This is a genomic window from Pseudomonas sp. B22129 (assembly GCF_044218875.1).
Lineage (GTDB): Bacteria > Pseudomonadota > Gammaproteobacteria > Pseudomonadales > Pseudomonadaceae > Aquipseudomonas.
Genome location: NZ_CP162592.1, coordinates 919,773 through 977,443 on the forward strand (window position 1 = coordinate 919,773; position 57,671 = coordinate 977,443).

At 60.9% G+C, this 57,671-nt stretch carries 49 protein-coding genes and 2 pseudogenes (2 of these 51 cut by a window edge); 18 read left to right on the top strand and 33 right to left on the bottom strand.

The features are described from left to right. The 3 genes from phaZ to AB4P94_RS04145 form a co-directional block, all read left to right on the top strand. Positions 1 to 304: the end of a poly(3-hydroxyalkanoate) depolymerase gene (phaZ, locus tag AB4P94_RS04135; protein WP_395609518.1), read on the top strand. 542 nt of this gene lie to the left of the window's left edge; only the last 304 of its 846 coding nucleotides appear in the window; its start codon lies beyond the left edge, outside the window; its stop codon occupies positions 302 to 304. A gap of 100 nt (positions 305 to 404) precedes the next feature. Then, complete coding sequence (gene phaC / locus AB4P94_RS04140; protein ID WP_395609519.1) at positions 405 to 2,087, top strand: class II poly(R)-hydroxyalkanoic acid synthase; 1,683 nt, start codon at positions 405 to 407, stop codon at positions 2,085 to 2,087. A 27-nt stretch (positions 2,088 to 2,114) separates the two neighbouring features. Next, the gene (locus tag AB4P94_RS04145) at positions 2,115 to 2,735 is read left to right on the top strand and encodes a TetR/AcrR family transcriptional regulator (RefSeq protein WP_395609520.1); all 621 of its coding nucleotides are present in this window, start codon (positions 2,115 to 2,117) and stop codon (positions 2,733 to 2,735) included. Positions 2,736 to 2,943: 208 nt separating this feature from the next. Here AB4P94_RS04145 and AB4P94_RS04150 read toward each other — a convergent pair whose 3' ends face one another. From AB4P94_RS04150 to AB4P94_RS04160, 3 genes are all read right to left on the bottom strand, one after another. Then, the gene (locus AB4P94_RS04150) at positions 2,944 to 3,960 is read right to left on the bottom strand and encodes a phasin family protein (RefSeq protein WP_395609521.1); all 1,017 of its coding nucleotides are present in this window, start codon (positions 3,958 to 3,960) and stop codon (positions 2,944 to 2,946) included. 12 nt (positions 3,961 to 3,972) lie between these two features. Next, a complete protein-coding gene (locus AB4P94_RS04155; RefSeq protein ID WP_395609522.1) occupies positions 3,973 to 4,395 on the bottom strand; it encodes a phasin family protein in 423 nt (140 codons plus the stop codon). A 105-nt stretch (positions 4,396 to 4,500) separates the two neighbouring features. Then, entirely contained in the window at positions 4,501 to 4,776 is a 276-nt protein-coding gene (locus tag AB4P94_RS04160; RefSeq protein ID WP_016972731.1) for a polyhydroxyalkanoic acid system family protein, read from the bottom strand. Between the two features lie 145 nt (positions 4,777 to 4,921). Here AB4P94_RS04160 and ubiE point away from each other — a divergent pair, with 145 nt between their 5' ends. The 12 genes and pseudogenes from ubiE (at position 4,922) to AB4P94_RS04220 (ending at position 15,084) form a co-directional block, all read left to right on the top strand. Next, positions 4,922 to 5,692, top strand: coding sequence for a bifunctional demethylmenaquinone methyltransferase/2-methoxy-6-polyprenyl-1,4-benzoquinol methylase UbiE (gene ubiE, locus AB4P94_RS04165; RefSeq protein ID WP_003171186.1), 771 nt, complete (start codon positions 4,922 to 4,924; stop codon positions 5,690 to 5,692). Beyond that, positions 5,692 to 6,315 carry an SCP2 domain-containing protein gene (locus AB4P94_RS04170; protein WP_395609523.1) on the top strand — a complete coding sequence of 208 codons (624 nt, stop codon included), beginning with the start codon at positions 5,692 to 5,694 and terminating at the stop codon, positions 6,313 to 6,315. Before ubiE ends, AB4P94_RS04170 begins: the two co-directional genes overlap by 1 nt. Then, the gene (ubiB, locus tag AB4P94_RS04175; protein WP_395609524.1) at positions 6,312 to 7,916 is read left to right on the top strand and encodes a ubiquinone biosynthesis regulatory protein kinase UbiB; all 1,605 of its coding nucleotides are present in this window, start codon (positions 6,312 to 6,314) and stop codon (positions 7,914 to 7,916) included. Before AB4P94_RS04170 ends, ubiB begins: the two co-directional genes overlap by 4 nt. A 41-nt stretch (positions 7,917 to 7,957) precedes the next feature. Further along, positions 7,958 to 8,350: a phosphoribosyl-AMP cyclohydrolase gene (gene hisI, locus AB4P94_RS04180; RefSeq protein WP_395609525.1), complete on the top strand. Its 393-nt coding sequence runs from the start codon at positions 7,958 to 7,960 to the stop codon at positions 8,348 to 8,350. 2 nt (positions 8,351 to 8,352) lie between these two features. Continuing rightward, positions 8,353 to 8,685, top strand: a complete 333-nt coding sequence (locus AB4P94_RS04185) for a phosphoribosyl-ATP diphosphatase (protein WP_003209299.1) — start codon at positions 8,353 to 8,355, stop codon at positions 8,683 to 8,685. A gap of 25 nt (positions 8,686 to 8,710) precedes the next feature. Further along, positions 8,711 to 8,989 carry a twin-arginine translocase TatA/TatE family subunit gene (locus tag AB4P94_RS04190; RefSeq protein ID WP_016972736.1) on the top strand — a complete coding sequence of 93 codons (279 nt, stop codon included), beginning with the start codon at positions 8,711 to 8,713 and terminating at the stop codon, positions 8,987 to 8,989. 10 nt (positions 8,990 to 8,999) lie between these two features. Beyond that, complete coding sequence (tatB, locus tag AB4P94_RS04195) at positions 9,000 to 9,416, top strand: Sec-independent protein translocase protein TatB (protein ID WP_395609526.1); 417 nt, start codon at positions 9,000 to 9,002, stop codon at positions 9,414 to 9,416. Beyond that, positions 9,413 to 10,204 carry a twin-arginine translocase subunit TatC gene (gene tatC, locus AB4P94_RS04200; RefSeq protein ID WP_395609527.1) on the top strand — a complete coding sequence of 264 codons (792 nt, stop codon included), beginning with the start codon at positions 9,413 to 9,415 and terminating at the stop codon, positions 10,202 to 10,204. Before tatB ends, tatC begins: the two co-directional genes overlap by 4 nt. Further along, positions 10,201 to 10,908: a 16S rRNA (uracil(1498)-N(3))-methyltransferase gene (locus AB4P94_RS04205; protein WP_395609528.1), complete on the top strand. Its 708-nt coding sequence runs from the start codon at positions 10,201 to 10,203 to the stop codon at positions 10,906 to 10,908. Before tatC ends, AB4P94_RS04205 begins: the two co-directional genes overlap by 4 nt. A gap of 225 nt (positions 10,909 to 11,133) precedes the next feature. After that, positions 11,134 to 12,144 (top strand): annotated as a pseudogene (locus AB4P94_RS04210) (methyl-accepting chemotaxis protein); the annotation flags it as partial. 201 nt (positions 12,145 to 12,345) lie between these two features. Beyond that, positions 12,346 to 13,050: a methyl-accepting chemotaxis protein gene (locus tag AB4P94_RS04215; RefSeq protein ID WP_395611295.1), complete on the top strand. Its 705-nt coding sequence runs from the start codon at positions 12,346 to 12,348 to the stop codon at positions 13,048 to 13,050. 126 nt (positions 13,051 to 13,176) lie between these two features. Next, positions 13,177 to 15,084, top strand: coding sequence for a methyl-accepting chemotaxis protein (locus AB4P94_RS04220; protein WP_395609529.1), 1,908 nt, complete (start codon positions 13,177 to 13,179; stop codon positions 15,082 to 15,084). Positions 15,085 to 15,293: 209 nt separating this feature from the next. On the opposite strand, the gene AB4P94_RS04225 is transcribed toward AB4P94_RS04220, so the two are convergent. From AB4P94_RS04225 to hutC, 22 genes and pseudogenes are all read right to left on the bottom strand, one after another. After that, the gene (locus AB4P94_RS04225; protein WP_395609530.1) at positions 15,294 to 16,028 is read right to left on the bottom strand and encodes an amino acid ABC transporter ATP-binding protein; all 735 of its coding nucleotides are present in this window, start codon (positions 16,026 to 16,028) and stop codon (positions 15,294 to 15,296) included. Continuing rightward, the gene (locus AB4P94_RS04230) at positions 16,021 to 16,980 is read right to left on the bottom strand and encodes an amino acid ABC transporter permease (protein WP_395609531.1); all 960 of its coding nucleotides are present in this window, start codon (positions 16,978 to 16,980) and stop codon (positions 16,021 to 16,023) included. Before AB4P94_RS04230 ends, AB4P94_RS04225 begins: the two co-directional genes overlap by 8 nt. Before the next feature lie 176 nt (positions 16,981 to 17,156). Then, a complete protein-coding gene (locus AB4P94_RS04235; protein ID WP_017254351.1) occupies positions 17,157 to 17,954 on the bottom strand; it encodes a transporter substrate-binding domain-containing protein in 798 nt (265 codons plus the stop codon). A 220-nt stretch (positions 17,955 to 18,174) separates the two neighbouring features. Beyond that, positions 18,175 to 18,975 (bottom strand): transporter substrate-binding domain-containing protein, encoded by an 801-nt coding sequence (locus tag AB4P94_RS04240; protein ID WP_395609532.1) that lies wholly within the window; start codon positions 18,973 to 18,975, stop codon positions 18,175 to 18,177. Between the two features lie 147 nt (positions 18,976 to 19,122). Next, a pseudogene (gene mdoH / locus AB4P94_RS04245) lies at positions 19,123 to 21,731 on the bottom strand (glucans biosynthesis glucosyltransferase MdoH). Then, positions 21,724 to 23,508, bottom strand: coding sequence for a glucan biosynthesis protein G (locus AB4P94_RS04250; RefSeq protein WP_395609533.1), 1,785 nt, complete (start codon positions 23,506 to 23,508; stop codon positions 21,724 to 21,726). Before AB4P94_RS04250 ends, mdoH begins: the two are co-directional and overlap by 8 nt. Before the next feature lie 266 nt (positions 23,509 to 23,774). Next, a complete protein-coding gene (gene dtd / locus AB4P94_RS04255) occupies positions 23,775 to 24,212 on the bottom strand; it encodes a D-aminoacyl-tRNA deacylase (RefSeq protein ID WP_395609534.1) in 438 nt (145 codons plus the stop codon). Beyond that, positions 24,209 to 25,180, bottom strand: a complete 972-nt coding sequence (gene pip, locus AB4P94_RS04260) for a prolyl aminopeptidase (protein ID WP_395609535.1) — start codon at positions 25,178 to 25,180, stop codon at positions 24,209 to 24,211. Before pip ends, dtd begins: the two co-directional genes overlap by 4 nt. Positions 25,181 to 25,283: 103 nt before the next feature. Next, on the bottom strand, positions 25,284 to 26,213 hold the full coding sequence (locus AB4P94_RS04265; protein ID WP_395609536.1) for an alpha/beta hydrolase: 930 nt from the start codon (positions 26,211 to 26,213) through the stop codon (positions 25,284 to 25,286). Positions 26,214 to 26,348: 135 nt separating this feature from the next. Further along, positions 26,349 to 27,284, bottom strand: coding sequence for a choline ABC transporter substrate-binding protein (locus AB4P94_RS04270; protein WP_395609537.1), 936 nt, complete (start codon positions 27,282 to 27,284; stop codon positions 26,349 to 26,351). Between the two features lie 244 nt (positions 27,285 to 27,528). Continuing rightward, positions 27,529 to 28,329 carry an N-formylglutamate deformylase gene (gene hutG, locus AB4P94_RS04275; protein ID WP_395609538.1) on the bottom strand — a complete coding sequence of 267 codons (801 nt, stop codon included), beginning with the start codon at positions 28,327 to 28,329 and terminating at the stop codon, positions 27,529 to 27,531. Between the two features lie 11 nt (positions 28,330 to 28,340). Beyond that, a complete protein-coding gene (hutI, locus tag AB4P94_RS04280) occupies positions 28,341 to 29,546 on the bottom strand; it encodes an imidazolonepropionase (protein WP_395609539.1) in 1,206 nt (401 codons plus the stop codon). A 15-nt stretch (positions 29,547 to 29,561) separates the two neighbouring features. After that, positions 29,562 to 30,971: an amino acid permease gene (locus tag AB4P94_RS04285; RefSeq protein ID WP_395609540.1), complete on the bottom strand. Its 1,410-nt coding sequence runs from the start codon at positions 30,969 to 30,971 to the stop codon at positions 29,562 to 29,564. A 175-nt stretch (positions 30,972 to 31,146) separates the two neighbouring features. Further along, on the bottom strand, positions 31,147 to 32,685 hold the full coding sequence (gene hutH / locus AB4P94_RS04290) for a histidine ammonia-lyase (RefSeq protein WP_395609541.1): 1,539 nt from the start codon (positions 32,683 to 32,685) through the stop codon (positions 31,147 to 31,149). A 31-nt stretch (positions 32,686 to 32,716) separates the two neighbouring features. Beyond that, entirely contained in the window at positions 32,717 to 34,240 is a 1,524-nt protein-coding gene (gene hutH, locus AB4P94_RS04295) for a histidine ammonia-lyase (RefSeq protein ID WP_395609542.1), read from the bottom strand. A gap of 136 nt (positions 34,241 to 34,376) precedes the next feature. Then, positions 34,377 to 35,201: a glycine betaine/L-proline ABC transporter ATP-binding protein gene (locus AB4P94_RS04300; RefSeq protein WP_395609543.1), complete on the bottom strand. Its 825-nt coding sequence runs from the start codon at positions 35,199 to 35,201 to the stop codon at positions 34,377 to 34,379. Next, positions 35,198 to 36,049 (bottom strand): proline/glycine betaine ABC transporter permease, encoded by an 852-nt coding sequence (locus tag AB4P94_RS04305; protein WP_300630526.1) that lies wholly within the window; start codon positions 36,047 to 36,049, stop codon positions 35,198 to 35,200. The genes AB4P94_RS04300 and AB4P94_RS04305 overlap by 4 nt, the downstream gene beginning before the upstream one ends. Before the next feature lie 72 nt (positions 36,050 to 36,121). After that, positions 36,122 to 37,087 (bottom strand): ABC transporter substrate-binding protein, encoded by a 966-nt coding sequence (locus tag AB4P94_RS04310; protein ID WP_395609544.1) that lies wholly within the window; start codon positions 37,085 to 37,087, stop codon positions 36,122 to 36,124. A gap of 69 nt (positions 37,088 to 37,156) precedes the next feature. Beyond that, on the bottom strand, positions 37,157 to 38,602 hold the full coding sequence (locus AB4P94_RS04315; protein WP_395609545.1) for a purine-cytosine permease family protein: 1,446 nt from the start codon (positions 38,600 to 38,602) through the stop codon (positions 37,157 to 37,159). A gap of 142 nt (positions 38,603 to 38,744) precedes the next feature. Then, positions 38,745 to 40,415, bottom strand: coding sequence for a urocanate hydratase (gene hutU, locus AB4P94_RS04320; protein ID WP_395609546.1), 1,671 nt, complete (start codon positions 40,413 to 40,415; stop codon positions 38,745 to 38,747). A gap of 404 nt (positions 40,416 to 40,819) precedes the next feature. Next, positions 40,820 to 41,380 (bottom strand): HutD family protein, encoded by a 561-nt coding sequence (locus AB4P94_RS04325; protein ID WP_395609547.1) that lies wholly within the window; start codon positions 41,378 to 41,380, stop codon positions 40,820 to 40,822. Continuing rightward, complete coding sequence (hutC, locus tag AB4P94_RS04330; RefSeq protein WP_232000148.1) at positions 41,377 to 42,087, bottom strand: histidine utilization repressor; 711 nt, start codon at positions 42,085 to 42,087, stop codon at positions 41,377 to 41,379. Before hutC ends, AB4P94_RS04325 begins: the two co-directional genes overlap by 4 nt. Positions 42,088 to 42,234: 147 nt before the next feature. On the opposite strand from hutC, the gene AB4P94_RS04335 reads away from it, so the two are divergent. After that, complete coding sequence (locus tag AB4P94_RS04335; protein WP_395609548.1) at positions 42,235 to 43,599, top strand: formimidoylglutamate deiminase; 1,365 nt, start codon at positions 42,235 to 42,237, stop codon at positions 43,597 to 43,599. Between the two features lie 115 nt (positions 43,600 to 43,714). Here AB4P94_RS04335 and AB4P94_RS04340 read toward each other — a convergent pair whose 3' ends face one another. From AB4P94_RS04340 to AB4P94_RS04365, 6 genes are all read right to left on the bottom strand, one after another. Further along, the gene (locus AB4P94_RS04340; protein ID WP_395609549.1) at positions 43,715 to 44,284 is read right to left on the bottom strand and encodes a lipocalin family protein; all 570 of its coding nucleotides are present in this window, start codon (positions 44,282 to 44,284) and stop codon (positions 43,715 to 43,717) included. Positions 44,285 to 44,314: 30 nt separating this feature from the next. Beyond that, complete coding sequence (locus AB4P94_RS04345) at positions 44,315 to 44,569, bottom strand: hypothetical protein (RefSeq protein WP_017849914.1); 255 nt, start codon at positions 44,567 to 44,569, stop codon at positions 44,315 to 44,317. Positions 44,570 to 44,713: 144 nt separating this feature from the next. Then, entirely contained in the window at positions 44,714 to 45,724 is a 1,011-nt protein-coding gene (locus AB4P94_RS04350) for a class 1 fructose-bisphosphatase (protein WP_003187818.1), read from the bottom strand. 98 nt (positions 45,725 to 45,822) lie between these two features. Then, positions 45,823 to 47,169, bottom strand: a complete 1,347-nt coding sequence (locus tag AB4P94_RS04355) for a DUF3999 domain-containing protein (RefSeq protein ID WP_395609550.1) — start codon at positions 47,167 to 47,169, stop codon at positions 45,823 to 45,825. Then, positions 47,169 to 50,252, bottom strand: coding sequence for a DUF2339 domain-containing protein (locus AB4P94_RS04360; RefSeq protein ID WP_395609551.1), 3,084 nt, complete (start codon positions 50,250 to 50,252; stop codon positions 47,169 to 47,171). The genes AB4P94_RS04355 and AB4P94_RS04360 overlap by 1 nt, the downstream gene beginning before the upstream one ends. A 185-nt stretch (positions 50,253 to 50,437) precedes the next feature. Then, on the bottom strand, positions 50,438 to 52,888 hold the full coding sequence (locus tag AB4P94_RS04365) for a glycogen/starch/alpha-glucan phosphorylase (protein WP_395609552.1): 2,451 nt from the start codon (positions 52,886 to 52,888) through the stop codon (positions 50,438 to 50,440). A 239-nt stretch (positions 52,889 to 53,127) separates the two neighbouring features. Here AB4P94_RS04365 and AB4P94_RS04370 point away from each other — a divergent pair, with 239 nt between their 5' ends. Continuing rightward, positions 53,128 to 53,562, top strand: a complete 435-nt coding sequence (locus AB4P94_RS04370; protein WP_017529542.1) for a YkgJ family cysteine cluster protein — start codon at positions 53,128 to 53,130, stop codon at positions 53,560 to 53,562. Positions 53,563 to 53,764: 202 nt separating this feature from the next. Here the strand turns inward: AB4P94_RS04370 and typA are convergent, their stop codons facing one another. After that, positions 53,765 to 55,585, bottom strand: coding sequence for a translational GTPase TypA (typA, locus tag AB4P94_RS04375; protein ID WP_003217997.1), 1,821 nt, complete (start codon positions 55,583 to 55,585; stop codon positions 53,765 to 53,767). A gap of 139 nt (positions 55,586 to 55,724) precedes the next feature. Next, on the bottom strand, positions 55,725 to 57,179 hold the full coding sequence (thiI, locus tag AB4P94_RS04380) for a tRNA uracil 4-sulfurtransferase ThiI (RefSeq protein ID WP_395609553.1): 1,455 nt from the start codon (positions 57,177 to 57,179) through the stop codon (positions 55,725 to 55,727). 334 nt (positions 57,180 to 57,513) lie between these two features. Here thiI and glnA point away from each other — a divergent pair, with 334 nt between their 5' ends. Beyond that, positions 57,514 to 57,671 carry the start of a glutamate--ammonia ligase gene (gene glnA, locus AB4P94_RS04385; protein WP_090401023.1) on the top strand. The gene runs 1,249 nt beyond the window's last position, so the window shows 158 of its 1,407 coding nt (coding positions 1–158); the start codon lies at positions 57,514 to 57,516; the stop codon falls past the right edge of the window.

Below are 57,671 nucleotides of genomic sequence, written 5' to 3' on the forward strand. Positions count from 1 at the left end.
AGTGCGCTCGGCCGGCAAGCTGGGCTACTACTGGCAACTGTTTGCAGGCCTTGGCTGGACCAGCATTCACTGGCTGCACAAGATTCGCCAGCCCACCCTGGTGCTGGCGGGCGACGACGACCCGCTGATCCCGCTGATCAACATGCGCATGCTCGCCTGGCGCATCCCCAATGCACAGCTGCACATCATCGATGACGGCCACCTGTTCCTGATCACCCGGGCCGAGGCCGTGGCGCCGATCATCATGAAGTTTCTCGAAGAGGAGCGCCTGCGCGCCGTGATACACCCGCGACCCGCGATTTAGAGGTTCAAGGTCAGGACGACCTACCGCGCAACTCTGGCAAAACCGACTATGGTTCTGGATTGGCGTGCCTGTTGATGGCTTGACGAAGGAGTGTTGGCTCATGCGAGAAAGACCCGTGACGAACCCGGCGCCCACCCCTGCCGCGTTCATCAATGCGCAAAACGCGATCACCGGCCTGCGCGGCCGGGATTTGCTGTCGACCTTGCGCAGCGTCGCCGCCCACGGCCTGCGCAACCCCGTGCACACCGCTCGCCATGCCCTCGCGCTGGGCGGCCAGTTGGGCCGCGTGTTGCTGGGGGAAACCGTGCATGAACCCAACCCCAACGACAGCCGCTTTACTGACCCGACCTGGAAGCTTAACCCGCTGTACCGCCGCAGCCTGCAGGCCTATTTGAGTTGGCAGAAACAGACGCGTCACTGGATCGACGACAGCTCGCTGAGCGCCGATGACCGTGCCCGCGCGCACTTTGCCTTCTCCCTGCTCAACGATGCGGTGTCACCGTCCAACACCCTGCTCAACCCGCTGGCGGTCAAGGAGCTGCTCAACTCCGGCGGCAACAGCGTGGTGCGCGGCGTGAGCAACCTGTTTGAGGACCTGCTGCACAACAACGGCCTGCCGCGCCAGGTGAGCAAGCACGCCTTCGAAGTGGGCAAGACGGTGGCAACCACCCCCGGCTCAGTGGTGTTTCGCAATGAGCTGCTGGAACTGATCCAGTACAAGCCCATGAGCGAAAAGCAGTACGCCAAGCCGCTGCTGGTGGTGCCGCCGCAAATCAACAAGTACTACATCTTTGACCTGAGCCCGGCCAACAGCTTTGTGCAGTACGCCCTGAAAAACGGCCTGCAGACCTTTATGGTCAGTTGGCGCAACCCGGATGTGCGCCACCGTGAGTGGGGCTTGTCTACATACGTGGCGGCGCTGGAAGAAGCGCTCAACGTGTGCCGGGCGATCACCGGGGCCCGTGAGGTCAACTTGATGGGCGCGTGCGCGGGCGGGCTGACCATCGCGGCGCTGCAAGGCCACCTGCAAGCCAAGCGTCAGCTGCGACGCGTCTCCAGCGCCAGCTACCTGGTGAGCTTGCTGGACAGCCAGATCGACAGCCCCGCCACCCTGTTCGCCGACGAACAAACCCTGGAGGCCGCCAAGCGCCGCTCCTACCAGCAAGGCGTGCTTGATGGCCGCGACATGGCCAAGGTCTTCGCCTGGATGCGCCCCAACGACCTGATCTGGAACTACTGGATCAACAATTACCTGCTCGGCAAGGAACCCCCGGCCTTCGACATCCTGTACTGGAACAACGACAACACACGCCTGCCTGCCGCCCTGCATGGCGATTTGCTGGACTTCTTCAAGCACAACCCGCTGAGCCATCCCGGCGGCCTCGAAGTGTGCGGCACGCCAATCGACTTGCAGAAAGTCACGGTGGACAGCTTCAGCGTGGCCGGGATCAACGACCACATCACCCCGTGGGATGCGGTGTATCGCTCCACCCAACTGCTGGGCGGCGAGCGGCGCTTTGTGCTGTCCAACAGCGGGCATATCCAGAGCATTCTCAACCCACCGGGCAACCCCAAGGCCAATTACGTCGAAAACCCCAGGCTGAGCAGCGACCCACGTGCCTGGTACTACGACGCCAACCACGTCGAAGGCAGCTGGTGGCCGCAATGGCTGGAGTGGATTCAACAACGCTCAGGCGTACAACGCGAAACCCTCACCGCCCTGGGCAACCAGAACTACCCACCGATGGAAGCAGCGCCGGGCACTTACGTGCGGGTGCGCTGAGCTCAACGATCACATTAAGAAGACTGGATGAAGACCCGCGACCGTATCCTTGAATGTGCCCTGCAGTTGTTCAACTACAAGGGCGAGCCGAACGTGTCGACCATGGAGGTGGCCAATGAAATGGGGATCAGCCCCGGCAACCTTTACTACCACTTCCATGGCAAGGAGCCGTTGGTGCTCGGGCTGTTCGAGCGCTTTCAATGTGAACTGACGCCGCTGCTCGACCCGCCTTCCGACGCGCAACTGGAGCCTGAGGATTACTGGCTATTCCTGCACCTGATCGTCGAGCGCATGGCGCATTACCGGTTTCTGTTTCAGGACCTGTCGAACCTCGCCGGGCGCTTGCCCAAGCTCGCCAAGGGCATTCGCAACCTGCTGACGGCGCTCAAGCGTACATTGGCTTCGCTGCTGGCACGCTTGAAGGCGGCTGGGCAATTGGTCAGCGGTACACAGGCGTTGGGGCAACTGGTGGAACAGATCACCCTGACCCTGCTGTTTTCGCTGGACTACCAGCGGGTTCTGGATCGCGAAGGTGAGGTGCGGGTAGTGGTTTACCAGATCATGATGCTGGTAGCGCCGCATCTGTTGTTGCCGGCGAGAATGGCGACCGAGAGGTTTGCGCTGAAATATCTGGATGACACCGATTAAAACTGTGGGAGGGCTTTTGTGGCGAGCAAGCTTGCTTGCGCTGGGGTGCGAAGCGCCCCCAAAAAGCCGGCTCCAGCTACGCTGTCGAACGGGAGCAAGCTCCCTCGCCACAACAAGCCCGCACACATTGGAAGTGCGGTGGTTATGAGACTTCCATAAAAAATGCCCGACCTGTGCAGGCCGGGCATTTTTCTGTGCCCTGAAAAAATCAGGACTGACTGGAGGGCGTCGGAGTTACCGGCGTTGCAGTCGAGGTGGAAGCAGCGTGGGTCGGTGCGGACACCGAGTTGGCTGTCGAGGCACTTGGCGCAGGGGTTGCAGGCTTGGCCGCAACAGCTGGCTTTGGAGCAGCTGGCTTCTTGGCGACCGCAGGCTTTTTCGCTGCAGCCGGTTTTGCCGCTGGCTTGGCAGCCACAGGTTTTGCCGCAGCAGGCTTGGCGGCGGGTTTTGCGGCGGCCGGCTTGGCTGCTGGTTTCGCAGCGGCTGGCTTGGCAGCAGGTTTGGCGGCAGCGGTTTTAGCGGCTGGCTTGGCTGCCGGTTTTGCGGCGGCTTTGGCAGCTGGTTTTGCAGCAGGCTTGGCAGCAGCTTTAGCGGCCACGGGTTTCGCGGCAGGCTTGGCAGCTGGTTTGGCAGCAGCGGTTTTAGCAGCTGGCTTGGCGGCAGGTTTTGCAGCCGCTTTGGCCGGAGCCTTCGCCGCAGGTTTGGCAGCCGGTTTGGCGGCGGCTTTAACCAGAGGCTTGGCAGCGGTTTTGGCCGCCGGTTTGGCAGCCGCGGTTTTAGCGGCTGGCTTGGCAGCTGGTTTGGCCGCTGCCGTTTTAGCCGGAGCCACTTTAGCGCCGGTGAGTTTTTCAATTTGCTTGGTCAGGGTATCGACCTTGCTGTGCAGCGTTTTCAGCTCTGCCTTGCTCGGCACGCCCAGTCGCGAAATGGCGCTATTGAGGCGTTTGTCGAACGTTTCTTCCAACTTGCCCCAGGTATCAGAAATACCCGACTTGGCGGAACCGGCAGTCGCCTTGGCCGCGTCAACTGTTTTACCAACCGTGCTTTTGGTCAACTTCTCGGCTTTCTCGCCGTCCTTGACCAAAGACTCGAAGAGTTTTTTGCCTTCACCAATGCTAGCCTTCGAGTACACGCCTAAACCAGCAAGCCAGATCTTACGGGAATATTTTTCAACTTCCCCGACCCACGAGCTGCCTTCTTTCTGAGTAGTCTTTTTAACAGCCATCCCGATGTCTCCTTAGTGTTTACGCGCGACACGTTCTAGCAATGCCGTCAGCTCTTCGAGCTTAGCAGAGAGTGTCTCAACGTCATGTTTAGACGCAATGCCGATCCGATTCAAGGCACTTGCAACACGCGTGTCAAAAGCTTTTTCAACTTTAACCAGTTGAACTTCTACCAAACCTTTGACGTTTGAGACATTACTCTTTACTTGGTCAATCTGACTGTTGGCAGCATCAAGTTGTTCAACCACAACTTTTTTGCCTTTACTTTCAACATGTTGACCACTCTTAACCAGCTCTTTGAAGTACTCGCTGCCTTCGCTGCCGACCTTGGCATAGGCGCCAAGCCCTGCCAGCCAGATCTTGCGGGCATAGCTTTTTACGTCACTCAGGGCGGTGGTCTGAACGTCAATTTTTTTCTTCAAAATAACTTTGGCCATGGTGCACCTCACGCAGAAAAGGGTGGAGGAACGCCCCGCAGGAGTTGAGGGCTTGGGCACAAAGTAGGGTGAAAAATTAGAATCGGCACCCTAAGAACAGGCCAATCAAGCCAGCGCCTTATCCAGGGCTTTCTCGATTTCGGACTTGATGGTGCCGCTCATGGCCGACATCAACAGGCCCAGTTCCACATCAATACGCAGTGAATCTTCGGCAACCAAGACGCTGCCTTTAACCCCCGAGCGCTTGAGGTTCAAGGTATCGCCGGACCACGTCGGCTCCAGGCCATATTGTTCCTTGAGTTTGCTTGCCAACTTCTCGGCCTTCGCCCGTGCGCCTTCTTTACCCAGGGTGTGTGCACGTTCAACGGTAATACGGGCCATTGCAATAACTCCTCTTTATAACGACTCGGAACACCCGCCATGCGGCAAAAGGTCTCGGTGGCCACCTATCTTACCTTCAGCCTTGCCAAGACAAAGCAGGTCGTGGGGATTATCATGTCCCGCATTCTCTTTTGGTGACAGCGATATGACTGATCAGCGCAAAGGCAGCGATGCCGAACCCACCACTCACTTCGGCTTCAAGAACGTTCCGGAAAGCCAGAAAGCGGAAAAAGTCGCTGAGGTGTTCCACTCCGTCGCCGCCAAGTACGACCTGATGAACGACGTGCTCTCGGGCGGTATGCACCGCCTGTGGAAGCGCTTCACCATCGAGTTGTCGGGCGTACGCACCGGCAACCGCGTACTCGACATCGCCGGCGGCACGGGCGACCTGGCGGCCAAGTTCTCCAAGCTCGTGGGCCCTACCGGCCAGGTCGTGCTGGCGGACATCAACGGCTCGATGCTCAAGGTCGGCCGCGATCGCCTGCTGGATAAAGGCGTGGCGGGCAATATCGAATTCGTCCAGGCCGACGCTGAAAAGCTGCCATTCCCGGACAACCATTTCGACTGCGTGACCATCGCTTTCGGCCTGCGTAACGTGACCCACAAAGAGGACGCAATCCGCTCTATGTTGCGCGTGCTCAAGCCGGGCGGCCGCCTGCTGGTGCTGGAGTTTTCCAAGCCGACCAACGCACTGATGTCCAAGGTCTACGACACTTATTCGTTCGCCTTCATGCCGCTGATGGGCAAACTGATCACCAATGACGCCGAGAGCTACCGCTACCTGGCCGAATCGATCCGCATGCACCCCGACCAGGAAACCCTGAAGTCGATGATGGTAGAAGCCGGTTTCGACCGCGTGACCTACCACAACATGACGTCCGGCATCGTCGCCTTGCACCGCGGCATCAAGCCCTGATGTTGCTCAAGGGTCTTCTCGCCAGCGTGGAACACGGCCTCAACCGTGTGCTGCGCCTGGACAGCACCGCCCTGGCGCGGCTTGCGCACTTGAACGGCAAGGTGATCGCCGTCGACTGCCGCAGCCCTGCCTTGCAGCTGTTTATCCTGCCCAGCGACGAAGGCCTGCTGCTCGCCACCGATTGGGCGGCCGAAGCCGACTGCACCTTGCGTGCGCCGGCGTCGAGCCTGCTGCACCTGGCCGTGAGCCGCAGCAAGACCACGATCCTGCACAGCGCCGAAGTGGAACTGGAAGGCGACAGCGCGGTGCTGATGGACCTCGCCGCCGTGCTACAAGACCTGGAGCTGGACTGGGAATATGAGCTGTCACGCTGGATCGGCCCCGTCGCCACCCAGCTGATCAGCGGGCACCTGCGCAGCCGCACGCGCTGGTACCAGCAAGGGTTCGCCAGCCTTAACCAGAACCTCGCCGAATACCTGAGCGAAGAATCGCGCACCCTGGTCGGAGAACGTGAAGCGCAAGCGCGCTTTCGTGAACTCGACAAGGCCAAAATCGACCTGGAACGCCTTGAGGCCCGCTTCGAGCGCCTGAGCCGTTCCCTTGATCCAAGCGATAACGCATGAAGCTGCTCGCCGTCCGCCGTTTGTTTCGTATCCAGCGCGTCGTAATCCGCTACCGCCTCGATGACCTGCTGTTCGCCCTGCCACTGCCGTGGTTCCTGCTGGCGGTGCGCTATGTGCTGCCGTGGCGCTGGTTCCCGCGCAAACAGCTTGAACTCAGCAGGGGCGCGCGCCTGCGCCTGGCCTTGCAGGACCTGGGGCCGATCTTCATCAAGTTCGGGCAGATCCTCTCGACCCGCCGCGATTTGCTGCCCGAAGACATTGCCGACGAGCTGATGCTGCTGCAAGACCGTGTGCCACCGTTCGACTCGCAACAGTCGATGAAGCTGATCGAAGAACAGCTGGGCAAGAAAATCAGCGAAGTCTTCAGCCGTTTCGACGTCGACCCGCTGGCCTCGGCCTCGGTCGCCCAGGTGCACGCGGCGCAGCTCAAGACCGGCGAAGAAGTGGTGGTGAAGGTGATCCGCCCGGGCCTCAAGCCGATCATCGGCCAGGACCTGGCATGGCTGTTCATCCTCGCCCGCGCTGCCGAACGCTTCAGTGCCGATGCGCGCCTGCTGCACCCGGTGGACGTGGTCGCCGACTACGAAAAAACCATCTACGACGAACTCGACCTGTTGCGCGAAGCCGCCAACGCCAGCCAGCTCAAGCGCAACTTCGAAGGCTCGCAGCTGTTGTACGTGCCTCAAGTGTATTGGGACTGGTGCCGCCCCAAAGTGCTGGTGATGGAGCGCATCTACGGCGTGCAGGTCACGGACCTGGCCACGTTGGCCGACCAGCGCACCGACATGAAAATGCTCGCCGAGCGCGGCGTGGAGATTTTCTTCACCCAAGTGTTCCGCGACAGCTTCTTTCACGCTGACATGCACCCGGGCAACATCTTCGTCAGCACCGTGAACCCGTGGAGCCCGCAGTACATCGCGATCGACTGCGGCATCGTCGGCAGCCTGACCCCGGAAGACCAGGATTACCTGGCGCGCAACCTGTTCGCCTTTTTCAAGCGTGACTACCGCCGCGTCGCCCAATTGCACATCGATTCGGGCTGGGTGCCGGCGGAAACCAAACTCAATGAATTCGAAGCGGCGATCCGCACTGTGTGCGAACCCATCTTCGAAAAACCATTAAAAGATATTTCATTCGGCCAGGTGCTGATGCGCCTGTTCCAGACCGCACGGCGCTTCAATATGGAAGTGCAACCGCAGCTTGTCCTGTTGCAAAAAACCTTGCTGAACATCGAAGGCCTGGGCCGTCAGCTGTACCCGGACCTGGACCTGTGGAACACCGCCCAGCCGTTCCTGGAACGCTGGATGCGTGAGCGCGTCAGCCCGAAAACCTTGATCGGCAACCTGCACAGCCAGTTCGAACAGCTGCCGCACCTGGCCAACATGACCCGCGACCTGCTGGAACGCATGTCCCAGCCCCACGCCAAAGACCCTGCGCCGCCCTGGCACACACGCAAGGACGACTGGTTCCTGCGCCTGCTGGGCGCCGCACACCTGGTGGGCGGCGTGATGCTGGCCATCGGCGGGCCGCTGAACCAACTGGGCCACTGGCCGGCCGGCATCATGGTCGCCGTGGGTGTTTATCTGATCGTGCGTCGATAGCCAATCCGGTTATACACTGTCGCAAATTGCCGGAGCGAGACATGAAAGACTGGCTGGACGAGATCAAGTGGGACAGTGACGGCCTGGTGCCGGCCATTGCCCAGGACTACAAGACCGGGCGCGTGCTGATGATGGCCTGGATGAACCGCGAGGCCCTGAGCCTGACTGCCGCTGAGCAGCGCGCCATCTACTGGTCACGCTCGCGTGGCAAACTGTGGCGCAAGGGCGAAGAGTCCGGGCACGTGCAGACGTTGCACGAGATGCGCATCGACTGCGACGCCGACGTGGTGATCCTCATGGTCGAGCAGATCGGCGACATCGCCTGCCACACCGGCCGCCACAGCTGCTTCTACCGCGTGTTCGAGAACGGCGAGTGGAAAACCGTCGAGCCGGTGCTCAAAGACCCGCACGCCATCTACTCGGCAGGACATTGAACATGAGCGATACCCTGAACCGCGTGGCCCAGGTGCTGGAAGACCGCAAGGGCGCGGACGCCGACAGCTCCTATGTCGCCAGCCTTTACCACAAGGGCTTGAACAAGATTCTGGAAAAGCTCGGCGAAGAATCCGTCGAGACCATCATTGCAGCCAAGGACGCGCAGATCAGCGGCGACTGCAGCGATGTGATCTACGAAACCGCTGATTTGTGGTTCCACAGTCTGGTCATGCTCGCCCAACTGGGGCAGCATCCGCAGGCAGTGCTGGATGAACTGGACCGTCGCTTCGGCTTGTCCGGGCATGCCGAAAAGGCTTCGCGCCCGTCCGCCTGAATAACTTTCACAGAGGAATTGCAGCATGGGCATTTTTGACTGGAAACACTGGATCGTCATTCTGGTGGTAGTGGTACTGGTGTTCGGCACCAAGAAGCTCAAGAACCTGGGCACTGACGTGGGCGAGTCGATCAAGGGCTTTCGCAAAGCCATGAACGACGATGAAAAACCGGCTGATCCGGTCGTCACGCCAGTGCCGCCAGCGCAGCCTGTGCACCCGCAGGCCACCCAGCCGATCACCGAACGTCGTACCTTCGACGTGCAGGCTGAGAAAGTCGAAGAGCCGACCCGCAAAGACTCGTGAGCACTGACTAATGTTTGGTATCAGCTTCTCTGAACTGCTCCTCGTCGGCCTCGTTGCCCTGCTGGTACTCGGGCCGGAACGCCTGCCCGGTGCCGCGCGCACGGCTGGCTTGTGGATCGGGCGCCTGAAACGCAGTTTCAACGCCATCAAACAGGAAGTTGAACGGGAAATCGGCGCCGACGAGATCCGTCGGCAACTGCACAACGAACATATTCTGTCGTTGGAGCAGGAAGCACGGAAGATTCTGTCTCCGGTGAATGAAACGGCCAAGCCGGCCGAGCCTGTGGCCGAACACAGCATTGCGCCCGCGCCTGCCGTTGAAGCCACACCCGTTGCGCCGGCGCCGACCGCGCCAACCGAGCCTGCGCCGACGCCCGTTGCGTCGCCCGCGCCCCATGACCCTACATTGCCGCCGCGAGCCCCATGAGCGCTGATAAACCGGAAAACGACCAGCACATGCCACTGGTCTCGCACCTCACCGAGTTGCGTACCCGCCTGCTGCGTTGCGTAGCGGCCATTTTCATCATCTTTGCCGGGTTGTTTGCCTTTACCCAGCAGATCTACACCTTCGTTTCCACGCCCTTGCGCCAGTATTTGCCGGCCGGCGCGACGATGATCGCCACCGACGTGTCGTCGCCGTTCCTGACGCCGCTGAAGCTGACCATGATGGTCTCGCTGTTCCTGGCGATCCCGGTGATCCTGCATCAGATCTGGGGCTTTATCGCGCCGGGCCTGTACAAGCATGAGAAACGCATCGCCGTGCCGTTGCTGGTGTCGAGCATTCTGCTGTTCTACACCGGCATGGCGTTCGCCTACTTCCTGGTGTTCCCGCTGATCTTCAAGTTCTTCGCCGCCGCCACCCCGGCCGGTGTGGAAATGATGACCGACATCACCAGCTACCTCGACTTCGTGATGACGCTGTTCTTCGCCTTTGGCGTGGCCTTCGAAATCCCGGTGGCCGTGGTGCTGTTGGTGTGGATCGGCGTGGTCGACGTCAAATACCTGAAGAAAGTGCGCCCGTACGTGATCATCGGCTGCTTTGTGGTCGGCATGATCCTCACGCCGCCGGATATTTTCTCCCAGACCCTGTTGGCCGTGCCCATGTGGATGCTGTTCGAGATTGGCATCCTGTTCAGCGGCTTGATCAGCAAGCGCGGCGAACATCCGGATGACCAACCTGCCGACGACGACCAGCCGCCAGCGACCCAGCCGTGAACCTGCTGCTGCTCGAAGAGGCCGACTTTATCGCGGCCGACCGCGTGGTGCTGCGTGATCGGCGCCTGGTGCATATGCAGGAAGTCCACCGCGCCGCCGTCGGTGACAGCCTGCGTGTCGGCCGGGTGGGCGGGCTGATGGGCAATGCGCAACTGCTGCGCCTGGAAGCCCGCGAAGCCGAGTTGCAAGTCAGCTTCGACCAACCGCCCCCGGCCAAACTGCCCCTGACCCTGTTGCTTGCGCTGCCACGCCCGAAGATGCTGCGTCGGGTGCTGCAAACCGTGGCGGCCATGGGTGTGCCCAAGGTGGTATTGGTCAACAGTTACCGGGTGGAAAAGAGCTTCTGGCAAACCCCGTTCCTGGAGCCTGAGGCCATTCGCGAGCAATTGATCCTCGGCCTGGAACAGGCTCGCGACACGGTACTGCCTGAAATCATCATCGAAAAGCGCTTCAAACCGTTCGTCGAAGACCGCCTGCCGGCCATGGCCGAAGGCACCCTGGGCCTGATCGGACACCCCGGCGATTACCCGCCCTGCCCGCGCGGGCTGGATGAGCCTGTGACCCTGGCCATCGGTCCGGAGGGTGGCTGGATTCCCTACGAAGTCGATTTGCTGACCAAAGCCGGCTTGCAGCCGGTGCAACTCGGCGCACGCATCCTGCGCGTCGAAACCGCCGTCACCGCCCTGCTCGCCCGCCTTTTCTGACACAACCCTGAGGGAGCTGGCTTGTGTGGGAGCTGGCTTGTCGGATCGCCGCACCGCTGCGATGCAGACGCCTCGGTATCTCAGACAGACCCGGCTGATGCCATCGCAGCGGTGCGGCGATCCGACAAGCCCGCTCCCACATTGGATTTGTGTTGTTACAGTTTTCTACGTACCTGCCGATAACCTCTGAATAAGTCCAAGCCTTGTTCCAAAGGAGATCGCTGTATGTACCGTCTGTTAGCCGAAAAACTGGGGAATGTGAGCGTCAATCGCAAGCTGGGCATTGGCTTTGGCCTGGTGTTGATCCTGACGCTGTTGATCACCTTCACCGGCTGGACCGGCCTGGGCGATGTGACCAGTCGCGGCGACAAGCTCGGTTTTATCTCCAGCCTCAACAGCCTGACCAAAGACCTGCGCCTGGCGCGCCTGGACTTTGAAATGCGCCGTGGCGAGCAGGGCACCGATGCGGTCAACAACCTGATCACCCAATTGGAAGCAGGCCTGAAAACCGCCGAAAACCTGATCGAACAGCCCGACGACAAGGCGCTCGTCGAGCAGCAGCTGGACGCCTTGAACCAATATAAAAAGGCCTTTGGCGCCATGGTTTTTGCCGGCCTCAAGCGCGAAGGTGCACGCAGCAAGCTTGGCGACACTGCCGACAACGCCGTGGCCAAGACCAGCGAAATCGAAAAAGCCCTGCTGCAAGGGGACAGCGTCACCCAGTTCAACAGCGTGGTCGACCTGAGCAAGCTGATCCAGCAAGCGCGCTTCCAGGTGCGCGGCTACACCTACAGCGGCAAGCCAGACGCCGAGCAGCCGGCCCTGGACGCCATCGACAATGCCCTGAAGAAAATCGCCGAGCTTCAGGGGCAACTGCCAGAGCAGTACCAGGCGAACCTGCAAGAAGCCAGCACCTCGCTGCAAGCCTACCGCGCGGCGGTGAGCCAGTACCGCGACTCCCAAGTGGCAACCGCGGCAGCCCTGAAAGTCACGGTCGAACAAGGCGACATCCTGCTGGGCCACAGCGACAAACTCACCGTCTCCCAGACCGTGGTGCGTGATCACGACGCGGCACAGGCCAAACAACTCCTGCTGCTGGCGACCGTGCTGGCACTGATCTTCGGTATCGTCGCCGCCTGGGCCATCACCCGCCAGATCGTCATCCCGTTGAACCAGACCCTCAAAGTGGCCGAGCGTGTCGCTTCCGGCGACTTGAGCCATAACCTCAACTCCGCCCGCCAGGATGAGCTGGGCCAGCTGCAACGCGCCATGCAAAGCATGACCGTGGGCCTGCGCGAGTTGATCGGTGGCATCAGTGACGGCGTCACGCAGATTGCCAGCGCTGCCGAGCAACTGTCGGCAGTCACCGAGCAGACCAGCGCCGGGGTCAACAGCCAGAAGGTCGAGACCGACCAGGTGGCTACCGCCATGAACGAGATGGCCGCCACCGTGCAGGAAGTCGCGCGCAACGCCGAGGAGGCCTCCGAGGCCGCTGTGGCGGCTGACCAGCAAGCCCGTGAAGGCGACAAAGTGGTGGGCGAAGCCATCGCTCAAATCGAACGCCTGGCCACCGAGGTCGGCAACTCCACCGAGGCCATGGGCCATCTCAAACGCGAAAGCGACAAGATCGGCAGCGTGCTCGACGTGATCAAGTCCGTGGCCCAGCAAACCAACCTGCTGGCACTGAACGCGGCGATTGAAGCGGCGCGTGCCGGTGAGGCCGGACGAGGCTTTGCCGTGGTGGCCGACGAGGTGCGCAGCCTGGCCCAGCGCACCCAGAAGTCGACTGAGGAGATTGAAGAGCTGATCGTCGGCCTGCAAAGCGGGACCCAGCAGGTGGCGACCATTATGGACAACAGCCGCAGCCTCACCGACAGCAGTGTCGAGCTGACCCGCCGCGCCGGCAACGCACTGGGCAATATCACCCGCACCGTCTCGACCATCCAGGCCATGAACTCGCAGATCGCCACCGCTGCCGAACAACAGAGCGCGGTGGCCGAAGAGATCAACCGCAGCGTGCTGAACGTGCGCGATGTGTCAGAACAAACGTCGTCGGCCAGTGAAGAAACGGCGGCGTCCAGCGCGGAACTGGCGCGTTTGGGGATCTACCTGCAAACCCTGGTCGGGCGTTTCCGCGTCTGATCTGCTTAGCGCGGCGGCCAATCCGTGCCGCCGCAATATGTGAAACTTCCCACACAACTATCAGCCCTGCAGGTCCCCGAATCGATTTAGCGTTTCCAGGCGCTTTCTCTGATCCGGAGGTTCACCATGTTTCCTCGGCTGACCCGTTTGCTGGTCGATGCCAGTGTTCGTCTCAAGCTCGCGCTGGGTTTTGGCCAAGTGCTGATGCTCAGCTTTCTGATTGCCGCCACCGGCTGGCAAGCCTTGAACGCAGCGCTGTACCGCTCCAACAACCTGTCTATTCTCGGGCAATTGGCGGTAGACACGGAGTCCATGCGGGCCGACCGTATTGTGTACCGCACGCTTACAGACGCCGACAGCCTGGGCAAAATGGCCCTGAAGATTGAGCAAATCGATCGGCACCTGGCGGACCTTTCCGACCGTTCCCAAGACCCGGCAGACCTGCAACGGCTACAGGAAGCCAAACGCCTGGTCGCAGCCTTCAGAGCCGCGCTGGTGGAGCTGCCGCCATTGATCGAACAACGCGAGAGCATTCGCCCGTCTCTCAAAAAAACTGCTGTGCAAGCCAGCGAGACCCTCGCCCAATTGGCCAGCGAATTGCCCGACCAACAGGACGAAAAAGCGCTGGATGCCATCGAGAACCTGCGCCAAGCCATGGAACAAGCCGAGAATCGAACGCAAAGCCCTGCCTGGGCCGCCGAATCGCTGCAGGCTTACGCCGAGGCCATCGGCAAGACCCTCGACGCGTTGGCCGTCGCACAAACCGCCGTGACTACGCTCCCCGTAGACTCGGCGTTGCTCAAAACCGACCTGGCCAACTATCGCGACCAACTGATCAAACTCAAGGAAGCCCAACTCACCACCGAAACCGTGCAAAACCGCTTTGAACAGCAACTCAATGACTTGCGCGAGCAAAACCAACAGCTGAGCGAGGGCCAAAATACGAAGCGTGACAGCGAGGCCGGCCAGACGCGTACGCTGTTGATCATCGTCACACTCTGTGCCTTGCTGTTGGGCACTCTGGCCGCCTGGTGGATCGCCCGGCAGGTCGCCGCACCGCTGCAAGCCATCCTCACCGCCGCTCACCGTGTTGCCGGCGGTGACCTGAGCCATGACTGCCAGGTGGATCGTCGCGACGAACTGGGCCAGTTGCAGCAGAGCATCGGGCAGATGACGCGCAACCTGCGCAGCCTGATCGGCAGCATTGGCGCCAGTGCCCAGCAAATCGCCAGCGCCGCCTCGCAGCTCTCAACCGTCACCGAACAGACCCGCGCCGGGATCAACGACCAGAAAGATGAAACCGACCAAGTGGCCACCGCAATGAATGAAATGCTTGCGACGGCCCACGAAGTCGCGCGGCATGCCGAGCAAGCCTCGGCGGCGGCCAGTGAGGCCGATCGGCAAGCCACCGTCGGAGACAAGGTTGTCGGCCAGGCCGTTGAGCAGATCGGCCATCTGGCCCATGAAATGGCGCGCGCGAGCCAAGCGATGATTGCGTTGCAGCGCGAAAGCCAAAAAATCGGCAGCGTGCTGGACGTCATAAAATCCGTGTCCCAACAAATCAACCTGTTGGCGCTGAACGCGGCCATTGAAGCCGCGCGTGCCGGCACCGCAGGCGAAGGGTTCGCCGTGGTCGCCGATGAAGTTCGCAGCCTCGCCTTGCGTACGCAGGCATCTGCTGAAGAAATCGAGGGGTTGATACTCGGGCTGCACGCCGGTACCCAGCAGGTAGCGGACATCATGGACGGCAGCCGCGCCCTGACCGACTTCAGCGTCGACCTGAGTCGCGATGCCGGCGATGCCTTGGCGGCCATTATGCGTACGGTGTCGATTATCCAGGAAATGAACCCGCAGATCGCCGCTGCGGCCGAGCAACAAAGTGCGGTCGCCGAGGAGATCAACCGCAGCGTCATGAAAGTACGGGATGTGTCTGAACAGACCGCGACCGCCGGTGAGGAAACGGCGGCGGCCAGCATTCAGCTGACGAAGCTGAGCCTGGATTTGCAGAGCCTGGTCGGCAAATTCAGGCTTTGAGACTTACAGAACCTGTGGTGAGCGAGGCTGTTGTGGTTGTGGCGAGCGAGCTTGCTCGCGCTGGGCTGCGCAGCAGCCCCAATAAGCACACCGCGTTTTCTCAGACAAAACGCGGTAGCAGGTTTTAGGGCCGCTTCGCGCCCCAGCGCGAGCAAGCTCGCTCGCCACAACAAGCTGGCTCACCACAACAAGCTCGCTCGCCATAAGAATTACAGAACCTGACGCAGGAAGGCCTGGGCGCGCGGGTCTTTCGGCGCATCGAAGAACTCGGCGGGCGAAGCGTCTTCGAGCAATTTGCCGTGATCAAAGAACAGCACGCGGTCGGCCACTTCGCGGGCAAAACCCATTTCGTGGGTGACGCAGACCATGGTCATGCCTTCCAGGGCCAGGGTCTTCATCACGTCCAGCACTTCGCCGACCATTTCCGGGTCAAGGGCCGAGGTGGGTTCGTCAAACAGCATCACCTTGGGTTCCATGGCCAACGCGCGGGCAATCGCCACGCGCTGTTGCTGGCCGCCGGAGAGGCGCGACGGAAACTCGTTGGCCTTCTGCGCAATGCCGACTTTTTCCAGCAGTGCCAACGCTTTGGCCTCACGCTCTCTCTTGCCGCGCTTGCGCACGACTTTCTGCGCCAGGCACAGGTTTTCCAGCACCGTCATGTGCGGGAACAGGTTGAAGTGCTGGAACACCATGCCGACTTCGCGGCGGTAGGCGTTCACGTCGGTTTTCGGGTCGGCCAATTGCAAGCCGTCGATGCTGACCGAGCCCGAATCGAACTCTTCCAGGCCATTGAGGCAGCGCAGGAAGGTGGATTTGCCGGAGCCCGACGGGCCAATCACCACCAGCACTTCGCCTTTGGCGACCTGGGTGGTGACGTGGTCCACCGCGCGCACCACGTGACCACGGGTGTCGAAGACTTTTACCAGATCGCGGACTTCAATCACTTTGCGCGAGCCTCCGCTCAAGCCGGCTGGCCATTTTCGACAGCGGCAGGTTGATCAGCAGGTACAGGCCTGCCACACAGAACAGGATTTCAAACGGCGAAAACGAGGTGGTGATCACTTCGCGGCCGCTTTTAAGCAGCTCGGTGATGGCGATCACTGACACCAGCGAGGTGTCTTTGACCAGGCTGATAAATTGCCCGGCCAATGGCGGCAGCACGCGCTTGAAGGCCTGCGGCAATACCACGTGGCGCATCGACTGGCTGGCGCTCAAGCCCAGGGAGCGCGCGGCTTCGTTCTGGCCACGGGTAATCGATTGCACCCCGGCACGCACGATTTCCGCCACATAGGCGCCGGTGAACAGCGACAACGCTGCGACCCCGGCAAATTCCCGGGACAGGTTGAGCACCGTACCGATGAAAAAATAGAAGATGAAAATCTGCACCAATAGCGGCGTGCCGCGGACCAGTTCGACGTAGATCGTCGACAAATCACGCAAAGTCGGGTTGCTCGAAAGACGGCACAAGCCCGTCGCCAGACCAATCGCCAACCCCAAAATACCCGATACCACCGACAGCCACAGCGTGGTCCACAAGCCCCACATCAACGGGCCGAGTGCCCAATGACGGGTGACGCCGACTACATCGCCTTCAGCCACGTCGTCACCGCGCGCCACTTGCAGGCTGTTGTCGGCGACGGTGAGCTTTTGTTCAACACCCGCGTCGTTACGCAGGGTGACTTCAGCAATATCGCCCTTGCGTACCAACTCGACCACGGTGGAGATGTCAGCGGCGCGCTGGGACTCTTCAGCCTGATAGGCGAAGTATTGCGGTACGCGGTTCCAGCGCCATTCGTAGGCCATCAACGATGTGGCGTAGTACAGCGCACCGGCCAGGCCAACCAGCACGACCACGGTCAGCAGGTGCCAGGGCCATTGGGCTTTTTTCGGTTTCATCACTCAACATCCAAAAGGTGGGGCAAGCCCCTCTGTGGCGAGGGAGCTTGCTCCCGCTGGGCTGCGAAGCAGCCCCATTACTGGCGACCAGGAACTGGCAGATAAACCGCAGTGCCTGGGTTGGGAGCGCTTCGCACTCCAGCGGGAGCAAGCTCCCTCGCCACAACAGCCAGCTTTTATTCCATGTCCTTGAGCCACTCGGAGCTCTTGAACCACTTGTCATGGATGCGATCGTAGGTGCCGTCGTTACGGATCTGGTGCAGGAAATTGTTGATGTAGTTGAGGCTGTCGTAATCGCCTTTTTTCAGGCCGAAGGCCAGGGGCTCAAAGGTGAAGGGTTCTTCGAGGAACACCAGCTTGCCGTTGCCGACTTTCTTCTCGGCCACCACGTTGTACGGCGCGTCATACACAAAGGCATCCGCCTTGCCGTTGACCACGTCCAGCACACCTTCCTGTTCGTTGTCATAGCCGTGGTACTTGGCTTTGGAGATCAGCTTTTTGGCGACCATCTCGCCGGTGGTGCCGAGCTTGGACGTCAGGCGGTATTTCTCGTCGTTCAGGTCTTTGTAAGACTTGATGGTGCCTTCCAGGTCCTTGCGGATCAGCAGGGTCTGGCCGACTACGATGAAGGGTTCGCTGAAGTTCAGGCGCAGGTTGCGCTCCTGGGTCAGGGTCATGCCGCTGCCGATCATGTCGAACTTGCCGGTCAGGAAGGCCGGGATGATGCCGTCATAGCCGGTGGACACCAGCTCCAGCTTGACGCCCATAGACTTGGCCAGGGCCTTGAGGATATCGACTTCAAAACCGATGATTTCACCGCGTTTGTCTGTCATTTCGAACGGCATGTAAGTCGGGTCCATGCCGACTTTCAACGAGCCGCGCTTGACCGCATCGTCGATGGCACCGGCCTGGGCCGCAGTGGCGGCGACCAGCGCCGTGACGCCGAGCAGCAGCATCGAAAGATACTTTTTCATCATCAAGTCCCCTGAACGATTCTTGTATGGTCGGCGCGCAAAAGGGCTGCACCAATTCGGGGTGCGATCCTAACCCACTCGCCTCCTGTCACAAAGGTTTCACGGGTAAATGTTGTCGGCGTATGTCGGAAAAGCCCCACAACGGTGCAGCGAGCGCTGGCGGTAGAGGCTTCAGCGTCTGATAGTCAGCAATCCGTTGATGTGTAAGCAGTTATGACGATCAGTCGATGTCCGCCATCCAGTCAGTGTCCTTGAACCACTTGTCATGAAGGCGATCGTAGGTCCCATCCTGGGCCACTTGATTGAGGAAGTGATTGATCCAGTTGAGGCTGTCGTAATCGCCTTTTTTCACACCAAAGGCCAGAGGCTCGAAAGTAAACGGCTGCTCCAAAGCCAGCAACGCAGTGTTCTGCGGCTTGGTCATCGCGATCAGGTTGTAAGGCGCGTCATGAATGAAGGCATCAGCCTTGCCCTCCACCACCTGCCGCAAGGCTTCTTCCGGGGTAGCGAAACTGCTTATCCGGGCCGTGCCCAGAAAGCGCTGTGCCGCTGCTTTTGCGGTGGTGCCCTCTGTGGCCACGACCCGGTAACCGGGGTCGTCAAGGTCTTCAATGCTAAACACCTTGCCGGCCAGGCGGGGGTGCAGCAACAAGGTTTGGCCGACGACAATAAAGGAGTCGCTGAAATTCAACTTCAGGTTGCGCTCCTGCGTGACCGTCATACCACTGCCGATCAGGTCAAATTTCTTGGCCATCAGCCCTGGCAGCAAGTCCGTGTAGGGCATCGGGATGAGTTCAAGCTCTACCCCCAGGGCGCTGCTCATTGCCTTGAGCAGGTCAATCTCAAAACCAACGATACGGCCTTGCTTGTCCGTCATTTCGAACGGGACGTAAGTGGGCGTGGTGCCGACTTTAAGCACCCCGCGATGAACAGCATCGTCGAGAGCGCCGGCGCTCAGCAGGCTTGTGTGAACCATAGCGAGCGCGCCGATCAGCCAGGCCGAACAATACTTTTTGAACATGAATCCCCCCGCAGCCAATCGAATGTGCGGGGGATGCTACCCCAGCCACAGGCACGGCAATACGCCTCGAACGAAGGTCTTTTGTTTCGAAATAACAAGGGATTATGAGAATAAGGAAGAGGCGGGAAACGCTGTAGGACCAGCGTTTCAAACACCCCCGAGGTGAGCCCTCGGGGGTGTCGGAATCAGGCCGGCTGGGCCTGGGATGACAGCGGTTGCAGCGGCAGCAAAGGCGCGTGCGGATCCGCTTTGATCGACTCACGCCAAGCGCCGAGCCACTCGGCGTGACCTTCGCTCCAGACCTGCTCGTGCAGGCGGGCCAGGGCGACCGGGTCGCTGAGCAATGCCAGACGCTCGCCGTTGTTGAGGCCGGCCGGACCGACTTTCAACGCGTGGCGAACACGCTCAAGGCGCAGGTACTCGATCGGCTCGGCTTCACGGTGACGCGAAGTCGCCAGGGCACAGGCCAGGGCATTTTGCTGCGGGTCGACCACCGAACGCACAAACCCGTCATTCAGGGCGTGCCAACGGTTTTCGTGGGTGTACTTCTCGGTCGACAGCAGCGCTTGCGGCGGGTTGTATTCCTCAGGGATCAGAAACAGGCTCTCGTCGCGAGACTTGAGGCCCAGCTTGACCCGGCTGGAAATCACCGACACCGGAATCGACAGCATCAGCGAACCGACGATAGGGATCAGCCACCACAGGAAACTCGGGTTCAACCACACCACCAACAGCGCCCACAGGAAACCCAGCACGGTTTGCGGACCGTGGCGCTTGACCGCCTCGCTCCACGGTGTGGAGTCGTCGTCACGCTGCGGCGAGTTCCAGGTCGCCGCCCAGCCGAGGAACGCGGCAAGCACGAAGCGGGTGTGGAAGATCATCCGCACCGGCGCCAGCAGCATGGAGAACAGCATCTCCAGCAGCATCGACAAGGTCACCTTGAACTTGCCGCCGAACTCTTTCGCGCCCTTGGCCCAGATCAGGATGATGCTCAGCAGTTTGGGCAGGAACAGCAGCACGATGGTGGTGGAGAACAGCGCCACCGCCTTGTCCGGGTGCCATTGCGGCCACAGCGGGTACAACTGGCGTGGCGCCATGAAGTACTGCGGCTCCATCAAGGTGTTGACCGCCAGCAGGGCTGTGGACAACACCAGGAAGAAGAACCACAACGGCGCCGACAGGTAAGACATCACACCGGTCAGGAACACCGCGCGGTGCACCGGGTGCATGCCTTTTACCAGGAACAGGCGGAAGTTCATCAGGTTACCGTGGCACCAGCGACGGTCACGCTTGAGTTCGTCCAGCAGGTTTGGCGGCAGTTCTTCGTAGCTGCCCGGCAGATCGTAGGCAATCCACACGCCCCAGCCGGCACGGCGCATCAACGCCGCTTCAACGAAGTCGTGGGAAAGGATTGCACCGGCGAACGCACCTTTGCCCGGCAACGGCGCCAGGGCGCAGTGCTCGATAAAAGGCTTCATACGGATGATTGCGTTGTGGCCCCAGTAGTGGGATTCACCCAGCTGCCAGAAGTGCAGGCCAGCCGTGAACAACGGGCCATACACACGGGTGGCGAACTGCTGCATGCGCGCATACAGAGTGTCCATACCCGAGGCACGCGGCGCGGTCTGGATTATCCCGGCATCCGGCGTGGCTTCCATCAAGCGCACCAGGCTGGTCAGGCACTCACCGCTCATCACGCTGTCGGCGTCGAGTACCACCATGTACTTGTATTCACCGCCCCAGCGACGGCAGAAGTCGTCGAGGTTGCCGCTTTTACGTTTCACGCGACGGCGGCGGCGGCGATAGAAGATCTTGCCGAAACCACCGGCTTCGCGGCACACGTCGAGCCAGGCTTGCTGTTCGGCGATGCAGATGTCGGCGTCATTACTGTCGCTGAGCACGAAGAAGTCGAAACGGTCCAGGTCACCGGTGGCGGCCACCGATTCGAACGTCGCGCGCAGGCCGGCGAATACCCGGGGCACGTCTTCGTTGCAGATCGGCATCACCAGCGCGGTGCGGGCATCTTTCGGGATCGGCTCGTCACCGGCACTTTTACCGGAGATGCGGTATTTATCGTGGCCGGTCAGCAGTTCCAGGAAGCCCATCAGCGCGGTCCAGAAACCGGCTGAAACCCAGCAGAACAAAATCCCGAACATGATCAGGATGCTGGTTTGCAGGGCGTAAGGCAGTACCTGAGTAGCGGTTTGCAGCAGGGTCTGATTGCGGATTTCGTCGAACGAAACCAGCGACCAGCCCTGGTACGGCATGATGCCCTTCATGTACCAGCCGGCGACGATGGTTTGGCCGAGCATCAACACCAGCAAAATGTAGCGACGGATCGAACCGACGGTACGCCAGCGCGCGGCCGGCAGTACGCGGTCGTCTTTCGGCGGCTTCGGCGGGTTGGTGCGGCCGGTCAGGCGGCGCCAGCCCCGTACCAGAATGTTGGTGCGCCAAGGCTCGGGCACCACTTTGGTACGACGGATCGGCGGCGTGGCCTTCAGGCAAACCCGGCCGCTGGCATCCAGTGCCAGCATTTCGGCGTCTTGCAGCTCTTCGGCCGTGTTGAGGGTCAGCCGGCGGCCGACCGACGCTTGGGCAGCGTCGGTCGGTGCGTCGAAGGCCTTGGACGACAGGCGCTCGTGCAGCTCGCTGAAGGATGAGCAGCCCGCCAGTTCGGCGCGCTGCTCAGCGGTCATCGGGAGATGCGCCAGGTACTCGGACAGAGTCTCGGGCGTGGCTTGAGAATTACTCATCGGCAGGCAACTGGTAGCTCCAGGTCTCGGTCAGGACTTTTTCGGTCTTGGCCGGTTCCGGGGTAGAGAGTGGTGCAGCGGGAGCAGCGTCTGGCTGCTTGGCTTCCTTGTCTTTCGCATCTTTGGCGTCTTTAGCGTCTTTCGCCTCTTTTGCGTCTTTCTTGGCCTGCTTCTCGTGTTGCTTGGCCAGCAGCTTGTCAGCCTTGATCACCTGGGTCGACGCCTTCTCAGGCTCGGCCTGCGGAATGTCCTGAACCAGGGCCGCACGCATTTCGGTCGGTTTGCCTGCGTCCTTGATCTTCATCCGCAGGGTCAAACGCCAGCCTTTGGTGTGCTCGTTGTAGCGCACGCTGTTTTCAACGATTTCAGCGTTGTCGCCGACGCTGACCTGGCTGCGCACCGGAGCATCCGACGGCAGGGCTTTCAGGGACGGGCCCTCGAAGTCGACCAGGTAGGCCACGCTGCCATCCGGCTGACGGATCAGGTTGGACTGCTTCACGTCACCGGTGGAACGCAGGGTCTGCTTGACCCAGGCGCTGTCGGCCGGGTGCAGGTCCTTCTCGTCCATGGTCCAGTGCAGGCGGTAGGACACGTCCAGCGGCTCGCCGACTTTCGGCAACTCGGCCGGGCTCCAGAACGCAACGATGTTGTCGTTGGTTTCGTCGGCGGTCGGGATTTCCACGAGGTCAACAGAACCCTTGCCCCAGTCGCCTTCAGGCTCGATCCAGGCACTTGGGCGCTTGTCGTAGTTGTCGTCGAGGTCTTCATAGTGGCTGAAATCGCGGCCACGTTGCAGCAGGCCGAAACCACGCGGGTTTTCCACGCTGAAGTTGCTGACCGACAAGTGTTTCGGGTTGTTCAGCGGGCGCCAGATCCACTCGCCGTTGCCGGCATGGATCGACAGGCCGCTGGAGTCATGCAACTCACGACGGTAGTTGAGTACTTTCGACGGCTGGTTCGCGCCGAACAGGTACATGCTGGTCAGCGGGGCCACGCCCAGCTTGGTGACCTTGTCGCGCAGGAACATCTGGGATTTGACGTCGACAATGGTGTCGGTGCCAGGGCGCAGGGTCAGGCGATAAGCGCCGGTTGCACGCGGGGAATCCAGCAGGGCGAAGATCACCAGCTGTTTTTCACCCGGTTTCGGGCGCTCGATCCAGAACTCGGTGAAGCGCGGGAACTCTTCGCCCGACGGCAACGCGGTGTCGATCGCCATGCCACGGGCAGACAAGCCATAGGCCTGGCCTTTGCCCACGACGCGGAAGTAGCTCGCGCCAAGCATGGTCATGATTTCGTCTTGCTTGTCGTCTTTGTTGATCGGGTACAGCACACGGAAACCGGCATAACCCAGTTGTTCGGTGGCTTTGGGATCAAACTTGACGTCGCCGAAATCGAAACGGGTAGGGTCGTATTTGATTTCGTGCACGCTGTCGGCGGTCACTTCGTTGATTTTCACCGGCGTGTCGAAATGCATACCCTGGTGATAGAAGGACAGCTTGAATGGGGTGTTCTGATCGGCCCACTCGGCTTTTTCGTTGCGGAAACGAATTTTCTGGTAATCAGCGAATTTCATTTCGCGGAATTCGTTCGGCAGATTGCTGCGCGGCGCTTCGTACTTCTGCCCGGCCAGCTCTTTTGCCTTGGCCGACACATCGTCCAGACTGAATGCCCACAGTTGACCCGCGCCGAACAGGCAAAACAGGGCAGAGCCCGTTACCAGTGCGTTTCGTAACCGTTTGGCAGACAATTTTGGTGCATTACAGGGACTAACAATCACGAGCAACCCTCGCCGAAAACAGATCAAAAAACCAACGGCCAGCTATCTATATGCCAGGTTGGCGAGCATTGTTCCGACTCCCCTGGGTCAAAATGATTCCCCAAAGGCCGTCGGACAAGTCTCTACCTAAGTCAAAAATGGACCAAACAACGCTGATCCCCATAGCGCGCGATTATCTAGTAGCCCGCGAAACAACGCATCAGGGACAACGAAGTATTTGTAGCGAAACCCTGCGTTTTTAGGCATTAAAGTCGTTTTTAATACATTCATGTCTGTAAGAGGAATGTCACAGGGCCATCATTGACCAAATGCACCTGCATATCCGCGCCAAAACGCCCTGACGCCACCTTGCCATGCAATTGTTGCGCTTGTAACAGCAAGTGATCAAAAAGTGCCGCTCCCAGGGCCGGAGGGGCCGCCGTGGAGAAGCTTGGGCGCAGCCCGCTTTTTGTATCCGCCGCCAGAGTGAACTGCGATACCAGCAACAAACCGCCGCCGATGTCCTTCAACGACAGGTTCATCTTGCCCTCGTCGTCGCTGAACACCCGATAGTTAAGCAGCTTGTGCAAAAGTTTGTCGGCACTCTCGGGCGTGTCCGAGGGTTCGACGGCCACCAGCACCAGCAAACCCTGGTCGATGGCCCCAACCACTTCGCCTTCCACTTCTACCCGGGCACCACGCACCCGTTGCAACAAGCCCTTCATGCTTCTTCTGGCGGCAGATCAAGCAGGCGCCGTGCCATTTCGCCCGTCGCGCGCACCAGTGCATCGGTGATGCCCGGCTCGGACGCGGCATGGCCGGCTTCGCGAATCACTTGCAGCTCGCTGTTGGGCCACGCCTGATGCAGCTCCCAGGCATTGTCCAGCGGGCAGATCATATCGTAGCGGCCATGGATGATTACGCCAGGCAGATGGGCGATCTTGTGCATGTCGCGGATCAGCTGGTCGGGCTCCAGGAAGGAGTTGTTGGTGAAGTAGTGGCACTCGATGCGGGCAATGGACAGCGCGCGTTGCGGCTCGGAAAAACGCTCGACGTGCTGCGGGCTCGGGCACAGCCCCAGCATGCGCCCTTCCCAGCCGGACCAGGCCTTGGCTGCGTGCATTTGGGCAATCTGGTCGTTGCCGGTCAAGCGCTTGTGGTAGGCGCCGAGCATGTCGTGGCGTTCATCCGCCGGGACAGGCGCCAGGTAGTCCTGCCAGTAATCCGGGAACATGCGGCTCGCGCCTTCCTGGTAGAACCAGTGAATGTCCTGCGGGCGCGCCAAGAAGATGCCACGCAGGATCAGGCCAAGCACGCGCTCGGGGTGGGTTTGCGCGTAGGCCAGGGAAAGGGTCGAACCCCAGGAGCCGCCGAACAGCACCCATTTGTCGATGCCCAGGTGCTCGCGGATGCGTTCAAGGTCGGCGACCAGGTCCCAGGTGGTGTTGTTTTCCAGGCTGGCGCGGGGGGTGGAGCGCCCGCAACCGCGCTGGTCGAACGTGACAATGCGGTACAGGTTCGGGTCGAAATAGCAGCGGCTCTGCGCGTCGCAACCGGCGCCGGGGCCTCCGTGGATGAAGACGACAGGCAAGCCTTCGGGGGAGCCACTTTCATCGACGTACAACGTGTGGGTGTCATCGACTGCCAGATCGTGCCGGGCGTAGGGTTTGATCTGCGGGTACCAAGTCTGCATTGCGCGCTCCGTAGGGTGTCGGGTTCATCCCTGGGGGGACGTCTATTATTCTGCCGTCTGGCATCATAAACCCGAATTGTGCAATGAGCATGTCCTTGAGCGCTTAGACCTGTGTCAGCCCTTCGCTCCTCAGGTAATACAGCAAGTAGTCAAAGAGCTTGTCCACCTCCGGCACCTGGCCGCGGGCGCGCAAACAGCCGTGGACCAGGCCTTTGCCCGGATACAGCACAGCCTCGCCGCCCGCCGTACGCAGGCGCTCGGCGTAGAGCATGCCATCGTCGCGCAGCGGGTCGAACTGCGCCACGGCGATCAGCGCCTTGGGCAATCCGGCAAAACTCTGCGCCAGCAGCGGCATTGCGTAGGCTGACGGTTGGCGGGTACCGCGCAGGTACAACGCCAGGTAGCAGTCGGTGTCGGCGGTGCTGAGAAGCGGCGCGTCCATGCAGTCGCGACGCGACGGCAAATCGGCAGGGCCGCCGAGACCTGGGTAAATCAATACCTGAGCTTGGGGCAGCGGTTGCCCGTCATCGCGCAGGCCAAGGCACAAAGCCGCCGCCAGGTTGCCGCCAGCGCTGTCACCCATTACGGCCAAACGCTGCAGGTTAATGACGTGCGGCCCCTCTCCCCTCTGGATCGCCTTCCAGACGCCGCAGCAATCCTCAAAAGCCGCCGGGAATGGATGTTCAGGCGCCAGACGGTAGTCGATGGCGATCACCAGCACTTGCAGGGCCGTGGCCAATTCGAAACAAATGAAATCGTGGGAGTCCAGGCCGCCGACGGCCCAACCGCCACCGTGCATATAAAGGAGGCACGGCCAGCCTTCGGCCGGAGTTTTCGCCGTGGGCAAGTAACTGCGCACGCCGACGCCGCCCAAGGCAAAGTCCGAGACTTGCAGCCCTTCAGGCTTCGGCGGGGTGAAGGCCTGGCACATGCGGTCGTAGTTCTGGCGCAGGCCGGCCAGGGAGGCATCGTCGCTGGTGAAGGCTTCGGTTTTGGTGATGAAGGCAGCAAGCTGTGGAGAAACCGGATACATGCGCAAATATCCCTATCAATGGAGATCAACTGTGGGAGCGGGCTTGCTCGCGAAGGCGGTGTGTCAGTCAGCCTATTTGTAGCTGGCAGACCGCATTCGCGAGCAAGCCCGCTCCCACATTTGCTCTGTGTTGTTTCAGGGGTTGAGGCTGGCCTGCACCGCCGCCACGCCATCCTTGCCATCAAATGCGGTAACGCCGGCCAGCCAGCGCTGCAAATCCTCGGGATGATCACGCAGCCATTGCTTGGCCACATCCTGCGGTGACTTGCGCTCCATGATCGGCACCATCAACTGGCTTTCCTGGGCGGCGGTGAAGGTAAGGTTTTCCAGCAAGCGGTTGGCATTCGGGCAGCGCTCGGCGAAATCCGGCGCGGTGACGGTCGAAACCGTGGCGCGGCCTTCATCGGGGCCGAACACGTCTTCACTGCCGGTGAGGTAGGCCATTTTCATGTTGATGTTCATCGGGTGCGGCGTCCAGCCCACAAACACCACGAACTCCTTGCGGTTCACCGCACGCTGCACCGCCGCGAGCATGCCGGCTTCACCGGAGGCCACCAACTTGAAGCCGCCAAGGCCAAAATGGTTGGTGTCGATCATTTTCTGAATATCGGTGTTTGCCCCGCTGCCGGGCTCGATGCCATAGATCTTGCCGCCCAGCTTGTCCTTGAAGCGCGCAATGTCGGCAAACGTTTTCAGGCCCGCATCGGCCACATATTGCGGCACGGCGAGGGTGGCCTGGGCGTCGGCGAGGCCAGGTTTCTCCAGGACTTTGACCTGCCCCGCCGCGAGGAACGGTGCGATGTTGTTGTCCATCGCCGGTTTCCAGTAACCGAGGAAGATATCCAGGCGCTTGTCGCGAATGCCGGCGAAGATAATCTGCTGCACGGCGCTGGTCTGCTTGCTGTCGTAGCCAAGGCCGTTGAACAGCACGTCGGCCATGCCAGAGGTGGCGATCACATCGGTCCAACTGACCACGCCCATGCGGATGCTTTTGCAGGAGGCCGGTTCGGCGGCCATGGCGTTGGCGCTGATCAGCGCAGCGCAGGTGAGGGTCAACAACAGTCTTTTCATGGATGAGGGCTCACTCGGCAGCTTTTATTGTGGGGAGTGGCGTCTGACGCGCCGTATCCACAACCTTACCCAGCGGGACCTCTGATAACACGAACTGTGGCGACCGGCAGTTGCACTGGGGCGACCCTAAAGCCGCCTTCGCGAGCAAGCCCGCTCCCACATTTCGACCCCATTTTCATCCTGAATCTCGGTCAAATGTGGGAGCGGGCTTGCTCGCGAAAGCTATATCAGCAACACCAAAAAATTATCGGTAACGCTTCTGCCCCCAAGCTAACAACCCTTCGAGCAATTGCTTCAACACCACCCGCGTCGGCTCGGCCAAATCCGGCCGATACCGGAACGGCTCAACCTCTTCCATATACGTGCTCTGGCACAGCTCCAGTTGCACCGCATGAATATCCTGCGCCGGGTTGCCGTAATGCCGGGTGATATGCCCACCCTTGAAGCGCCCGTTCAGCACGTGGGTGTACTGCGGATGTCTGGCGCAGATGGCTTCAAGCTGGCCGGCCAACTCAGGATCGCAGGCCGCGCCATTGAAAGTGCCGAGGTTGAAGTCCGGCAGCTTGCCGTCAAACAGGTGCGGGATCACCGAGCGGATCGAGTGCGCGTCAAACAGCAGCGCATAGCCAAACTCGGCTTTCAGGCGCGCCAGTTCCTCCTGCAGCGTGCGGTGGTATGGGCCCCAAACTTTTTGCAGGTAAGTCGCGCGCTCTTCCTCGGACGGCACCTGACCTTCGCGGAACAACGGCACGCCATCGAACAACGTCGCCGGGTACAAGCCGGTGGTGGCGCCTGCATACAAAGGCGTGTCGTCCGACGGCCGGTTCAGGTCGATCACAAACCGCGAATACTCGGCGGCCAGTGTGCTGGCGCCGAGTTCTTCGGCAAAGTCATACAGCGTGGGGATATGCCAATCGGTGTCCGGCAGGCTTTGCGCCTCGGGAATCAACCCGGCCTCGACCGCAGGCGTCAGGCGCAAGCCAGCGTGGGGCATGCTGATCAGCAGCGGTACGCGGCCTTGTTTGAATGTCAGAACCTTATCCACAACAACACTCCTCAGACGGTGACATCGACGCCGTGGCGCACGACGCGTTTATCCAGCTCGCCGCCCAGCCAGTAGGCGAGGTCAGCTGGGCGATCAATCTGCCAGGCGACAAAATCCGCCACCTTGCCCACTTCCAAAGAACCATGGGTCTCGCCCATGCCCAGCGCGGTGGCGGCGTGCTGCGTGGCGCCGGCCAGGGCTTCTTCGGGGGTCATACGGAACAGGGTGCAGGCCATGTTCAGCATCAGGCGCACCGACAACGCCGGCGAGGTGCCGGGGTTGAGGTCGCTGGCGATGGCGATTTTCACGCCGTGCTTGCGCAGGGCCTCCATCGGCGGCAGCTGGGTTTCACGCAAGAAATAGAACGCGCCCGGCAGCAACACGGCAACGGTGCCGGAGGCGGCCATGGCAATGGCGTCGTCTTCGGTCATGAATTCCAGGTGGTCCGCCGACAGCGCGTGGTAGCGCGCGGCGAGGCTGGCGCCGTGCAGGGAAGACAGCTGCTCGGCGTGCAGTTTCACCGGCAGGCTCAACTGCCGGGCAACCTTGAATACGCGCTCCACCTGCTCGGTGGAAAATGCCAGGTATTCGCAGAAGGCATCCACCGCATCCACCAAGCCTTCCGCCGCCAGGGCGGGCAGCATTTCGGTGCAGATGTGATCGATGTAGTCGTCGGCGCGGTCCTTGTATTCCGGCGGCAACGCGTGGGCCGCCAGGCATGTGGCGCGCACGCTGACCGGCAGCGCTTCGCCGAGGCGACGGGCCACTCGCAACATCTTGCGTTCATTGGCCAGGTCCAGGCCGTAGCCGGACTTGATCTCCACCGTGGTCACGCCGTCACGCAGCAAACTGCGCAGGCGCTTTTCAGCGCTGGCAAACAGCTCATCTTCCGTGGCGGCGCGGGTGGCGCGCACGGTGCTGGCAATACCGCCCCCTTTGACGGCGATTTCGGCGTAGCTCACGCCTTCAAGGCGCTGCTCGAACTCGCCACTGCGATTGCCACCAAACACCGTGTGCGTGTGGCAGTCGATCAGCCCGGGGGTGACCCACGCGCCTTGCAGGTCGTGAACCTGCGCATAGTCGCCCTTCGGCAGATCGGCCAAGGGCCCGATCCACTCGATGAGCTGACCTGCGGTGACCATGGCGGCGTCCTCGATGATCGAGTATTTGCCCTGGGCCATGGTTGCGACGTGGCAGTGTTGCCAAAGCGTTTTCATCAACGCCTCCCTAAGTTATCGATGAGACAAAGCCGGATCGTAATGGACCTTGGCTGCTTGCCCGGCGGCGGGTTTGACCCACAACAGATAGGCAACCACCAGCAGCACGATCCACACGGCGCCGACCAGCAAGGCAGCCTGGGTGTCCGGGAAGTAACCCAGCACGCCAAACACGAACAGCATGAAGACAATCGCCGCCGCAGGCGCATACGGCCAGAACGGCACCGGGAATTTCAGCGCGGCCACCTGCTCTTTGGTCATGGAGCGGCGCATGGCAACCTGGGTGAACAAAATCATCAACCACACCCACACGGTGGCGAAGGTGGCAATCGAGGCGATCAGCAGGAACACGTTTTCCGGGATCAGGTAGTTGAGCACCACGCCGCCGAGCAACGCGGCGCCCATCACCACCACGGTCATCCACGGCACGCCTTGTTTGGACAACTGCGCAAAACCCTTGGGCGCCTGCCCTTGCTGGGCCAGGCCATACATCATGCGGCCGGCGCCGAAGATGTCACTGTTGATCGCCGACACCGCCGCCGAGATCACCACGATATTGAGGATGGTCGCCGCCGAGCCGATGCCGAGGTTGCTGAAGATCTGCACGAACGGGCTGCCCTGGCTGCCGATCTGCGGCCACGGGTAGATGGCCATCAGCACAAACAGGGTCAGCACGTAGAACAACAGGATGCGCAGCGGCACGGCGTTGATCGCCTTGGGGATCACACGTTGCGGGTCTTTGGCTTCACCGGCGGTGATGCCGATGATTTCGATGCCACCAAAGGCAAACATCACCACGGCGAACGAGGCGATCAGGCCGCCGACGCCGTTGGGCAGGAAGCCGCCGTGGGCCCACAGGTTGCTGATACCGCTGGCCTGGGTCTCGCCCGCCGAGTGAATGCCAAACAGCATGATGCCAAAGCCGCCAAGGATCATCGCGACGATGGCGCCCACCTTGAGCAGTGACAGCCAGAATTCCATTTCGCCAAACACTTTGACGTTGCACAGGTTCAGGCCGCCGATCAAAAACACGATGCCGAGTACCCAGACCCAGCGCGCGACGTCGGGAAACCAGAAGCCCATGTAAATGCCGAACGCGGTGACGTCGGCGAGGCAGACGATGATCATTTCAAAGGCGTAGGTCCAGCCGAGGATGAAGCCAGCCATGGGGCCCAGGTAGGTGCTGGCGTACTGGCCAAAGGAGCCGGACACCGGGTTGTGCACGGCCATTTCACCGAGGGCGCGCATCACCATGAACACGGCCGCGCCGCCGATCAGGTAGGCGAGCAGCACGGCGGGGCCCGCCATCTGGATGGCCGAGGCGGAGCCATAGAACAGCCCGGTGCCGATCGCGGAACCGAGTGCCATGAAGCGAATATGTCGGGCGTTGAGCCCGCGTTTCAAACCCTTCTCTTGCTGTTGCATTTCTCTTCCCTAGTTATTTTTATCCCGAGAAAATTTTGAGCAGGACAACTGCCTCTTGTGGCGAGGGAGCTTGCTCCCGCTCGAGTGCGAAGCGCTCGCAGATTTATGGGGCTGCTTCGCAACCCAGCGGGAGCAAGCTCCCTCGCCACAGAGAGCATGCTGTCCTCTGGATCGGTTACAGGCTTGGCAGCAACTTGGCCGGCACCAGCTCATTCAGGCAACGGCTGGCGAGCAGTTCGCTGGCGGCGTTGATGTCCGGGGCGAAGAAACGGTCTTTTTCATAGAACGCCACTTTGTCGCGCAGAATGCCGCGGGCCTTTTCAAGCTTGGTCGAGGTCTTCAAGCCGTCGCGCAGGTCCAGGCCCTGGCATGCGGCCAGCCACTCGACCGCCAGCACACCACGGGTGTTCTCGGCCATTTCCCACAGGCGCTTGCCTGCGGCCGGGGCCATGGAAACGTGGTCTTCCTGGTTAGCGGAGGTCGGCAGGCTGTCCACGCTGTGCGGGTGGGCCAGGGCCTTGTTCTCGCTGGCCAGTGCCGCCGCCGTTACCTGGGCGATCATGAAGCCGGAGTTCACCCCGCCATTGCCCACCAGGAACGGCGGCAGTTGCGACATATGCTTGTCCATCATCAACGAGATACGGCGCTCGCTGAGGGAACCAATTTCCGCGATGGCCAGGGCCATGTTGTCTGCGGCCATGGCCACGGGTTCGGCGTGGAAGTTACCACCGGAGATCACGTCGCCTTCGGCGGCAAACACCAGTGGGTTATCCGACACGGCGTTGGCTTCCACCACCAGTACTTCAGCAGCCTGGCGGAGCTGGGTCAGGCAGGCGCCCATGACTTGGGGCTGGCAACGCAGGGAGTACGGGTCTTGGACCTTGTCGCAGTTCTGGTGCGACTGCGACACCTGGCTGCTTTCGCCGAGCAGGTCACGATAGGCCGCCGCGGCGTCGATCTGCCCGCGCTGGCCACGCGCGGCGTGAATACGCGCGTCGAACGGCGAGCGCGAACCCAGCACCGCTTCCACGGTAAGCGCGCCACATGCCAGGGCGCCGGCGAACAGGTCTTCGCCTTCGAACAGGCCGCGCAATGCGTAGGCCGTGGATACCTGGGTGCCGTTGAGCAGCGCCAGGCCTTCTTTGGCGGCGAGGGTCAGCGGCGTCAGGCCGGCGATTTTCAGCGCTTCGGTGGCTTCCAGCCATTCGCCCTTGTAGCGCGCCTTGCCTTCGCCCAGCAGCACCAGCGACATGTGCGCCAATGGCGCGAGGTCACCGGAAGCACCGACCGAACCTTTCAACGGAATGTGCGGATAGACCTCGGCGTTGATCAGTGCGATCAGCGCATCGATCACCTGGCGGCGGATCCCGGAGAAGCCGCGGCTGAGGCTGTTGACCTTGAGCACCATGACCAGCCGCACCAGCGCATCGCTGATCGGCTCACCGACGCCGGCGGCGTGGGACAGCACCAGGGAACGCTGGAGGTTTTCCAGGTCTTCGCTGGCAATGCGGGTCGAGGCCAGCAGGCCGAAACCGGTGTTGATGCCGTACGCGGTGCGGTTCTCGGCGAGAATCTGCTCCACGCAGGCCACACTGGCCTCGATCTGCGCCGTGGCGCTGTCATCCAGACTGAGGGTTACCGGCTGCTGGTAGATGGCCCGCAGTTGGGGGAGGCTCAGTTGGCCTGGAATCAAATTTAGCGCAGTCACATTCATGCTCCTTTGAAGTGTTCTTGTGAAAAAGTAGTCAGTGCAATTGGGGGATTGTCTGGCGTAGCAAAGCGGTGTCTTTGAGCAGCGCGGCGGTGGTCGCGATGTCCGGCGCCAGCCAGCGGTCCTGCTCGTAGGCCGGGACTTTTTCGCGCAGCAAACGCCAGGCGCTGTCGGTGCCGGCGCCGAAGCGCTGGTCCTTGAGGAATTCGAACGCCTGGGCGGCCAACAGGTACTCGATGGCGAGAATCTGGGTCACGTTGGCCAACAGTTGGTGCAGCTTGAGTGCGGCATTGGTGCCCATGCTCAGGTGGTCTTCCTGTAGGCCCGAGGTGACGAAGTTGTCGAGCACCGCCGGTTGCGCCAGCTGGCGGTTTTGCCCGCACAGCGAAGCGGCAACGTACTGCACGATCATCATCCCGGAGTTGACCCCGGGGTTGCTGACCAGGAAGGCCGGCAAGCCGCTGACGTGCGGGTTGATCAGGCGGTCCAGGCGGCGTTCGGCCACGGAGCCGATCTCGGACATGGCGATGGCAAGCATGTCGGCGGCCAGCGCAACGGACTGCCCGTGCGGGTTGGCCTGGGATACCACGCGGTAGTTGTCGGGTGTGCCGAGTACCAGCGGGTTGTCAGTGGCGCTGTTGAGTTCGGTCTCGATCTGGCGGGTGGCGTGCTCAACTTGATCACGCGCTGCGCCGTGAATCTGCGGGATCGAACGGATGCTCAAGGCGTCCTGGGTGCGGATGCCTTTGCTGCTGGCGATCACTTCACTGCCGTCGAGCAAGGCGCGCAGGTTGATGCCCACTTGCTGCATGCCCGGGTGGGGTTTGAGGGCGATGATGGCTTCGTCGAAGGCATCGATCTGCCCGCGCTGGGCCTCGAAACTCATGGCGCCGATCACGTCGGCCCATTGCAGCAAATGGTGCGCGTCGGCCAGGGCCAGGCAGCTCAGGCCGGTCATGCACGGCGTGCCGTTGACCAGGCACAGGCCGTCTTTGGCGCCGAGCACCACCGGGTGCAAACCTTCTGCGTTTAACGCCTCTTGAGCCGAAACGATCTTGCCCTGGTAACTCACATTACCGACACCCAACAGTGCCACGCCAACATGGGCCATGTGCGTCAGGTAACCCACCGAACCCTGGGACGGCACTTGCGGTGTGATGCCGTGGTTGAGCAGCGCCAGCAGTGAATGCACCACCTGCGGGTGCAGGCCGGATTTACCGTGGCTGTAGTTGATGATCGCCGCGCAGATGATCGCGCGGGTCTGCTCGTCGCTGAGCACCGGGCCGACGCCGCAGGCGTGGCTCAGCAGGGTATTGCGCGACAGTTGGCTGAGCTGCTCGCCTTTGAGCGACACATTGCACAGCGCGCCCAGGCCAGTGTTCACGCCATAGGCGCGTTCGCCGCTGGTGACGATGCGCTGCACGATGGCCTGGGCGTTGTCGATACGCGCCCAGGCGTGACCCGAGAGCTCGAGGACGGCGCCGTGGCGGGCGACGGCGACCACGTCCTGCCAGCGCAAGGGGGCGTCGGCGATGATGATTTTTGCTGCCTGGGACATCTTCATACCTTCTTCAATTCTTGTGCAGCTTCACTGGCGCCATCGCAGGCAAGCCAGCTCCCACCTTTGGAATGCATTCCCTTGTGGGAGCTGGCTTGCCTGCGATGGCGCCAGCCAACTCACCACAAAGCCCGGATCAGACCACCGCCGCACGCCGCTGAACAAATCGGTCCACATACTCATCCGCCGGCGAATGCAGAATCTCGCGCGGGGTGCCGACCTGGATCAGCTTGCCGTCCTTGAGGATCGCAATGCGGTTGCCGATACGCACGGCCTCGTCGAGGTCGTGGGTGATGAACACGATGGTTTTGTGCAGGGTCTTTTGCAGCTCCAGCAACTGGTCCTGCATCTCGGCGCGGATCAGCGGGTCGAGGGCGCTGAACGCTTCGTCCATCAGGATGATGTCGGTATCGGCCGCCAAGGCGCGGGCCAGGCCGACGCGCTGGCGCATGCCACCAGAGAGCTGGTGCGGGTATTTGTTTTCGTAGCCTTTGAGGCCCACGGTTTCGATCCAGTGCAGCGCTCGCTCGGCGCAGACCTGCTTGGTTTCGCCACGCACTTTCAGGCCGTAGGCGACGTTGTCGAGCACGCTCTTGTGAGGCAGCAGGCCGAAACTCTGGAACACCATGCTGATCTTGTGCCGACGGAATTGGCGCAGGGCTTCCATGTCCAGTTGCAGGATGTCTTCGCCGTCCACCAGGATCGCGCCGCTGGTGGGGTCGATCAGGCGGTTGAAGTGACGCACCAACGTGGATTTGCCGGAGCCCGACAGGCCCATGATCACGAAGATCTCGCCGGTGCCGATGCTTAGGGACAAATCGTTCACACCGACCACGCAACCGGTCTCGGCCAGCACCTGGTCCTTGGTCTTGCCCTGGCCAACCATCGCCAACGCGTCCTTGGAACGTGCGCCGAAGATCTTGAAGACGTTTTTAACTTCAATTTTGCTGACAGTAATCATTTGCTCGCCTCATGCCGTGGACGACCATAGGCCTGGGTAATGCGGTCGATGACCACTGCGAGAATCACAATCGCCAGCCCGGCTTCAAGGCCGCGACCGACGTTGAGGGTCTGGATGCCGACCAGCACGTCTTCACCCAAGCCACGGGCGCCGATCATCGAGGCGATCACCACCATCGACAGCGCCATCATGGTGGTCTGGTTGATACCGGCCATGATGCTCGGCAACGCCAGCGGCAGTTGCACGCCGAACAGTTGTTGCCAGCGGTTGGCACCGAAGGCGTTGATGGCTTCCATGACTTCGCCGTCGACCTGGCGAATGCCCAGGTCGGTCAGGCGAATCAGCGGCGGCGCGGCGTAGATCACCGTGGCGAAAATCGCCGGAACCTTGCCCAGGCCGAACAGCATCAACACCGGGATCAGGTACACGAAGCTCGGCATGGTTTGCATGATGTCGAGCAACGGCATCAACACCGAACGCAGGCGATTGCTGCGTGCCGACAGAATGCCCAGCGGAATGCCGATCAGCACCGAGATCACCGTGGCGACCATCATCAAGGCCAGCGTCTGCATCAGCTTGTCCCACAGGCCAACCGCGCCCACCAGGAACAGCAGGCCGACGATTACTGCGGTGGTCACCACCTTGCGGGTGGCGTGCCAGGCAATGCCGGCGACGATGGCCAGCATCAACCACCAGGGCGCTGCACGCAGCAACCCTTCCAGGTTGACGATGGCCCATAGCAGGGTGTCGGAGATGTGCCGGAACACATCGCCGTAGTTGGTGACCAGCGAGTCCACCCAACCGTTGACCCAGTCGGCGATGGAAAACGTAAAACTCTCAGGAAACATATCGTGCTCTCGATCCAGTGGGTTGTGGCCAAGTGCCCGGCCAGCCCCTGAGGGTAGCCGGGCACGCTTGACCTACAAGGCCGCGTCGATTTTCTTGGCTGCGTCGTCGCTCACCCATGCGTGCCAGACTTCAGGATGTTCCTTGAGGAAAATTTTCGCCAGTTTTGGCGACTCAATTCGCTCTTTGGCCATGCGACCGAGGTTCTGGTTCAGCAGATCAATCGGCAGGTTGACCTTTTCCAGCACGGCCACCAGTTCCGGGGCTTGCTCGTGGAAGGTTTTGGACAGGCCGACCTTGATGCTCACGCTTTTATCCACACCGGGTTTTTCTTCCAGCTTGACCAGGTCGACCTGGCCCATCAGCGGGGTTGGCGACCAGTAGTAGAACAGGATCGGTTCGCCACGCTTGTAGCTCGACAGCACCGCCGCATCCAGCGCCGGGCCAGTGCCTGGGCGGAAGTTGGTGTAGGTGCTTTCCAGGCCGTAGCTTTTCAGCATTTCGCTGTTGTCCAGCTCACAGGTCCAGCCAGCCGGGCAGTTGTAGAAACGGCCCTTGGACGGTTCTTCCTGGTCCTTGAATACCGAGGCGTATTTGGCCAGGTCGGCGATGTTTTTCAGGTCCGGCGCCTTGGGCTCCAGCTTGCGTTTGGCATCGCCTTCGATCACATAGCGCGGCACGTACCAGCCTTCCACGGCACCCACAACCGGGGCACCGACGCCGACGACTTTGCCGGCCTTCTCGGCCTTGTTCCACACTTCACTGCGGCCCACCCACTCCTCGGCGAAGACCTGGATGTCATTGCTGCTCAGGGCGTTTTCCATGGTGATGGAGTTACCCGGCAGGCTGTCGGTTTTGCAGTCGTAGCCTTTTTCCAGCACGGTTTGCAGGATGTCGGTAAGCAACATGCCGCTTTCCCAATTCAGGCCGGCGAACTTCACCGGCTTGCCGGATTCGCACCAGCCGGCCGCCTGGGCGCCAGCACTTGCCAGCACGCCCGCCGAGAACACAGTGGCCAACAGGGTCTTATTCATTTTCATTGTTGTGACGCTCCCAATCTTGAAATGGATTACGGCAGTCAGTAGGCATCCTGCCCTGTCCACGTCCCATCAGGCTTGTGCAGCCAGCCCGGTTGTTGTTGGTGTAGCGCCCTGCTCTGTTGGCAGGATCAGGTGTTCGGGCACCGTGCCGTGCCATTTTTTTGCACACAGGTAATACAGCGCTGCCGGCAGTACCAGACCGATGATCCAGGAAATGTCCACATCACCCAGCGCAGCCACCAGGGGCCCGGTGTAGAACTTGGTCGAGATGAACGGCAACTGCACCAGCACACCGAAGACATACACGCTGATACCCAGCAGGTTCCAGCGGCCGTAGCGACCGTTGGGATCGGCCAAAGCTGGCACGTCATAGCGCTCACGGATGATGCAGTAGTAGTCCACCAGGTTGATCGCGCTCCAGGGCGTGAAAAACGCCAGCAGGAACAGGATGAAGGACTTGAACGCACCGAGAAAAGAGTGCTGGCCGAGCAGAGCGATCAGGGTCGCGGTACCGACAATCACCAACACGAATACCAGGCGCTGCAGGCGCGTGACTTCAAGTCGGCCACGAAAGCCGCTGATGATGGTGGCGATGCACATGAAACTGCCGTAGGAGTTGAGCGTGGAGATGGTGACCTTGCCGAACGCGATGCTGAAGTACAGCAGCGCAGCCGTGGCCCCCGTACCACTCAAACCCACGATGTAGGCCACTTCATGCCCGGCGAACTGACCATTGGACATGGCTGCGGCAAACACGCCGAGGACCATCGCCACCTGTGCACCCACGACCGAACCCGCGCCGGCGGCGAAAAAGGTTTTCACCGAAGACGTGGTGCTTGGCAGGTAACGCGAGTAGTCCGCCACGTAAGGGCCGAAGGCAATCTGCCAGGACGCCGCAAGCGACACCGCCAGCAGAAAACTGCTCCAGCTGAAGTGGCGAATTTGCAGAAGCGCGCCCACGTCGGTCTGGCTCATCAGGCGGCTGAACAGATAGACAAAGGCAATCACGCCAATGACGCTGGCGACACGGCCAATGAAATGGATCACCCGATAACCGAGCACCGTAACCAGCACGATGACACTGGCGAAAATCAGGATACCGGTGCTGTCGCTGACCCCGAACAACTGGCCCAGCGCTTGGCCGGACAGCACAGTGCCAGTGGCGGTGAAACCGAGGTACATCAGGCACACCAGCACAATCGGAATGGCCGCGCCGTACACGCCAAACTGCACCCGGCTGGAGATCATCTGCGGCAGGCCCAGCTTGGGCCCTTGCGCCGCATGCAACGCCATGACACCGCCGCCGATCAGTTGGCCGACAAACAAGCCAATCAACGACCAAAACACATCACCACCCAGCACCACGGCCAGGGCCCCGGTGACAATCGCAGTGATTTGCAGGTTGGCACCCATCCACAGGGTGAACTGGCTCAATAGACGACCATGTCTTTCCGCTTCCGGGATGTAGTCGATCGAACGCCTTTCGATCAACGGGGTGGTGTCATGTGCAGCCATGTTGTTCAACCTCTGATGGATTGTTTTCTGGTTCACTGCAGATCAAATGTGGGAGCGGGCTTGCTCGCGAAAGCGGTGGGTCAGCTGACGATTGCGGTGACTGGCACACCGTATTCGCGAGCAAGCCCGCTCTCACATTTAGTTACTTGATCATCGGGAGGTTGAGGCCCTGCTCTTTGGCGCAATCGATGGCGATCTGGTAGCCGGCGTCCGCGTGACGCATCACCCCGGTCGCCGGGTCGTTGTGCAGCACGCGGGCGATACGCTCAGCGGCTTCGTCGGTACCGTCGCAGACGATCACCATGCCGGAGTGCTGGGAGAAGCCCATGCCGACGCCGCCACCGTGGTGCAGGGAAACCCAGGTCGCTCCGCTGGCGGTGTTGAGCAAGGCGTTGAGCAGTGGCCAATCGGACACAGCGTCGGAGCCGTCCTGCATGGCTTCGGTTTCGCGGTTGGGGCTTGCGACCGAGCCGGAGTCGAGGTGGTCACGGCCGATCACGACCGGCGCCGACAGCTCGCCGCTGCGCACCATTTCGTTGAACGCCAGACCGAGCTTGGCGCGCTGGCCCAGGCCGACCCAGCAGATACGCGCCGGCAGGCCCTGGAAGCTGATGCGCTCGCGCGCCATGTCCAGCCAGTTGTGCAAGTGGGCGTCGTCCGGGATCAGCTCTTTGACTTTGGCGTCGGTCTTGTAGATATCTTGCGGGTCACCCGACAGCGCAGCCCAACGGAACGGGCCGATGCCACGGCAGAACAGTGGGCGGATGTAGGCCGGTACGAAGCCGGGGAAGTCGAAGGCGTTTTCTACACCCTCTTCCTGGGCCATCTGGCGGATGTTGTTGCCGTAGTCGAAGGTTGGGATGCCTTGTTTCTGGAATTCGAGCATGGCTTTGACGTGCACGGCCATCGACTGTTTGGCGGCCTTGATCACGGCAGCCGGTTCGGTCTTGGCGCGGGCGCGGTATTCGTCCCAGGTCCAGCCGGCAGGCAGGTAGCCGTTGAGCGGGTCGTGGGCGCTGGTCTGGTCGGTGACCATGTCCGGGCGCACGCCGCGCTTGACCAGTTCCGGCAGGATCTCGGCCGCGTTACCCAGCAGGGCGATGGAGATCGCTTTGCCTTCCTTGGTGTATTTGGCGATGCGGGCCAGGGCGTCGTCGAGGTCGGTGGCTTGCTCGTCGACGTAGCGGCTGTTCAGGCGGAAGTCGATGCTGACCTGCTGGCATTCAATGTTCAGCGAGCAGGCACCGGCCAAAGTAGCGGCCAGAGGCTGGGCGCCGCCCATGCCGCCGAGGCCGGCGGTGAGGACCCAGCGGCCGGTCAGGTCGCTGTTGTAGTGCTGGCGACCGGCTTCGACGAAAGTTTCGTAGGTGCCTTGCACGATGCCCTGGCTGCCGATGTAGATCCAGCTGCCGGCGGTCATCTGGCCGTACATGGCCAGGCCCTTGGCATCCAGTTCGTTGAAGTGTTCCCAGCTGGCCCAGTGCGGTACCAGGTTGGAGTTGGCGATCAGTACGCGCGGGGCGTTACTGTGGGTCTTGAACACGCCGACCGGCTTGCCGGATTGCACCAGCAGGGTCTCGTCGTCATTCAGGTTGGTCAGGCTCTCGACGATCTGGTCGTAGCACTCCCAGTTACGCGCGGCACGGCCGATACCGCCGTACACCACCAATTCTTTCGGGTTCTCGGCCACTTGTGGGTCGAGGTTGTTCATCAGCATGCGCAGCGGCGCTTCAGTCAGCCAGCTTTTGGCGGTGAGCTTGTTACCGCGGGCGGCGCGGATTTCAACGTCACGGAATTTTGTAGGCTTGGTCACAACTAGGACTCCTCGGCGATCGATGCGCATACTTGATGGTGCGAAGTGGACTCTTACGCACACATCTCTACTTGTACATACAAGCATATGCAATCAAGCGGCCAACTTTCTGAGGAAGCTGTCGAGATTTTTTTGGAATGCGTGCGCGGGCCTTGGAAATTAAGGCTTGGAGGCTTGATGAAATTTCTTTCGCAGGAGGATTACGGCGAGGGAGGGTTGTCTCAATAACGTGCTTTTGCGCCACGCTGGGGCGTTCGGTAACAAATTGGTGCGGGGCTGGAAACAGATTTTATGATCACTACAAAACAAATGTGGGAGCTGGCTTGCCTGCGATGGCGGCGTATCAGTCAGCACATCTGATACTGATACACCGCCATCGCAGGCAAGCCAGCTCCCACAATTTTTTAACCGCGTGCGGTCAGTTCGATGACGCAGCTGCGGCCAGTGATAGAGATGTCCAACAGCCCAGTGTTACCGTCGATTTGCAGGCAATCGTGATGCCCCAGCTTCTCGCCCAGCACCTTCACCTCATCCGCCACGCTGAACACCAGCACGGTATGCGCTGTGCTGAAAAACTGCTGCACACCATCCACCCACTGCAACCGTGCGTGGTAACGCTCAGGCAAATAAATCAGGTTGAAATCGCGAATCGGCCCGGTAATCAGCCGGCAAGACACTTCACTTTCCCCACTGAACGCAAACGGCTGCAGCGGTAACAACCCGCGCTGCTCCTCGCCATCCACCGTCAACACCATGCCCGCGCCCTTGATCACGGTGATCACACGCTGGTAGCCGGCAAAGGTGGAGAACCCGCCCGACTCGGCGATATCGGCAATCGACAGGCGCCAGCCGAAACCCTCCAGGCCTTCGCCTGCATCACGGGTGATTTCTTCGGTGCTGCCGCCGCCGTTTTTCCAGGGCATGCGTACGTATTCGGCGGCGCGCCAGACTTTCACGCTACTCATTTACTGAAACGTCCTTCCAGGCTATGACGGGAACCGGGGTGGATCAAACGCGCGGCGGTCACTGGCTGGCGACCGGACCAGGTGCGACGACGGATCAGCAGGCACGGCTCACTCGGTTCGATCTGAAGCAGCTTGCACTCCTCGGCATCGGCGAGGATCGCTTCGACCACATGCTCGCCTTCGGTCAACGGCGCGACCTGGTTCAAATAGGCGTACGGGGTTTGCTGGGTGAAATCCTGCTGCAAGTAGTCCGGCGCCACCAGGGCGTTGACGAAACGGTCTTCGATTTGCACCGGGATGTCGTTTTCGAAGTGCACAATCAGCGAATGGAACACCCGCCCGCCTTCGCGCATCTCCAGGGCGACCGCGCGCTCGGAGCCTGCGGCCTCTTCACATAAGTGGATGACCTGGCAGGTATGCCGATGACCGCGCGAGGCGATCTCGTCGGCAATGTTGTGCACTTCAAACAGCGCCGATTGGCTCTTGGGCTCGGCGACGAACGTACCAACGCCTTGCATGCGCACCAGCAACCCTTCGGCGGTGAGCTCGCGCAGGGCGCGGTTGATGGTCATGCGGCTGAAGCCCAGTTGGCTGACCAGCTCGCTCTCGGACGGCACGCGGTAATGCGGCGGCCAGTTGCCGTTGAGGATCTGCTGGCTGATCATCTGTTTGACGCGGGCATACAAGGGCGCCGGACTTTCGTCCATGTGGGCAGCCAGCGAAGACTTGGCAGGCGGAGTCGGCACAGGGAATCCTTGCAGGGGGAAAAGATGCATAGATTGCCGGAGTTTACCGAGCAGGCAAACGTCTGTATATGTATATACAAATAAACACACGACCGGGGTGCCTTGATCATGTCCGCTTTCTTTGCCGAACGCGCGCTGCTGCCTAATGGATGGGCCAACGATGTACGCTTTGAAGTCAACGCCGAAGGGGTGCTGACAAAGGTTGAGGCCAATGCCAATGCAGACGGCGCCGAGCGGCTCAGAGGCCCGGTTCTGGCGGGCATGCCGAATTTGCACTCCCATGCATTCCAGCGCGCCATGGCGGGTTTGGCGGAAGTGGCCGGCAACCCGAATGACAGTTTCTGGACCTGGCGCGATTTGATGTACCGCATGGTCGGCAAGATCAGCCCGGAGCAATTGCAGGTCATCGCGCGGCAGCTCTATATCGAAATGCTCAAGGCCGGTTATACCTCGGTGGCCGAGTTTCATTACGTCCACCACGACGTCAGCGGCCAGCCGTATGCCGACCGCACCGAGCTGTCGCAGCAGATCAGCCAGGCAGCCGCCAGCAGCGGGATTGGCCTGACGCTGCTCCCAGTGCTTTACACCCATTCCGGGTTTGGCGGCCAGGCGCCGAATGAAGGCCAGCGGCGGTTTATCAACAGCACTGAACACTACCTGGACCTGCAAACGCGGCTCAAACCGATCCTCGCTGCACAACCGGCACAGCAGTTGGGTTTGTGCTTTCACTCCCTGCGCGCCGTCACGCCGCAACAAATCAATGAGGTTCTGGCCGCCAGCGACAAGGCGTGCCCGGTGCATATCCACATCGCCGAGCAGCAAAAGGAAGTCGACGACTGCCTGGCCTGGAGCGGCAAGCGTCCTTTGCAATGGCTGTATGACAATGTCGACGTCGATGAGCGTTGGTGCCTGGTACACGCGACGCACGCCAATGCCGAAGAGGTGACGCGCATGGCCAAGAGCCGCGCGATTGCCGGCTTGTGCCTGACCACTGAAGCCAACCTGGGCGACGGGATTTTCCCGGCGGTGGATTTCCTCGCCCAGGGCGGACGCATGGGCATCGGTTCCGACAGCCATGTGTCGCTGAGCGTGGTGGAAGAGTTGCGTTGGCTGGAGTACGGCCAGCGCCTGCGTGACCAACGGCGTAATCGTTTGTACCGCAGTGATCAGCCGATGGTTGGCCGTACGCTGTTTGACGCCGCGCTGGACGGCGGTGCCCAGGCATTGGGCCAGCCGATTGGTCGGCTGGAAGTGGGCAAGCGTGCGGATTGGATAGTGCTGGATGGCAATGACCCCTACCTGGCGACGGCGACTGAGGATGGGATTCTCAATCGCTGGTTGTTCGCGGGCGGCGATCGGCAGGTACGGGATGTGCTGGTGAACGGAAAGTGGGTGGTGCGCGATGGGCGTCATGCCGGCGAAGAAGAAAGCAGCCGCGCCTTCACGCAAGTTTTGAAGGAACTGCTCGGTTAAAACTGTGGGAGCTGGCTTGCCTGCGATGCAGCCACCTCGGTGTATCAGTTACACCTTGGTGATGCTATCGCAGGCAAGCCAGCTCCCACATTGTTTGCTCGGCAGTGGCTCAAGTTTATTGCGAGGTCTTCGCCATCTGCTTGTCCGACGTACGCCAGATCAACCGCGTGGTGTCGTAACCCTGCTGCCGCGCCCTGCTCAGCAGGTCTTCGCGGGTATCGGCATTCACCGTCTGCGTGCGAGACAGAATCCACATATAACGCCGGCTCGGGCTGCCCACGATGGCGGTCTTGTAGTCATCGCTCACGTACAGCACCCAGTAATCGCCCTTGGCGACGCCCGGCAGCAGCGACGTGAACCAGTTATTGAATTCGACCCAAAGCTTGTCGGTCTTGCCCGGCACCTGCGGCGTGGCCTTGCCCTTGGCTTCTTCCCACTTCCACTCAGTCGTCAGGCAGCGGTTGAACACCGACATATCGCCATCAGGCAGCAAGGTGTAGCGGGCTTCGGACTGCGCGCAGTTGCGCTGGAAGTACATCGGCAATCGGGCCAACTCATACCAGGTGCCCTGGTAACGCTTGAGGTTGACGTTGCTCGCGGTCTTGGGTTGCAGATCATCGCCAGAATGGCTGGCGCATCCTGCCAAAAACAGGCTGGCACAAAGGAACAAAACAAAACGCATCATTCTTCTTCTCCCGCAGGCTCGCGCCCCGGTTTACTTCAGGCCTTGCCCGGAAAACATCAGAACTTTGTCACCGGCGTACTGCACGCTGATAAAGCTGTTTTTATCGCCCCACGTGCAACTGGACATGCCCAGTGCGCCGGAACAATCGGTCGGCTTACCCAGCAACGACTCCACCTCGGCCTTGGCCATGCCAGCCGACAGCTTCGCGTAATTTTCTTGATTGACCTTGCTGCAAGCGGCCAACAGCACGCAAAAAGCCAGCAGGGCGAGACGGCGTAACGACATGGAAAAACTCCTGGAGAGACGAAGCAGTTGGGGTATCTGCCAGAAGCTTAGAAGGGAAAAGGGGTGTCTGGTTCCCGACGTGCAAAAACAAAAAAGCCCCGGAAACGCTGAAACGTTTCGGGGCTCCTTCAGTGACTGTAAGGCTTACTTTTTGTGATAAGCCGTCACACGCTCAACTTCTTCCTTCGAACCCAGGAACACCGCCACACGCTGGTGCAAGCCTTCAGGCTGGATGTCGAGGATGCGCTGGTGGCCGTCGGTGGACGCACCGCCTGCCTGCTCAACGAGGAACGACATCGGGTTGGCTTCATACATCAAACGCAGTTTGCCCGGCTTGGACGGCTCGCGGCTGTCGCGTGGGTACATGAACAGGCCGCCACGGGTCAGAATACGGTGCACGTCGGCAACCATCGCGGCCACCCAGCGCATGTTGAAGTTCTTCTTCAACGGGCCTTCTTCGCCTTCCATCAGCTCGTTGACGTAGCGTTTCACCGGTTCTTCCCAGTGGCGCTGGTTGGACATGTTGATCGCAAATTCCTGGGTGGAAGCAGGAATGGAAATGTCTTCGTGGGTCAGCACAAAGCTGCCCATTTCGCGGTCCAGGGTGAAACCTTTGACGCCGTCGCCCAGGGTCAGCACCAGCATGGTCTGCGGGCCATAGATGGCGTAACCGGCAGCGACCTGCTCGGTGCCCGGCTGCAGGAAGGCCTTCTCGTTCAGGGCTTCGTTCTGGCTCAGGTATTCGTTCGGGCAGCGCAGTACCGAGAAGATGGTGCCGACCGGTGCGTTGATGTCGATGTTGGACGAGCCGTCCAGCGGGTCGAACACCAGCAGGTAAGCGCCTTTCGGGTATTTACCCGGGATCTGGTAGGCATTGTCCATTTCTTCGGACGCCATGCCAGCCAGGTGGCCACCCCATTCGTTGGCTTCGAGCAGGATCTCGTTGGAGAGTACATCGAGCTTCTTCTGCACTTCACCTTGGACGTTTTCAGTGCCCATGCTGCCCAGGACACCACCCAACGCGCCTTTGGACACGGCATGGCTGATTTCCTTGCAAGCACGCGCCACCACTTCGATAAGGAAGCGCAGATCGGCAGGCGTGTTGTTGCTGCGGGTCTGCTCGATCAAATAGCGACTCAGGGTAACGCGGGACATGTAAGGCTCCGGAGAATGGGGGGGCTGAAAAAACCCGCGCAGTTTAACGCGAGTCGAGGGTTATTTCCTCTCATCAGAGGATTTAACCCCAATAGAGTTCACGGTTTGGCCACAGGCTTGCGCAACAAACTGTAGGCCATCGCCCCCAGCGCCGCCACACCAAGCAAGAGCACGCCCCATAAGCCAAGCTTCTTCCAATCGATGCCGACTGCGGGCGAAGCGGCAAAGGCAGGCTGTTTGACCACCCCCTCCCCCGCTACTTCCGCCTTGCCAAGGGTCTTGAGACGCTCGGCGCTGTAGTCAGGAATCAGCGTGGACAAAGGCAAGTTGGCCGCCTTCACCGACGCATTGCCCAGCACCAGAGTAAACGGCGGTTCACCCCGCGCCAGGAACACCAACTGCGTCGCGCGTACGGCAAAACGCAGGGCCGGTGCTTCAACGCCCAGGCCGCCGCCGCGTTCATCCACCTGCAACTTGAGCTCGGCAACGGTCAAGCCCGGCAGTTGCAACTCATCCTGCACCACGTCTTGGCCGTTCTGAGTCAGGCGGTACAACAAACCATTGCTCAGCGGCTGCCAGGGCTGATTGGCTTCGCGGCGACCCGACAAGGTGACCGGCGCCAGCGTGTTGGGTTGCTTCAGTTCGATACGCAAACGCTCGACATTCAACCCCGTCGGCAACTGCCAGCTGTATTCCCCGGCCTTGAGCCGCGCGCCCGCCAACGGTGGCGACCACACCAGCGGCGCCGGCAAGTTGCTGCTGGTCGCGCTGATCAGCCTGGCCGAAGTCAGCTGCGGCGCCTCCTGGCCCTGCCACACCAGGCGCAGGTAGCGCGCGCTTTGCCCGGGCAGACTCACGTCATGCTGCTCGACACGCTCATCGGCAAATGAAAGCCGCGCCACCTGGCCATCGCCCCAGGGTTCCCAGTGCTGCAGATCATCACTGGCTTCGATGCTGAAACGCTGGAAGCCGTCGCGCTCGCGGCTCCAGTCCAGGCTCAGTTGCTGCAACGGCGCCTTGATCGCACTCGCGTCCAGCACCCAACCGCGCAACACTTGTTTGCCCGCTTTGGACGGCCGCACTTCCAGCAGCGTGCCTTCGGTGGTGGCTTTCATCACCACCTCCGGCAACGCCTCGTGGGTGTCGGCGGCGTACAGCGGGAACCACTTCACATCCGCCACATTGCGGCTCTCGGAGCGCTGTGCCGATTGACGGGACAATGCATAAGCCTGCTGCTCACCTGCGGCATTGAACACGCGAACGTCACTGAGATCCGCCTGACGCGCGCTCAGTTGCACGGCCAGCGGCAATTCCAGGCGATACCAAGGGCCATTGCCGCTCACGGCCAGCGGCACGTGCGTGGTGAAATCCGCCGGATTGTCCTGCGCGCCCGCCGCCGAACACACCAGCCATACCGCCAACCCGCCGAGACTCAGCTTGCCCATCAAGACGACGCTCCTTCGGTTTCAACCACAGGTTCAGCACGCTTGGGCGGCAGCGGCGCAAAGTAGCCCACCACCAGCAACAGCCCGCCCACGCCGATAAACGACACGATCCGCGCCAGCCCGCCACGGTTACTCAGTTCGACAAAGAACAGTTTGGCCACCACCACTGCAATCAGCGCCGCGCCGATCAGCCACACTTCGCGGCGATGGCGCAGGTGGCCGCCGATCATCAAGCCGAGGGCGATCAGGGTCCACACAATCGACAGGCCAGCCTGCACCAGCATGGACTCCAGCAATGCTTCCAGATGGAATGGCACGCCGCCCCACTGGTGAGCAGCCCGCATGACCAGCGCGGTAAAAAACGCGAACAGCGAGATGCCTGCCACGCCTTGGGCGAGCCGTTCAACACGTGGCCCGCGCTCCGGCGCCACGCTGCGCGACCACAGGAAAACACCGAGCAACGCGAACAGCAGGCCCAGATCCAGCGGGTTGAGCAGCGGCACATACGGCAATGGCTCGGCCGTACCGTCGCTGAACATATTCGCCAGCCAGAACCAGCCAAGCATCAGCACGGCCAGCGGCAACACCGCCAGCACGCGGTATTCATGCGGATACGCCGACACCGGCCACGGCCAACTGCGTGGCGCAGCCGCCAGCACCAGATACAGACTCGGCAGAATCGCCCAACCCAGCCAGCGCCAGGCGTTGTACTCGCTCGACAGCAACAGCAGGCCGTAACGCAACTCCAGCGCCAGCACTCCAATCAGCATCCAGCAGCCCAATACATGGGCCACGCTCAACACCGTATTCGGAACCAGCGCCGCCAGACGGCGCAGCGAGATGAAGTGCACGGTGAACACTATCAGCCAGGCCAGCCAGCCGAACTGCGCCGCCGGGTGATAGAACTCAGTCCACGCGCCCCACAACACCAGACCCGCCGCAGGCATCAGCAACGTGCTGGCGATACCCAAAGCCACCCAGCGCAAACGCAGTGCCAATGCCGCCCAAATCGCCGCGCTCAGCGCGGCCGCCAGCACCAACAGCGGAGCGTGCAAGGCCGCAGGCGCCAGGCGCCACACTTCAATGATCACCGCCAAGGCCCACCAGGCCACACCCCAGGCCAGCAGACCTGAAGACAAGCGGCCCCGGGGCAAGCGCCACGCGCCGAGCATCGCCGCCAAGGCAATGATCAGCGGCGTCCAGGCGTTGGCCACGGGGTCGAGCGCAAATAGCGCGCCACCCAGCACCTGCCCGACCACGCCACAACGCACGATCACTGGCGAACCGATACGCCGGCCTGCCCACAGGATCGCCAGGCCAGCGATGGCCCAACTGACGATGCTGCCTTGCGTCGAAAATAACAGCGGCGCCAGCAAATAAGCGCTGCCAAGGCCAAGTACGGCGAGCCAGGGCGCACTCAGTCGTTCCCAACGCCGAGTATGTTCCGGCGCAGCGGTGTGCAGTTGATAAAAGCTGAACAACAGCGCCGCGCCCAGCAACAACGCCCCCAATGGCGGCCCCTGCAGCAAAGTGTCCTGGCTGTCGCGCAGTTCACCGAGGAAGGCGAGCAGCGAACCCAGTTGCAGCAACAAGGCGAACGCCCGCGCCACGGGGCGCTGCTGACGCATGCCGAGCCAGAAGATGCCGGCACCCTCGACAGCCCATGCGGCGGCCGTCCAGCGCGCATCGAGCCCCAACGGAATCGCGAGGCTGGCAAAGATCACACCCAACGCCAGGCAGGTTTCGGCCAGCAACACGGCACGCCCGCCACTGAGCAGCCGCGCCAGCCCCATGTAGAGAACGCCAAGCCCCAAGGCGCTGAACGCGGCGGCGAATTCCAGGTGTTGCACCAGCGCGAATTGCAGGCCAAAGCCCACCAGCGGAGGCCCGAACAGCAGGCTGCCATCAACATAATCGCCCTTGGCCACCGACCAGCGCAGCAGCGCGTCGCGGCCCTCAGGCGCCTCCCCTCTCTCCAACAATTTGCGCCGGGCGAACAACAGGCCGATGGCCAGGTACATCAGGAAAAACACAATGAGGAACGGCTCAGTGCTCCACAGCAACTCCGGCGTGTAGGAGCGCATGCCCCAGACGAAGCCGATGCCGAAGGTGCCAACAAAACCGATCAGGTTGAGCGGGCGCCAGGCCTTGAACCAGGCAATCGCCAGGATGCCCGCGTTGAGCAACGCGAAGTAACTGAACAGCGCGACGTGGTTGCCGGCGCCGGTGGACGCCAGGATCGGCGCGGCGAACCCGCCGAGGGCCGCCGCGCAAGCAAGGCCGAGTGCGTCCTGGGTAATCGCCAGAATCGCCGAAAACACGGTGACCGCCACCAGCAAGCCAAACGCCGCACCCGGGTCGATCAGCGGGTGCAAACGCATCGCGGCGAACACGGTGAGGTACAACACCGCGATGCCGGTGCCTTGCAGCATCAAGCCGTAATTGCTGTTGCGCAGCCGCAACCACCAACCCAGGCCCAGCAGGCCGACGGCGGCGGCAGCAACACCGGCATAACGCAGCTCAATCGGCACCACCATGCCTTCGGTGGCGTAGCGCAGCAGGAAGGCCAGGCCGAGGAACAGCAGCACCACGCCGACGCGCAACACGGTGTTGCCGCCGAACAGCCAGTTGCGCGCGCCATTGATGGCACGTTCGATCAGGTTGGGGCCGCGCGGGGCAGCAGGTTCGGTGGGACGTTGCGTTGGCGAAGGTGCCCAAACATCAGCGGGCAATGGCTGGCTTGGCGCGGTGTGCATGGCGACCGACTCAAGTTCGGCGGGCAGTTCCCAAACCAGCTCAGGCGCCTTGGCGACAGGTGCCTGCTCGGGGGCTGGCGGTTCGACGTTGACAGGGCTTATCGGCGCAGGCGCTTCCAGTTGCCGCAGGCGTTCACCCAGGGCAATCAGCGCCTTCTGCGTGGTTTCCAGCTGACCCGCTTGCTTGTGCGCCTGGGCGGCGAGCTGTGACAGGCGAATCGCCTGGCCGATGCCCAACCCCAGCAGCGCGCCGAAACCGGCATCGGTGAACGACTCATCGAGCGTCCAGCCGAGCACCAGGCCCATCAGCATGAAAATCCATTGCATGGTCGATATCCCTAGGCAAACCGAGGCTTAGTATATCGACGCGGACCTAATGTGGTAGCGGGCTTGTGTGGGAGCCGGGCTTGCCCGCGATGCAGACACCTCGGAGTTTCAGTCACACCGCGGTGATGCTATCGCAGGCAAGCCAGCTCCCACACAAGCCCGCTACCAATTTGGTGTTGCGGTGTTTAGTCGAGGGCTTTCCAGATTTCGGTCGCGTATTCGCGGATGGTCCGATCCGAACTGAACCAGCCCATTCGCGCGGTATTCAGCACTGCCGAACGCCACCACGCCTTGGAATCATGCCAATGCGCTTCGACCCGTGCCTGGGCATCCCAGTAGGAGTCAAAGTCGGCACACACCAGGAAACGGTCGTAGTCGATCAGCCCGTCGATCAGGCCCACATAGCGGCCCGGATCATCCGGCGAGAACACCCCGCCACGAATCGCTTGCAGTACGTCATTCAAACGATGGGACGCGGCAATGTCCGGCCCCGCGTTGAACTCGCCGGCGTGCTTGCGGGCTTCCACCTGTTGCGCACTGAGGCCGAAGATGAACATGTGCTCGGCGCCCACGCGCTCGTGCATTTCCACGTTGGCGCCGTCCATGGTGCCGATGGTCAGCGCGCCGTTGAGGCCGAACTTCATGTTGCTGGTGCCGGAGGCTTCAAAGCCGGCGGTGGAAATCTGCTCCGACAAATCCGCCGCCGGAATGATGCTTTCCGCCAGGCTGACGTTGTAGTTGGGCAGGAACACCACCTTGAGCAGGCCGCGCACGGTCGGGTCGTTGTTGACGGTGCGGGCGATGTCATTGGTCAGTTTGATGATCAATTTGGCCTGGTGATAACTGGCCGCCGCCTTGCCGGAGAAGATCTTCACCCGCGGCACCCAGTTGGTGCCCGGCTCGGCACGGATCGCCTGGTACAGCGCCACGGTGTGCAGCAGGTTCAGCAACTGGCGCTTGTACTCGTGGATGCGCTTGACCTGCACGTCGAACATCGCCGCCGGGTTGACCGCAATACCCAGGCGCTCGTGGATGATCTCGGCCAATGCGCGCTTACTGTGCAGGCGCTGCTCGGCGAAGCTTTTGCGGAAGGCCTGCTTCTCGGCGAAGGGTTCAAGTTCGACCAAACGCTGCTCGGGCTTGTCGAGAATGTCCGGCCCCAGGGCTTCCACCAGCATCTCGGTGAGTTTGGGGTTGGCCTGGTACAGCCAGCGGCGGAAGGTGATGCCGTTGGTTTTGTTGTTGATGCGCTCCGGGTAGAGCTTGTGCAGCTCGGAGAACACCGTGCTGCGCATCAGCTGGGTATGCAGCCCGGATACGCCGTTGACACTGTGGGAACCGAGAAACGCCAGGTTGCCCATGCGCACGCGGCGGCCGTTGTCTTCTTCGATCAGCGACACGGCGCGCAGCACGTCAAAGTCATGGATGCCTTTGGCGCGCAGCGAGTCGATGTGCTGGGCGTTGATCAGGTAGATGATCTGCATGTGCCGGGGCAGCATGCGTTCCATCAGGCCTACAGGCCAGGTTTCCAGGGCTTCGGGCAACAAGGTGTGGTTGGTGTAGGAAAGGGTTTCGACGGTGACGTCCCACGCGGCTTCCCACGGGATGTCGTGCAAATCCACCAGTTGGCGCATCAGCTCGGCCACAGCGATGGACGGGTGGGTGTCGTTAAGCTGGATCGCGGCGTGCTCGCCCAGGCTCAGCACCGAGCCGTGCATGTTCTTGTGGCGGCGCAGCAAATCCTGCAACGAAGCGGAGACGAAGAAGTACTCCTGACGCAGGCGCAGTTCCTGCCCTGCTTCGGTGCTGTCGGCCGGGTAAAGCACGCGGGAGATGCTTTCGGCACGGGCGACTTCGGCAACGGCGCCCAAGTGGTCACCGGCGTTGAAACGCTCCAGGTGCAGGTCCTCAACCGCGCGGGCACGCCACAGGCGCAGGGTGTTGACGCTGGCACCGCGCCAGCCGACTACCGGGGTGTCGTAAGCGACCGCACGCACGGTTTCGTTGGGCGACCACACCTGGATCATCTTGCCGGAGGCGTCCGCGAGGGTTTCGACGCTGCCGCCAAAGCCGATCGGGTAGATCACTTCGGCCCGCTCGAACTCCCACGGGTTACCGAAATCCAGCCAACGCTCGGTCTGCTCCTGCTGCCAGCCATCGACAATCGCTTGGCGAAACAGGCCGTGCTCGTAACGGATGCCATAACCATGACCGGCAATGCCCAAGGTCGACATGCTTTCCATAAAGCACGCCGCCAAGCGGCCCAGGCCGCCGTTGCCGAGGGCCGCGTCGGGCTCCAGCAGGCGAATGCGCTCAAGATCCACGCCCAGTTCAACCAGCGCTTCGCGGGCAATCTCCAGAATGCCGAGGTTGCTCAGGCTGTCGTAGAGCAGGCGGCCGATGAGAAATTCCAGGGAAAGGTAATAAACCCGCTTCTGGCCTTTGCGGTAAATGCGCCGCGTGTGGTCCATCCAGTGATCGACCATCTGGTCGCGCGCGGCCAGGGCAATGGCTTCGAACCAGTCGTGGTCGAAGGCGTGGTCGGGGTCTTTGCCCACCGCGTAGGTGAGTTTGGTTAAGACAGCCTCGCGAAATGCGGCTACCTCTGCTTCTCGTGCAAGCGGTTCCTGAGACATCGATGCGACCTCGGGCGAGATTGAAGGAGTTGCTAGAGCCTAGTCGGTCTGACAGACGGTAGACGCTCTGGTTCGGCAGTTTTTTAACTCATTCACGTTTACCGGTTTTAGATGCAGGGGCCGTGCCCGATCACGCATTTTCCAAACCTTTGGGCTGAAACCCGCAAAATATTGTTCAAAAAACCACCAATCCCGGTATGATCGCGCGCCCGGATACAGCCCCACCTTTTGGAACCCTGATGAAGCCTCAACTGATCGCCGCCGCGGAACTCGACCGTCTTGAAACGTGGCAGAAATACTCCGCGCACATGTGCGGCGGCTGCGTGTCCAGCTGCTGCACGCTGCCGGTCGAAGTGAAGATCAAGGACCTGATCCGCATTGGCATCGTCGATGAATTCGAGCGTGGTGACCCGCCGAAGAACATCGCCAAGCGTTTGCAGAAAGAAGGCATCGTGGAGCGCTTCAATTCCAAATCCGAAATTTTTACCCTGCAACGCATGAGCAACAACGACTGCTTGTACCTGGATCGTAAGACGCGCTTCTGCACTATTTATGACAAGCGCCCGGATACCTGCCGCAACCACCCGAAAATCGGGCCGCGCCCGGGGTATTGCGCGTACAAGCCGAAGGAAGTGGTGCGCGAGACCAAGTTCAAGACCCTCGACAAGTTCTGATCCAAATTTTTTATTGCTTGGACTACCGCTTTCGCGAGCAAGCCCGCTCCCACATTTGAATGCATTCCAAAGTTGGAACTCGGTCAAATGTGGGAGCGGGCTTGCTCGCGAAGGGGCCAGCGCAATCACTGCACATTCTGCAGGCACAAAAAAACGCCCCCGGCCTTTCGACCGGGGGCGTTTTTATTCAGCCTGAGTTAACTCAGTTCTTGGCTTTCTTGGCAGCGCGGGTACGCTCGCCTTCGTCCAGGATCTTCTTACGCAGGCGGATCGACTTAGGCGTGACTTCGCACAGCTCGTCGTCCTGGATGAATTCCAGGGCCTGTTCCAGGGTGAAGCGAACAGGTGGAACCAGAGCGATGGTTTCGTCTTTACCCGAAGCACGCATGTTGTCGAGCTTCTTGCCTTTGGTTGGGTTGACGCCCATGTCGTTGTCACGGCTGTTCAGACCAACGATCTGACCGTTGTAGATCTCTTGACCGTGTTCAACGAACAGCTTGCCACGCGCCTGGAGGGTTTCCAGGGAGTAGGTCAGTGCCTTGCCGGTTTCTACCGATACCAGAACACCGTTCTGACGGCCGGACATGTCGCCGGACTTCATGGTGTCGTAGCGATCGAAGATCGAGGTCAGGATGCCAGCACCGTTGGTCAGGGTCAGGAACTGGTTACGGAAACCGATCAGACCACGAGCAGGGATGTTGTATTCCAGACGCACACGGCCTTTGCCATCCGGCACCATGTTGGTCAGGTCGCCTTTACGCAGACCCATCTCTTCCATCACCTTGCCCTGGGATTCTTCCGGGGTGTCGATGGTGACGTTTTCGAACGGTTCCTGCTTCACGCCGTCAACCTGACGGATGATCACTTCTGGGCGACCAACGCCCATTTCGAAGCCTTCGCGACGCATGGTTTCGATCAGTACCGAGAGGTGCAGCTCACCACGGCCGGAAACCTTGAACTTGTCAGCCGAGTCGCCTTCTTCAACGCGCAGAGCAACGTTGTACAGCAGCTCTTTGTCCAGACGCTCCTTGATGTTACGGGAGGTCACGAACTTGCCTTCTTTACCGCAGAAAGGCGAGTCGTTTACCTGGAAAGTCATGGAAACGGTTGGCTCGTCAACGGTCAGAGGCTTCATGGCCTCGACGTTGTCTGGCTGGCACAGGGTGTCGGAGATGAACAGGGAGTCCATACCGCTCACGCATACGATGTCGCCGGCGAACGCTTCTTCAACGTCGATACGGTGCAGACCGTGGTGACCCATCAGCTTCAGGATACGGCCGTTGCGTTTCTTGCCGTCGGCGCCGATGGCGACAACCGGAGTGTTCGGCTTGACGCTGCCACGAGCGATACGGCCAACACCGATAACACCCAGGAAGCTGTTGTAGTCCAGTGCCGAGATTTGCATCTGGAACGGGCCTTCACGGTCAACTTTCGGCGCAGGTACGTTGTCGACGATCGACTGGTACAGCGGGGTCATGTCTTCAGCCATGTCGGTGTGTTCCAGACCGGCAATGCCGTTCAGGGCCGAGGCGTAGACGACTTTGAAGTCCAGCTGTTCTTCGGTAGCACCCAGGTTGTCGAACAGGTCGAAGATCTGGTCCAGAACCCAGTCCGGACGCGCGCCTGGACGGTCAACCTTGTTGATGCACACGATCGGACGCAGGCCGGCTTCGAACGCCTTCTTGGTCACGAAACGGGTTTGCGGCATAGGGCCGTCTTGAGCGTCAACCAGCAGCAGAACGGAGTCAACCATCGACATTACGCGTTCTACTTCGCCGCCGAAGTCGGCGTGGCCCGGGGTGTCCACGATGTTGATGTGGTAGCCGTTCCAGTTGATGGCGGTGTTTTTAGCCAGGATGGTAATACCGCGCTCTTTTTCCTGGTCGTTGGAGTCCATCACGCGCTCGTCGTTGAGCTCGTTGCGCTCCAGGGTGCCGGATTGACGCAGGAGTTTGTCTACCAGGGTGGTTTTACCATGGTCAACGTGAGCAATGATGGCGATGTTACGTAGATTTTCGATCACTTGTGTATCTCGATCAGAGGATTCGGTGTGCTGACAGGTCGTGGCAGCGATTAACAGTAGAGTCAGGCCTTGCCGTTACAGCTTGACGGCAGAGTCGGGGGGCCGGTGACGCAGGCCACAGGCAAACAGCCCCGGGCTCTTAGCTCGGTCGATAAACGCGCACATTGGCATGCCCCTCACTGAGCAAATGGTGGGCATGCAGGCGACTCATCACGCCTTTGTCGCAATACAACAGGTACTGACGGCTGTTATCCAGTTCCTTGAAACGCGCGTTCAGTGCGTAGAACGGCAGCGTTTGCACGTCGATGCCAGCGATTTCCAGCGGTTCATCTTCAGCGGCATCCGGGTGACGGATGTCGACGACAATCTGGCCCGCCAGGGCTTCGCTGACTTCTTCGATTTGCACATCCTGGCCCAATTCGTCGATCACGCGATCGATTGGCACCATTTTGGCGTTCTCGAGCGCACGCTCCAGAATCGCCATGTCGAACTGTTGTTCTTCGTACTCCACGCGATTGCGCTTGGCGTGGGTCTTGGGGTTCACCGAGATGACCCCGCAATATTCAGGCATGTGCTTGGCAAAATCCGCCGTGCCGATTTCTTCGGCCAGGTCGATGATGTCCTGCTTGTGGCTGGCGATCAGCGGGCGCAACACCAGCTTTTCGGTCACGCAGTCGATCAGCGACAGGTTCGGCAGCGTCTGGCTGGAGACCTGGGAAATCGCTTCGCCGGTCACCAGCGCGTCGATCTGCAACTGATCCGCGATCCTGGACGCGGCGCGCAACATCATACGCTTCAATACTACGCCCATATGACTGTTATCGACTTTGCCGAGAATTTCGCCGAGCACTTCTTCAAAGGGTACGCTGACAAATAGCACGCGTTGGGAGCTGCCGTACTTCTTCCAGATGAAGTGCGCGACTTCCATTACGCCCAATTCGTGTGCACGCCCGCCCAGGTTAAAGAAGCAGAAATGGCTCATCAGGCCGCGGCGCATGATCTGGTAGGCCGCCACCGTGGAATCGAAACCGCCGGACATCAGCACCAGGGTCTGTTCCAGGGCGCCCAAGGGGTAGCCGCCGATGCTGTTGTGCTGGCTGTGGATCACAAACAACCGTTGGTCGCGAATTTCCATGCGCACTTCAATTTGCGGCGCTTTCAGGGAAATTCCGGCGGCGCCGCACTCGCGACGCAGCTTGCTGCCGACGTATTTCTCGACATCCATGGAGCTGAAGGTGTGCTTGCCGGCACGCTTGCAGCGCACCGAAAAAATCTTGCCTTCGATCTCATGGCCGTAGTGCTGTTTGCACTTCTCGGTGATGTCATCGAAGTCGCCCAGCGGGTACTCATCCACCTGCAGGAAATGCGCGATGCCCGGCATGCAGCTCAGGCGCTCGGTCATGTCCTTCAAGGCTTTGGCGTCGGTAATGCGGGTTTCCAGCTCGAGGTTGTCCCACACGCCGTTCACCACCACAGCCGGGTCCAGGTCACGGAGCACGGCGCGGATATTCTTGGCCAATTGACGGATGAAACGCGTCCGTACCGGTCGGCTTTTGATGGTGATCTCGGGGAAGACTTTTACGATTAATTTCATGGAAACAGCGCGCGCCGGGCCTGCTGAAAAAGGGGGGCGCGGATTATAGCGGAAATCGCTCAAGGTTTAACCAGTTAATATGCAACGCCATTCGAGCGCACCAAAACGGGTCATTTGCGCAAATAAACGCTACATTGCAGTGCGCTTTTTATTCCGCTTCAGCGGATTGCACCTTTATAGGGGCCATTTTGAGGCAAAAAGGCCATGTTGGCGCACTGGCATGCAATTTGCTCTCTTGTGAGGCAGGTTGCCTTGGTCGAGTATTCGCGCCGGCATCACCCACATTCTAAGGGCTAACTCCACTACCCCAGCCCGAAGCCACCCGGAGGACACCATGTCGAAGTCGGTTCAACTCATCAAAGATCATGACGTTAAATGGATTGATCTGCGCTTCACGGACACTAAAGGTACTCAGCACCACGTGACCATGCCGGCTCGCGACGCGCTGGATGATGCTTTCTTCGAAGAAGGCAAAATGTTCGACGGCTCCTC

Excerpts from the sequence above, each read along its gene's own strand:
- AB4P94_RS04215 (WP_395611295.1), top strand. The coding sequence starts at position 12,346 with ATGGCCGCCACCGTGCAGGAAGTCGCGCGCAACGCCGAGGAGGCCTCC.
- AB4P94_RS04220 (WP_395609529.1), top strand. The coding sequence starts at position 13,177 with ATGTTTCCTCGGCTGACCCGTTTGCTGGTCGATGCCAGTGTTCGTCTC.
- AB4P94_RS04160 (WP_016972731.1), bottom strand. The coding sequence starts at position 4,776 with ATGGCCCGTATTACCGTTGAACGTGCACACACCCTGGGTAAAGAAGGC.
- AB4P94_RS04300 (WP_395609543.1), bottom strand. The coding sequence starts at position 35,201 with ATGATTACTGTCAGCAAAATTGAAGTTAAAAACGTCTTCAAGATCTTC.
- AB4P94_RS04240 (WP_395609532.1), bottom strand. The coding sequence starts at position 18,975 with ATGTTCAAAAAGTATTGTTCGGCCTGGCTGATCGGCGCGCTCGCTATG.
- AB4P94_RS04325 (WP_395609547.1), bottom strand. The coding sequence starts at position 41,380 with ATGAGTAGCGTGAAAGTCTGGCGCGCCGCCGAATACGTACGCATGCCC.
- AB4P94_RS04350 (WP_003187818.1), bottom strand. The coding sequence starts at position 45,724 with ATGTCCCGCGTTACCCTGAGTCGCTATTTGATCGAGCAGACCCGCAGC.
- AB4P94_RS04345 (WP_017849914.1), bottom strand. The coding sequence starts at position 44,569 with ATGTCGTTACGCCGTCTCGCCCTGCTGGCTTTTTGCGTGCTGTTGGCC.
- tatB (WP_395609526.1), top strand. The coding sequence starts at position 9,000 with ATGTTTGGTATCAGCTTCTCTGAACTGCTCCTCGTCGGCCTCGTTGCC.
- hutI (WP_395609539.1), bottom strand. The coding sequence starts at position 29,546 with ATGAAAACGCTTTGGCAACACTGCCACGTCGCAACCATGGCCCAGGGC.
- AB4P94_RS04355 (WP_395609550.1), bottom strand. The coding sequence starts at position 47,169 with ATGGGCAAGCTGAGTCTCGGCGGGTTGGCGGTATGGCTGGTGTGTTCG.
- AB4P94_RS04340 (WP_395609549.1), bottom strand. The coding sequence starts at position 44,284 with ATGATGCGTTTTGTTTTGTTCCTTTGTGCCAGCCTGTTTTTGGCAGGA.
- AB4P94_RS04285 (WP_395609540.1), bottom strand. The coding sequence starts at position 30,971 with ATGCAACAGCAAGAGAAGGGTTTGAAACGCGGGCTCAACGCCCGACAT.
- AB4P94_RS04310 (WP_395609544.1), bottom strand. The coding sequence starts at position 37,087 with ATGAAAATGAATAAGACCCTGTTGGCCACTGTGTTCTCGGCGGGCGTG.
- tatC (WP_395609527.1), top strand. The coding sequence starts at position 9,413 with ATGAGCGCTGATAAACCGGAAAACGACCAGCACATGCCACTGGTCTCG.
- hutH (WP_395609541.1), bottom strand. The coding sequence starts at position 32,685 with ATGAATGTGACTGCGCTAAATTTGATTCCAGGCCAACTGAGCCTCCCC.
- hisI (WP_395609525.1), top strand. The coding sequence starts at position 7,958 with ATGAAAGACTGGCTGGACGAGATCAAGTGGGACAGTGACGGCCTGGTG.
- AB4P94_RS04230 (WP_395609531.1), bottom strand. The coding sequence starts at position 16,980 with ATGAAACCGAAAAAAGCCCAATGGCCCTGGCACCTGCTGACCGTGGTC.
- dtd (WP_395609534.1), bottom strand. The coding sequence starts at position 24,212 with ATGAAGGGCTTGTTGCAACGGGTGCGTGGTGCCCGGGTAGAAGTGGAA.
- thiI (WP_395609553.1), bottom strand. The coding sequence starts at position 57,179 with ATGAAATTAATCGTAAAAGTCTTCCCCGAGATCACCATCAAAAGCCGA.
- AB4P94_RS04150 (WP_395609521.1), bottom strand. The coding sequence starts at position 3,960 with ATGGCTGTTAAAAAGACTACTCAGAAAGAAGGCAGCTCGTGGGTCGGG.
- AB4P94_RS04270 (WP_395609537.1), bottom strand. The coding sequence starts at position 27,284 with ATGAAAAGACTGTTGTTGACCCTCACCTGCGCTGCGCTGATCAGCGCC.
- hutC (WP_232000148.1), bottom strand. The coding sequence starts at position 42,087 with ATGGACGAAAGTCCGGCGCCCTTGTATGCCCGCGTCAAACAGATGATC.
- AB4P94_RS04145 (WP_395609520.1), top strand. The coding sequence starts at position 2,115 with ATGAAGACCCGCGACCGTATCCTTGAATGTGCCCTGCAGTTGTTCAAC.
- hutH (WP_395609542.1), bottom strand. The coding sequence starts at position 34,240 with ATGTCCCAGGCAGCAAAAATCATCATCGCCGACGCCCCCTTGCGCTGG.
- AB4P94_RS04190 (WP_016972736.1), top strand. The coding sequence starts at position 8,711 with ATGGGCATTTTTGACTGGAAACACTGGATCGTCATTCTGGTGGTAGTG.
- AB4P94_RS04360 (WP_395609551.1), bottom strand. The coding sequence starts at position 50,252 with ATGCAATGGATTTTCATGCTGATGGGCCTGGTGCTCGGCTGGACGCTC.
- AB4P94_RS04265 (WP_395609536.1), bottom strand. The coding sequence starts at position 26,213 with ATGTATCCGGTTTCTCCACAGCTTGCTGCCTTCATCACCAAAACCGAA.
- pip (WP_395609535.1), bottom strand. The coding sequence starts at position 25,180 with ATGCAGACTTGGTACCCGCAGATCAAACCCTACGCCCGGCACGATCTG.
- AB4P94_RS04335 (WP_395609548.1), top strand. The coding sequence starts at position 42,235 with ATGTCCGCTTTCTTTGCCGAACGCGCGCTGCTGCCTAATGGATGGGCC.
- AB4P94_RS04305 (WP_300630526.1), bottom strand. The coding sequence starts at position 36,049 with ATGTTTCCTGAGAGTTTTACGTTTTCCATCGCCGACTGGGTCAACGGT.
- AB4P94_RS04365 (WP_395609552.1), bottom strand. The coding sequence starts at position 52,888 with ATGTCTCAGGAACCGCTTGCACGAGAAGCAGAGGTAGCCGCATTTCGC.
- AB4P94_RS04170 (WP_395609523.1), top strand. The coding sequence starts at position 5,692 with ATGTTGCTCAAGGGTCTTCTCGCCAGCGTGGAACACGGCCTCAACCGT.
- AB4P94_RS04155 (WP_395609522.1), bottom strand. The coding sequence starts at position 4,395 with ATGGCCAAAGTTATTTTGAAGAAAAAAATTGACGTTCAGACCACCGCC.
- AB4P94_RS04315 (WP_395609545.1), bottom strand. The coding sequence starts at position 38,602 with ATGGCTGCACATGACACCACCCCGTTGATCGAAAGGCGTTCGATCGAC.
- ubiE (WP_003171186.1), top strand. The coding sequence starts at position 4,922 with ATGACTGATCAGCGCAAAGGCAGCGATGCCGAACCCACCACTCACTTC.
- ubiB (WP_395609524.1), top strand. The coding sequence starts at position 6,312 with ATGAAGCTGCTCGCCGTCCGCCGTTTGTTTCGTATCCAGCGCGTCGTA.
- phaC (WP_395609519.1), top strand. The coding sequence starts at position 405 with ATGCGAGAAAGACCCGTGACGAACCCGGCGCCCACCCCTGCCGCGTTC.
- AB4P94_RS04370 (WP_017529542.1), top strand. The coding sequence starts at position 53,128 with ATGAAGCCTCAACTGATCGCCGCCGCGGAACTCGACCGTCTTGAAACG.
- AB4P94_RS04235 (WP_017254351.1), bottom strand. The coding sequence starts at position 17,954 with ATGAAAAAGTATCTTTCGATGCTGCTGCTCGGCGTCACGGCGCTGGTC.
- AB4P94_RS04185 (WP_003209299.1), top strand. The coding sequence starts at position 8,353 with ATGAGCGATACCCTGAACCGCGTGGCCCAGGTGCTGGAAGACCGCAAG.